The following is a 57,671-nucleotide window of genomic DNA, read 5'->3' on the forward strand; positions in this document are numbered from 1 at the left end:
GCTTTTCGCATCGTTTACAGACAGTTTTGGAGAAGGGTATTGGGCAACCCAGAAATTCTGAAGCCCAAATTGAGCGGTGTTGACAGGACCTTTCTTGCGGAGGTTGTTTTCATCCAACCAGCTTGCACTGGTGTAGAACATCAAGTTGGTGTAGCCATTTTTACGCATTTCGTCAGCCCAAGCTTGGGTGGTGCGGTTGATGTTTGACTGCATCTTGGCATCCTCAAAGTCATTGACCATGAGGGTGTTCTTTGGAAGATTCAAGCGTTGCGCCGCTGCGATATAGAACCGTGCTTCTGCACGCGCTGCTTCTTCAGAAGTATAGCGAGAGAAGTGGTAGGTCGATACTTGCAGACCCGCAGCTTGTGCATTGCGAATTTGGTTCTCCGCATTCGGGTTCTTGTACCAAGTGTCTTCTGTCAATTTGACAACGACACCGCCCACGCCCTTATTAGCTAGGGTACGGTAGTCTCCAATACTAATGTCTCCATTGTGGCTACTCACATCAACAAATGATTTTGGCTGAACTGCTACATCTGTTGAGCGACCAGCAGGAGCGTGAGCGCCTGTGTTAAAGAAGGTCGTGCTTCCTGTATTAGACTGAAGAGGAGTTTCTTCTTTCTCAGTAGTCGATGCTTCTGTAGCTTTCTCAGCAGATGAGGTTCCACTTTCTGAAGCCGCGACCTTGCTCGCAGGTGCTACAGCTGGCTCTGTCACAGTTGCTGGTGCTGCATAGTTGCTTGCGACAGGTGCTACTGACTTTTCAGCAACGGCTACTTCTGGTGCTTTTTCAGCTTGGACTTGGTTGCCTTCAGTAATAGTGGCCTCGTTTGAAACCAGCTCATCTGCACTGACTCCCTGAGCAGATACAGCCATCAAGACTGCCGCTCCGGCATAAAAAATAAGATCTTTCTTTTTCATATAAACTTCCCTTTATACAAATTTTATACGTTAATCATTTTACCACACGGTTTCAGCGATGAAAAGTTTTATAAGGCAAATTTTTAAAATTAGTGATATTTTTTTAAAAAACTAAAAAAAGAAGTCCGTCTGACTTCTTTTGATCTTATGCTAAACGCTTTAAGGCCGTCTTTAAGTAGTGACCATCTCGAATTTCTTGGCCAACACGCTTGGCATTGTCCACCAAATCTTGGTAATCCGCATCTGAAAGATTGTCGATTGTCACCTTCAAATCATGGAGAGACTCTACTGCAATCCCGCAGCCCTTCTCAAGCACAAAATGAGACAAGGCTGACTGTTTCCACACGACAAGCGGGAAGCCCGATGCTAGATAAAGTGACGCCTTGTGAGAGTTGTTGTAACGGAGGTATTCTCCAAAAAAGCCACTACAGGTCTCAACGCTATCTCCATCCCAGACCAGACCAAAACCGCCCTCAAGGGCTGCAGGAAGTTCATCCGGTAGGAAGGAACCAAAGTAGGTTTCATTTGCAAGCGCTCTACTCTCATCAAAGCCAACACCATAAAGGTTATAAGACGGTGCTTCTGGAAGAGTATAAAGATAACCAGCTTTTTCCTTGGCCAAATTACCTGCCACAATTATCGGCTGGTCTTTTGTTTGGCCACTCTTTTCTTGAAAATCTGGAATCAAATAGTCAAAAATACCAAGGCTGACAATCTTATCTTCTACAACCCCCTTATCCACTAAAACAGATTTCATAACCGGGTTGTGAGCAATAATTCCTGTAACACTACGGAACGTATCACTTTCAGTTAGTTTCATCCGTAACTTCATTCTAAATGGTAAGGTTTTATCATTCACAAAACGCAGTGTTTCCAAATCATGAACTAAAAAATAGACGTCCGTACCCCTGTTTTTAAGTTTTTTTAGTATATGGTTAAGAAACAAAGAATGATGTAACAAAGGAAATTGAATTATGATCTCATCATTTTTCTTTAGGTCTTTGAAAGCTCTAAAGAGAGCTCTATATTTATGAATTTGTGCCCTAAGAACATTCATTTGATACCAGTCATCCACCAAAACTTTCAAAGGAGAATAACCTAATTTATTTAAAATGGCTTCAACGTCATTACGTGCTTTATTTCCCGCATTTTTAGCATTATTGTCGTGTAAAAATTCTTCTTTTAAATAGTATTTCATCTTTTACTTCTCATTTTTCATACGTTGATTTTTTAGGATAATATTCATTTAAAATTTGCTTGAAATGAATGATGTTTTCTTCCCTAAAGTCCCCATCATCATTGACACAAAGCAGTTTTTTACGTCTATCTTTAAAGATAGATTCCAGCTTATCCACTTGATTTAAACCAATTGTTTCTCCGAAATTTTTAGACATAGGATAAAACTGATTACTTTCAATTTGCCAGTTAGAACAAACGTATTGATTGACATCTACCCCATAATCTCTAATCTTATTTCTGGATGTTCTATCCAAAGTTTCACCTTCGATGTCCCACAAATGTGACAAAGTACTCTTCTTCATCGGTACAGGCAAATGCTGATTCACATAACCCGTCGGTCCCCATGGTAAGAGTAACAAGTTTTTCAAAACCAAGGAACCATAACGAAAATTAAAAAATTTCCAAGGAGAGGATTTCATAGCCTTCTTATTAGGAAAATGGCGATAAATCAACTCAACATTATTGTGATAAGTATTTGTAAATGGTGACCATGGAACTAAAGCATCGTATACTGCTAAAAGCTTGGGTTGTCCATTTTTATAAAAATCGGAAGGTTGAGTATCCTTTATCATGAACATATCATCATTGAAGTAGATAAAATGTTCTGATAAGCCCTCAATACGATGAAGATTTAGCTCAATTGCTGCTGAATTATATGAAGGAAGGTAAGCTTCAGGCATAAATTCCCTATGAGTGATCAACTTAAGTTTTGGATGCTCCAAATTTAACCAGTCAGGCTTTTGCCCGTTGGTAATTAGATAAACATTATTCACCCAAGGAGCATGCTTTTCAATCATTCGAAACCAGTAATTAAAAATACCGTAATCACGATAACGTTGCTCTCCGTCGATTTCTTGGTCTATTTTTGACATTTGACCTGTCACGGCTTGTTTCTCGCGGATAAACTCAGTATCACTTCCGTCGACCCAAAGAACCACGATATCAATTTTTTCTTGTGTCATTTAATAAATTCTTTCTCAACGACTTCTAGAGCACGCTCAATAACCACATGCATATCGTAGTATTTATAATCTGCAAGACGTCCACAGAAGATGACCTTGTCATTTTTGGATGCTTCTTCTTGGTACTTAGCAAACATCGCATTATTCTTTTCATCATTGATTGGATAGTAGGGCTCATCTCCACGTTTCCAGTCAGCTGGGTATTCACGAGTAATTACTGTCTTCGGTTGAGTACCATACTCGAAGTGCTTGTGCTCAATGATCCGAGTGTAAGGAATTTCACGCTCGGTGTAGTTGACCACGGCATTTCCTTGATGATTTTCCTCATCCAAAACTTCGTGTTCGAACCGAAGGCTGCGGTATTCCAACTCCCCATGCTTGTAGTCAAAGTACTGGTCAATCATCCCTGTGAAGACCACTTTTTCAGCAAAGCTTTCCAGTTCTTCACGATTGGCGAAGAAATCAACCCCAAGTTCTACTTCTATATCACCCAGCATGTTTTCAATGATGACATTGTAACCACCGATTGGAATCCCTTGGTAACGGTCGTTAAAGTAGTTATTATCAAAGGTCAAACGCACTGGGAGGCGCTTAATGATGAAAGGAGGCAGGTCTGTTGCAGAACGTCCCCATTGTTTTTCCGTATAGCCCTTGATCAACTTTTCATAGATATCTGGACCGATCAACTTGATCGCCTGTTCTTCCAAGTTTTTCGGCTCAACATCTTTCATATCCGCCGTTTGCTCCGCAATCTTGTTTTTGACTTCTTGAGGAGTCTTTGTCCCCCACATGGCATAAAAGGTATTCATGTTGAAGGGAAGATTGTAGAGGCTGCCCTTGTAATTAGCTACCGGCGAATTGATATAGTTGTTAAATTCAGCAAATTGGTTGACATAATCCCAAACCTTTTTGTTTGAGGTATGGAAAATGTGGGCACCGTACTTATGAACGTTGATTCCTTCAACTTCTTCACAATAGATATTACCACCAATGTGGTCCCGTTTATCAATCACTTTTACTTTTTTGCCACGCTTGGTTGCCTCATGAGCAAAAATTGCCCCCGATAGACCAGCACCAACAATCAGATAATCGTACATAGTTGTCTCCCTATTTTTTTATTAATTGCTGTTTCAACTCTTTCACATTCACTATTTTGAGGAGCAAAATTAAGGTCCCATAGATGACCCCACCTAGACCAGCATAGAGAACGACATTCAGCGTCGGCGAAAGATGGACGATGAACTTGACTAGTAGCAAAAGACCATACATGAGGCCTGAAGCGAACACAATCTTCATCATTGAGCCCATAATCGGCACTTCTTTAAGATACGTTCGTGTGAAGTAGAGTTGAATCCCCCATACCAAAGCTTCTGTCAACACTGACACAATCGCAGCTCCAATAAAGCCCAGTTTTGGTAGGAAGATGAGATTCAATCCGACACTGACAATGGCAGGTACAGTAGTCGAAATCATAAATTCTTTATTTTTATTGTGAGGGATTAGAATTTGAATCCCCATGATATTGGTCCATCCGATAAAGAACATACGGAAGATCATGATAGCGATGGCATAGCGAGCATCTTGGAAATCTTTTCCCAAGAAAAATTGAACAAAGTCATCGTTGACAATGAGCATACCTGCAATAATTGGGAAAATCACCAAATTATAAACCAAAAAGGACATTTGGTGCATCTTATTAACCGCCTTGTGGTCTCCAGACGACAAGAGACTTGATACACGGGGTAACATAACGCTTCCCAGAGACGTCACCAAGGTCAATAGGATATTGACCAATTTCAAGGCTTGATCATAGATCCCCACATCCTTTGTAGAGGCAAGAGCCCCCAGCATGGTCCGATCCAAGGTGACATAGAGGGAAATGGCAATCTGCGGTAAAAAGAGCAGAATGACTGGCTTCAAATGCACCCGTGCATAGGCCATATCAAAACGGGCTTTCCCAATAAATTCACGGGCAGGTAGCCACATACTAAGCTGACCTAAGAGCTCAAAAATAGTGAGTAAGAATACATAGAGATAAATATCATTGGCAGATTTGACAAACAAGAAGATGGAGATGACTCCAACCAGTTTGACCGTGATATTTCGAACGGTAATCTTGCGAAAGTCTTCCAATCCCTGAAAGAGCCAGGAGATATCGAGTCCCTTCGCAACTAAACTGAGCCCCAAAATATAGGCCACAGGATTTTGCATGGATGGAAGCATCAAGCAAAACAAAGCATAAAGGAGGAGAGAAACAGCTGTCGCTCCCAACTGGAGGGTATAGATCCCCCAGAAATTCTTTTGGATATCTTTGCGGTGTCCTGAAATCTCTTTGGTCCCATAGTTAGCCACCCCTAAAGTCGCTAAAAGAATAAAGTAGGTGACAATGGAGTTGAAATAGCCGTAAGTTCCTAAATCTTCAGAACTAAATACCCGAGTGACATATGGGGTAGTGATAATCGGTAGGATAATCACCAGTAGCTGGTAGGAAAGATTATAGGCGTAATTTTTAAGAACTTTCATGATCATTCAATTCTATCTTTTATTTTGTATTGAGCTGGCACAAGACTAGCAAAAAGTGTAAAAATAAAAATATTATATCCTGGTCTTATCCAAAAAGCTTCTATCATACAATTAATTGTAATAAGCGATAATAAAGCTAAGAATAGAAACATACCCTGTTTATAAATTCTCTTTGATGCAAGTACATAAATCAATACCAGTAAAACAACAGGAACAACTCCGTAGTAAAATAACATTTGAATATAAGAGGAATCTACATAGTTATAACTGTATACAGATTCTGTTGTGCCACCATATCCTATAAACTTAACCCCGGTTGCTCCAAACAAATGTAAGCCATAGGTCTCTATTGCATTCTTCCCTAAAAATAACCTCATACTGAATAAGTTGTTCAAATTCACAAATAATGAAGAAGACCAGGTAAAGAAATACGATAAGTAAAACATTAAGAAAGAAAATATAGCTGCAAAATAAGGTAGGATCCCATAAATTTTAAATTTTCTTTCTTTAGTAACATACATGACAATAAAAATGACAGTTGCTACAAGTACAGAAAGGGCATTTAACCTAGCATCACAAAATTTGATGATAAAAAATGCTAAACTAATGCCTACCAAGGTTCGTAGTATAATGAACCGTTTCCGTAGTACATATCCCCAAGCAATAAATAAATAAAAACAGTGAGACGCAAAGTCAGTTGGATAAATGAAACCAAAGGAATTTCTAATCACAAAGCCAGACGAACGGACCTGAGCAAATTGTAAATTAGGAATAACTCCCAGAATTGAAAGTAAGAAAACTCCGAACACTATCGTTCCTGACACAATAACGTATGTTTTTAAGATAACATCAATATCTGCATCATATAATAACAAAATCAACAATGAATAAAGTAGGAAATTAGTCCCACCCGTATGCATGAATACGATAGAACTTGTTAGTAGTAATAAAATAGCGGTTAAGATATAAAAGAACGTGAATTTTTTTATATACAAAAATCTAAAACATAATAATAATGAAAAACTGATTAATAAAATAACCGGAAGGTTTGGGATTATTCTGTTTAACATTGTTGTCATAAGAGTATCGTACCCAACAATGAGAGTCAATACTAGAATAACCAAAAGGTTCTCAAACTTAATTTTTAACATAATACCTTTTTACTCTTAATAAAATAGCTACACCTATTTAAAAGCAATTTTACGTAAAATTGGATTCATTTTCATTTTTTCAATAAAGATGACTGTCCGAAATTTTTTTTTGGCGAGAAGATCAATACTCAATCTTCTAAGAAAAGAAGAAATATCTCGCTGTCTTAATAAGGTCTTATAAGACCCTATCATTTGATTCCTATTTCCTGAAAAAATATTATCAAAAGCTTTATTAGTAATTATAGATTGCAGTAATTCTATCTTTTCTCTCCTTCTCGCATTTAAATTAGAAATTTGAAAGGCTGCACTTACAATGATTTTTGTCTTAATTTCTTGAATTAATGTGGCATCTTCTATTTGGAACTTCTCAAGTAATTTTTGCAATGCTTGAAGTTCATCTAATTGTATTTCGATTCTTCTAGGATGAAAACTGGTCAATGCTGAACCGCTTCTACCAGCAATATAATTATAAAGAGTCGATTCAATAAAAAGGATGTTATCTAAATATCGATAAACTTGAAAATTGAATGAAGTATCCTCTCCTATTGGTTTACTAGGAAACTTAATATCGTGTTTTAAAATAAATGACTTGTTATAGATTCTTGACCAAACATTATACATCATATCAGTTTTGAATAACTCTATAAATTCATTTCTAAATTCATTCTTTCCAAGAAGACCACAATGCGTATACAAATGAGGGCGACAAGACAAAATAGTGTCCTTATTTTCTTTAATTTCATTGTAGCCAAAACAAAGAACATCCCATTTATCATTGAGGTTAGGAAAAATTTTTTCAAAGAAATCCTCAGATACAAAGTCGTCTGGATCCATAAAAAATAAATAATTACCCCTTGATAAAGAAATACCTAGGTTCCTGGCTTCTGATACTCCGTTATTTTCAATATGCCTAACACAAACATTAGAAAAATTATTTTGGTACTCATCGCAAATCGCACCACTATTATCACTTGAACCGTCATCAATTAACACAATTTCATAATTGATTGATGACGATTGCTTAAGTATGGAATCTAGGGCTCTTTTTAAATAACCTTCAACATTAAATACTGGAACAATAATACTCAAATCTATATTATTCATTACTCTTCATCCTTAATTTATGACGAATAAATTCTAGTGTCCATTTTTCTTTTTTTAATTTCTTTAACATTGTTGATTTAATATATTCCCAATAGAATTTATTTCTTGTCACCTCTACTAGCTCTTGCTTAGAAATTTTCTCTCCAATAACTAATTGATTTGGTATAACATAAAATGAATCGACTAATTTAAACTCAGGACATTTAATCATCCTCTTTTGGAAATGTGCATACAGAGGACGTTTAACCACTATATCACCATCGATTAAATTTATCGATTCCAAACCATTTTCCTCTGACCAAAAATAATAGCGTTTCGGTTCATTTTCGCCATATTCCCGAAATGAGAAATGACTAATATCAATATCATCAAATAACTTATCTTGCAGTTGTTTGAACTGACATTTTTCAAAAAGCTTTTGAATACCTTCTGCTTCATCAAAAATAAAATTTTGCTCACTAGTGAAGACATTTTGGTAATCTAGTCTATAGTTTAGGTCTTTGCCAGACATAAATATACGATTAACAGCTTGTGTATTTTTAAATATTTGTAAATGACCTAAAAGACCATATCGAACATAGTCATTCTCAAAAAATCTATGCTCTTCAAGAAATTGATAAATATCACCTAGTAAGACATCTGTGTCACAAAAACCCCAGTAATCGTAACCCTTTAATTCTTCTTCAAAGATAAGCCCATAAGCAACTTTATAGTCACATAATTTATAAGGTGTTTTAAGAGAGATTTTAAAATCAAACTTAGACTGAACTTTCTCTCTTAACTCATCAAAAGAAAGAGTTACAAATTCTATATTTTTAGCATTTAAAATGTCAAATTGGTCAACCTTTTGATCCGTATAAATTAAGAAATCAATCTTTTGATTACGTTTGGCGGTCAACAAAAAATAAGGGAAAAATTTTGGAAGTCTTCCGAAATATGGAATAATAAGTCTTATCTTTTTCATTTAGTTAGATCCTCTCCACCCTTATTCAGCCAAGTGACAGCATTAAAATAGCGGTGGTAAGTTTTTAAATCAATTCCAACATGTCCTTGCTTCTCAGCTGATTTAAAGTGGACCAATGAAGATAAGTCACTATAATTCTTCGAAGAGAAGATAACCTTACCTTTGTATGGAAGCTCTTCAAACTCTTTCATCAACTCATAAGTGCAGGCATCATTATCATTGAACTTGAAATATAAATTATTCCAATGAATTCTTTCCAAACGGCGTTGCCATTTCTGAGAAGCTTCTTTTTCATCTGCATAATGCAAGAAATGAAGTTCAATATCATCAAGGAGTGCTAGAGGATAGGCATTATCAAAGTCTTTGATATATTTTGATTCCTTAACAAATTTCAAAGAGATGTTTCCGCTCAAATAATGTTTTAAATTCTTAAGCATCTTAATGTAATCAGGTGAAAAGATAAACATCCCTACAAATGGCGTTTGATAAGGCAAACCCAATTCTTGATAAACTTTTCCTGCCCAACAATTATCACAAATAATCGTAAAATTCTTATTCTTGAGTCTTCGCCGAGGAATAAAGTTAATAATTGGATAAACGATTGGTTTTAATTTATTCTTAATTGTTTCAGTATTCATCTTAATAGTTCTTATACAACTCCGAAAAATTCCGAATATAACTTTGTAATGAGAAGAGTTCTTTTTGGCGTTTGACAGACGCCTCACCAAATTGTTTTCTCTTCTCAGTATTGTCAACTAATTCTTGAATAGCCTTAGACAATTCTGCAGGCTGATTCGGTGTAGCAAGAAGACCGTTTTCACCTTCCTTAACCATTTCACAGACACCACCATGACGGTAGCCGACTACAGGTTTGCCACAAGCCATTGATTCGAGAACTACGGTTGGCAGTGGATCTGGATTTGTACTTGGCAAGACAAAGATATCAAACATATTATAGAGTTCTGTCGTCTCGCTATAATAGTCAATTCGCTTGATTTGTCCAGCTGCTGGTGAGTCTGAAATAGCTTTTTCCAACTCATCGACACGCCACTCTTCCCCCTCAAATGCACTACCTGCTAAAAAAGCTACTGCTTTTGAATTGGCCTGTAAGATTGGCGTCACAGCTTCTAAAAAGTCGCCTTGACCTTTCCAGGCATTCACTCGACCAACCATACCGATAACCAAGGCATCCTGTGCGATCCCAAATTGGTCACGGACAGAGCTAGCATCGATTTCATGATAGACGGCATTGTCGACCCCATTATAAATCACTTGAACCTGGTCATTTTTTACAAAGCGAGACTGCTTGACGTGGTTGGCTACAGCATTTGAAACTGTCACAATCGTATCCGCATAGCGCCCCATCAAAAAGTTGATAAAATCTGAAATGGCTTTTGGCTTGACGATAATCTCATGCACATGCCAAATCAAAGGTAATTTCAACTTACGTTTAAGATAAATCCCCTCAAGTACCGCAGTTGTATTGTTGTGAACGAGAGTAATCCCATTCTCTTTAGCATATTTAGCAATTTGTTTGGAGTAACGGTTATAGGAGCCAAAGTACTCAAGAATCCCTTTTGGATTAAAATATTTCCGGCGCAAGATTGGGTAATCAATAACTTTAACCTTTGCACCGACCTCTTCTAAAGCACCCACTAAGACACCGTCGTTGGGCAAAATAACGTGTGCTTCAAAAGCATCTTTATCCAAACCCTTAATAAGCTCCAACAACACCTTGTCAGCACCATACATTTCGGCACCAGCATGGAGATATAAAATTTTCTGCATTTCTAACCTTTAAATACTTTCTCGTAGTCTGTGACAATCTTTTCCCAAGTGAAAGAATCTGCAATCCGTTGACTTGATTTTTGATTGAGATCTTCGATTGCTTGAGCGTCTAATTGCTCAGCTTGATCGATGACACTTGCTAATTGATCTTTCTTCCAATAGAGCGCCCCATCTTCACCGACTTCACGGTTAAAGCCAACATCCAACAAGAGATTGAGCTTAGTAGACTCAAGAGCCTCAAGAAGGGATGGATTAGTCCCACCCACTTCATGACCATGGAAGTAAGCGAAGGCATTCTCACGGATGTATTTAAGCAATTCTTGATCGTAGACAGTTCCTACAAACTTCACTCGAGGATCTTGATCAAATCCAGTATCTTTACGCAACTGTTCATAGAACTTGTTTTGCTCTACGTTGGTAATTAGAACAAAATCTTTTTGGGAGTTTGACTGCATAAAGCCACGAATCATGGCCTCATAGTTGTTTTCCGGTACAAAACGTCCCACGACAAGGTAGTAATCTCCTTCAGTAACTTGCTTATCTGCAAACCAAGTCCGTACTTTCTCGTCTTCTTTACTCAGGATAGACTTGCTTGTATCGGTTCCATAAGCAATATAGGTCGTCTGTGGCTGATACTTAGCATAATCCTTCTGAATATAAGCTTCGATGTTCTTACTATCACAAATCAAAAGATCAGCATGTTTGACCATGAGTTGCTCAGAAAACTTCCAATACTTGCGGACTGGAAGACTCCACTTGGCACGAAGCCACTCATGACCATCCGGATTGACCATCAGAGTTCCTCCGATAGCCTTGATTTTCTTTTTTATCCTTGAAATAAAGGGACCAATCCGACAAGCCAAGACATAAAAGATTGGTGCCTGGTCCTTGTTTTCCTTTGCGATTTCAATCGCCTTATTAAGTGCTGCAATATCGTAAGCAATGGCACGTGCAGGACCAATATTAGGGACATCAATGTTGTAGCAAATTGCACCGTTATGTTCAAAAGTATCTGCAGTAATCCCTGATTTGGCTGAATTCTCCCGCATACAAGCTACATAATACTGGATATCTTTATCTTGTTGGAATTCTGTCAACTTTTCAACAAAGGTCTCAAAACCACCATATTTTGCTGGAATCCCTTTGGAACCAACGATATAAATTGATTGTGTCATTTTTCTCCTAACATGGAAAGGACGAAGTAGGCATTTTCCTACTTCGCTCCTTCTTTTCTAAGTACAACCTTCACGGTCTTGAGCAGGATCTGAATATCTCTCCAGATCGTCCAACCATCCATGTATGCAACGTCGAGTTTGACCACTTCGTCAAAATCTGTAATCTCACTGCGTCCGCTCACTTGCCAAAGGCCTGTAATCCCGGGCTTGAAGCTGAGGCGGCGTTTTTGGGCTGGCGTATAGTCTTGGTATTCGTCTACCGTTGGAGGACGAGTTCCGACTAGACTCATATCGCCGATCAGAACATTGTAAAATTGTGGCAATTCATCCAGACTGGTCTTACGGATAAAGCGTCCGATTGGTGTTACCCGTGGATCGTTTTCCATCTTAAACATCCCACCAGTCATGGTGTTTTGCGCCATCAGATCTTTTTTAATCTCTTCGGCATCCACGCGCATAGAGCGGAATTTATAGAAGTTAAAATACCGTCCGTTCTTTCCGACCCGCTTCTGTACAAAGAAAGCAGGTCCACCATCTTTGCGGATTAGAGGGACCAAAACGATACTCACTAGTCCACAAATCAAGAGACCAAAGAGGGCGCCTACAACATCTAAGAGACGTTTAGCAAAGACGTGACTTGGTTTATAGAAATTGGTTGAGAAAGTGACGACACTTAGTCCCCCGACTTCTCGAACCCGTTTATTGCCCAAGGAAGCGAAGTTAAAGGCATTGAGATTGACCGATACATCGATCCCCATACTCTCAAACTCCGAGACGAAATCACTAATATTGTAGTCCTCACTTGGCAGATTGATAAACACTTCATCCACCACTTCCTTGGTCACAAAGTTCATCATTTGATCCGGCTGCACCACCCGTACACCCGAATGGGTAAAATCCGTATCATCCATGACAGTGACACCAATCAGTTCCCCATGATAGAGGCTAGGTGAATGCAGAATATCAAATACCTTTTCCATCCGACTGGTCGCTGTGATCAAGAAAATCTTTCGCGAACTTTTCCGTCGTGGCGAAACAGACTTCCGGTATCTCTTGAGCAAGAGATCCATGATATAGACGGAAAACGTATTGAAAAGAAAGAAGTAGATCATCCCCCGACGAGAGATGGAAAAGACCCCATCGAGCATAAAAGAGGTAAAGGTGATCCCAACAGCGAAAAATACATTGTATTTCAAGACCTGAAAGAGCTCATCTAGATAGCCTCTGCTATAAAAACGATAGGCAATATTGCTAATGTAAAAGGATACAAAATGCAAGAGATAGAGAATGGCAATTGTCTGCGACGTGTATTCTGCATCCTTAAAAAGACTCACAATGTAAGCCGAAAATAGGACAGCTAAACTTTGAAAGAGAACAATATTTAATTTTTCCAGTTCGATTCTTTCTTCTCCCATTTTCCCTCGATCCTATTCTTTACTTTTTCCCGTACTCTCCGTAAGATCCATATCCACCGTATGAACCATACTCAGCAGCTTTAATGTTAAATTTATTGAGCACGACTCCTAAGAAAGGGGTGCCTGTTTGTTCTAATTGTTCCTTAGCCTTTTGGACAGCCTTGCGTCCATTGGCACCAGATTCTGTGATCAAGACAGTTCCATCACAGCGTTGGGCGATAATGGCCGCATCAATCACGACCCCGATTGGAGGCGTATCGACAATGATGTAGTCAAAATGCTCACGCAAGGCATCCATCATCACAGTGAAGTTCTTGCTTTGCAAGAGACCTGTTGGGTTTGGCGCTACCTGTCCAGACTCGATGATATCCAAGTTTGGAAAATCAGTCGCATACAAGATTTGGTCCAATTGGCTACGACCAGATAAGAAGTCGGTCAAGCCTTGGATCTTATCCCGGCTACGGAAAACCCCTGTCATGACAGAGTTACGGATGTCACAGTCAACCAAAAGGGTCTTGTAACCCGCACGCGCAAAGGCAACGGCCAAGTTGGTTGAAGTGGTTGATTTTCCTTCATTTTCTTGAACAGATGAGATGGCGATGACTTTTAAGTCCACCCCACTCAATTGGATATTCGTCGCAAGGGCATTGAAGTACTCTTCTGCCTTCCGAATTTCTTGTAATTTGTTTTTTGAAATTTCTAACGTATTCATGCGATCCCCAGTCTACAGTTTCTTAATATCTGGCACAATACCAAGTAGGGTTAAGCCCATCAATTCTTCGATATCCTCTGGTCTCTTGACACGATCGTCCAAGACTTCTACTACGACCATGAGAACCACCATGAGGCCTGCTCCAGCAATGAAGCCAAGAAGGACATTGCGTCGGATATTTGGTGAAGAAGGTGATTGTGGAACTTCTGCCTCATCCAAAGTCGTGACATCTGATACCTTGGTTACAGAGATGATTTTTTCAGCCGCTACATTGCGAAGGCCGTTGGCGATACGAGCCGCTTCTTTTGGATCTCCATCTTTAGCCGTAATCGAAAGGATACGAGTATCTGTCGGAACAGACACACTGATCTTTTTGGACAACTCAGCCGGTGTCAGATCAAGTTTCAATTCTTCGATGGCTTGCGTCAAGACATTTTGAGAAAGAATGATCTCACGGTAGTCCTTAACCAAGTAAGAACCAGCCTGCAAATCAGAGTTTGTCAAGGCATTGTTGTCTTGGTTTTGACGACTGACCACATAGATCCGGCTAGTACTTTGGTATTCTTTCTTAGCTAAAAATGCACTATAGCCAAATGCTGCGATAGCAAAGACAAGAGCGACCAAAACGATCGAAAACTTGCGTTTCCATAGGGTCTTCAGCATAGCGAAAACATCAATTTCCACTGCTTGATTTTCTTGATTGTTCATTTCCTAATTACTCCTTCGTGTGGATCTCTCCACCTGTTTCATGGTTAGATTAATTCATCCGCTAACAAGAGTTCTTGATTGCTGACAAAGAGAGCTTGTGCTCGTCGTTCTCCGTATTCTTCCTTGATCAAGCGATAGGCTTCTGCCATATAAGGCGGTCGTTTATCCACATTGTGCATATCACTGGCAACAAAGTGCACCAAGTCTTTTTCTAAGAAGTACCGAGCTCGTTTTTTGAGTTGTTTTTGTTCATCCCCAAAGAGGCGAGGCTTGAGAACACTGGAACTATTGATCTGCATGTAGCAGCCCATGTCAATCATCTCTTGCACGCGCTCCTCATTTTTCTCCAAGCACTTGTAGCGCTCGATATGGGCCACCACTGGTGTCACACCTAGATGGAGCAAACGGTCCAAGGCGGTATGAATCTCCTTGTAAGGCGTTCCCATACTGAATTCAATCAGAGCAAAGCGCGTCTCAGCTAAACGCGGAATGATCTTTTCTTCCAGTTTTTTCAAGACATCATTAGTAAAGTAGATCTCTGCCCCGTAATGAATCGTCAAATCTGGCGCGACCTCTGCCGCAATTTTTTTCACTTCTTGAAAATTTTCAGAAATCTTTTCTTCGGGAGTTTCAAACATCCCCTTGCGACGATGAGAAGTGGAGATAATGGTCCGCACCCCTTGGCGATAGCTTTCTTCCAATAAGGCACGCGTATCTTCTTTTGTCTTTGGTCCATCATCCACATCAAAGACGATGTGCGAATGGATATCAATCATTTTTCTTTTCCTTCCATTACTTTTTGAATGGTTTCCTTAGCCTTGGTCAAGCTCGCTTGATCCAACTCCATGACATAGAGGTTGTAACCAGGCATGGCATAAGATGGCAAGTCATTTCGTCCTTGACCGGTGATCGCTTGTGAAGTCACCTCATAAGAACCACCCGTTTCTAGCTGGGTATTGATCAAGTTCATCATAGTTGGCAACTGCATATTGGTTTGGACAGAATCTTGGAGGTTTCCGATAATCTCATTGTAGTTACTCAAGACCTTAGTAGAGGTCAACTTTTTGATAATGGCCGCAATGACTTTTTCTTGGTTTTTCCCACGGTCATTGTCGCCACCTTGGAGTGAGTAGCGTTCGCGAACAAAACCGAGTGCTTGCTCTGAATTCAAATGGACCTTTCCAACTGGGAAATGGAACTTGCCATGAAGGCTCGTGAATTCTTGGTCATTTTCCACATCGATTCCCCCTAGAAGGTCAATCAACTTGAGGAAGGAGGTGAAATTGAGACGAACGTAGTAGTTGAGCTTGATATCATAGAGATTCTCAAGGGTATGGATCGAAGCATCCACTCCGTAGATCCCCGCGTGGGTCAACTTATCATTTTGGTTGTTACCACCATCTGCAATCGGTACATAGGCATCCCGTGGTGTCGTTGTCAATAGGACTTGCTTGGTCTTCCGATTGACCGTCATGATGATATTGACATCTGAACGAGAAACCGAGGTTACCGGCCCATAGGTATCGATCCCGCTGACATAGATGTTAAAGACATCCGCATTGGCAGACACCTTGCTCGTTGCTGCCACTTCTTTTCGAATCTTGTAGGAATAGATTTTCTTCAACTTCTTCGCATAGTCGGCATCTTCAGCAGCGATAGTATCTTCAAAGGTACTGTTGAGCACCATGGCAGAAGCATTCCCTTCTTGCAGGCTCTTATAGGCATCTAGATAAGTCGGTGCATCCACTACAGAAATTTCCTGACCCTTGGTCTTTTTGATATTGTCCAAGAGGGCCGTGAGATTGGCTTCATTATTGTTGCCCTTTGGTGCCACCACTTCCTTGATTTCTTTGATGTCTTTGATGTCACTGTCTTTCTTGACATAGACAGCCATCTCAAACTCTGTATAGTTAGAGTGGCCATTGACATTACTCGTCAGATTTAGCAGCTGTTGACTAGCAAACAAAACTCCTGAACTAGCCAATAATCCGACAAGAAGCAGGACCAAAGTTGTCTTTTTAGCCTGATTTTTGATCACAAACCAAGCTGACAAGAGCAAGAGAACAGTTAATAGTGCAATCACGAGAACATTGACATAGCGAAAAGCCAAGATGTTATTGGCCAACATGGTATAGGTCGCCCAACTCGCGGTCATAAGCAAAAAAATAAGCAATACGGAATTAACGATTCGCAATTGCCCCCACTTATGCTCTGAACGACGACTCCGTCTCCTTTGTGACATAAATACCTCCAATTAGTCCTAATCATATTTATTGTAACATATTTTTAGCAAAAAATGCATTAATTATCACTTTTTTGTCCGTTATGGACATTCGGAAAGTAAGCGCTTTCTAAAACAAGCAAAAATCCCTTGTATACTTATGCAGAGAATCCAAAAAAAACGGGTGAAACACCCGGTTTTTGAAGATCCTACAAAAGATCATCCCGCTTGACTTGCTCAAAACTTTCCTTGCCATCATTGAGCTTGTCCCAGATGACAACCCTTCCTTCTTTCAATGATTTTTGAACATCAATAATCCGCTGGTTGGAAGACCCACGGAACTGCAACATGAGGTTGCGCTTGCTTTTATCATAGCGTCCATCGACCAGGATATCAATCAGCGACAAGAGCTCCAGTTTATCAGGCGTTTCTAACATCATTTCTTCCCAAGTGTAGCCGGTCCATGACCAAATATCTTTTTCTGGCAATTCTTTCCGAATACGTTTTACAAGGGGTAAAAGAATACCGGTATTAAGAAATGGCTCTCCCCCAAGCAGGGTCAGGCCTTGGACATAGGGTTGGGCCAGATCTTCCATGATCTGCTCTTCCAATTCTTTGGTATAAGGAATGCCTGCATTGAAAGACCAGGTCGCTACATTGTAACAGCCCTCACAGTGAAACATGCAACCGGCCACGTAAAGGGAGTTGCGCACTCCTTCTCCATCTACAAAGTTAAAGGCCTTATAGTCAATGATTCGCCCTTTACTCAGCTCCTCACTTTTCCATTCTTGAGGTTTGGGATTGTTCATCTTCATCCTCCAAATCAATCCAGTAGCGCTGACTTCTGTCGATTGTGTTTTCGTAAACACCGCCAGCAGAGAGAATGGTGCGACGACTGGCTTCGTTGTCTTCATCACAGGTAATCAGTACTCGTTCCAATCCTTGCTTTCGAGCCTCTGCTAATCCTAGCTCTAGCTGCAACTTAGCCAAGCCCTTTCTGCGTTGACTGGGCCGGATGGAATAGCCAATGTGACCACCCTCTACAAATAATTTGTCATTCAAGGACAAGCGCAGGGCTAAAAAGCCCAGAGGGTAGCCAGTCTCATCAAAGGATAAAAATTGAATGGTAGGAACCCAGCCTTCTGGCAGATTCTCAGTATCCTCCTGCTGCTCTACAATTCGCAACCAATCCGCAAAATCCTTTGCTCGCTTCCAAGTGGAGCCCATGCCACCGTGCATATAGGATTTTGCAGCATCGAACTCAGCAATCATCTCTAAAATCGCGTCTTTATCTTCTAAAGTTGGTCGTCTTAGCTCCATGCTTCCTCCTTAATCGACATCAATCCAGTAGCGCTCTTTTCCGCCTCGAACATCCTCTAAAGCTCCGGCATTAGCCAGAATCACTGCTCGACTGGCAGCATTATCACAATCGCAAGTCACTAGGACTCGCTTTATATTTTTACTTCTAGCTACTTGCAAGCCTTGTCGCAGTTGCTCTTTTGCCAATCCTTTCCCACGCGCAGAGGGACGGATGGAATAACCAATATGACCACCTACCTCCAGCAAATAGTCACTAAGACGCAATCTCAGATTGAGAAACCCTACGGCTTGTCCATCTCTCGAAAAAGCAACTAACTGAATATCAGGCACCCACCCTTCAGGCAAATTAATCCCCATTTCATGATTCTGATTACTTTCCAACCACTCTTCATAAACAAAATTCTCAGCATCCCAAAATCCGCCATCGTGAGCTGATTGATTCGCTTCAAACTCTGCCATCATGTCTAATACAGTTTCTTTATCTGCTAATGTTGGTCTACGTAATTCCATCTTTACCTCCCCCCATACGAGAAAAGCGAGAGCGAACTCTCACTTTTATTTTTTCTTAGCCTTTTTTAAAAATTGCTCTCTCAGGCTGGCCACCTGGTCTTTTTTATTGATTCCACCTGTCGAATGTTTTTCGTGGAATCGTTGAACCTGGGCCTTGCCCTTATCGTCTAGTTGGTATTTTCCCATAATCTTCCTTTTCTAATCTGTTACTTGGTGTCCAGCTGATTTAATCGTGGACCCATTCATGTGTTTGACCCGCGCAGCGATTTCTTTATGTCGTCCATTGACCATGGGGCGAGCTTGTGGGTTTCCTAGATAACCACAGGTCCGTTTGACCACATCAACCGTTTTAGGATCGCTATTGCCACAGTTTGGACAAGCAAATCCGCGCTCAGTCGGCGTGAAGTCTCCTTCAAAATCACACTTGTAACAACGGTCAATCGGTGTATTGGTTCCGAGATAACCGACTCGGTCATAGGCATAATCCCAAACCGCCTCAAGGGCTTTTGGATTTTGTTGGAGCACAGGGTATTCACAATAGTGGATAAAGCCACCAGAAGCCCCTGCTTCAGGATAAATTTTTTCAAAATCCAACTTCTCAAATGGGGTTGGGTTCTTACGAACATCGTAGTGGAAACTATTGGTGTAGTATTCCTTGTCTGTGATATCCGGAACCTTCCCAAATTTCTCCGTATCCAGGCGACAGAAGCGGTCTGTCAAGCTTTCTGACGGTGTCGAATAAATAGAGAAGTGGTAATCATACTGGTCAGACCATTCTTCCACGCGCGCTTTCATATCCTTGATGATATCGATCGTGAATTGTTTGGCTTCTGGATTGTGTTCCCAATTTGGACCATAAAAGACGGTTGCAACTTCATAGAGTCCGATATAGCCAAGAGAAACGGTTGCTCTGCGATGACGGAAGAGCTGATCTACCTGGTCATATTTGCCCAAGCGTTTCCCGAAAGCGCCATATTGGTAGAGAATCGGTGCATTGGCTGGTGTCGCTTCTTTGGTGCGTTCCACCCGGTAAACCAAGGCATCTTCAGCGATGTTCATCCGTTCATTAAAGATTTGCCAGAATTTCTCCTTGTCTCCGCCAGATTCCAAGGCAATTCGAGGTAAATTGACCGTCACGACTCCAAGATTCATCCGGCCAGAATTAACTTCCACACCATTCTCGTCCTTCCAACCTTGAAGGAAAGAGCGACATCCCATGGGCACCTTGAAGGAGCCTGTCAATTCTACAATCTTGTCATAAGAGAGGACATCTGGATACATGCGTTTCGTAGCACATTCCAAGGCCAATTGCTTAATATCATAGTTAGGCGTTCCAGGCTCTAAGTTGAGTCCCCGCTTGAGGGTAAAGATTAATTTTGGAAAAATGGCTGTCCGATGTTCCGATCCAAGACCCTTAATCCGAATTTCCAGAATCGCCTTTTGGATTTCCCGTTCGAAGCGATTGGTTCCAAGGCCAAAACCAAGCGAAGTGAAAGGAGTTTGCCCGTTTGAAGTAAAGAGGGTATTGATCTCATATTCTAGCGATTGCATGGCATCATAGATGTCTTTTTGAGTCTTACTCCAAGCATAGTCCTCTTGCTTTTCAGGAAGTACCCACTCTTTGGCATCCGCTAAGTGTTTTTGGTAGTTCTTTTCTGCATAAGGGGCCAAGACTTCATCGATCCGGTCTGCTGAACAGCCACCATACTGACTAGAAGCTACATTGGCAATAATCTGCGAGATTTGAGCCGTTGCAGTTTGGATAGACTTAGGACTTTCTACTTCTGCATTCCCAATCTTAAAGCCATTTCTGAGCATGCCCTCAAAATCGATCAAACAGCAGTTGGTCATCGGTGTATAAGGGCTATAGTCCAAATCATGGTAGTGAATATCCCCTTTTTGGTGGGCATTAGCTACGTGTTTGGGCAACATTTTAAGACCAATAGACTTACCAACGATCCCTGCCGTCAAGTCCCGTTGCGTATTAAAGACATCGCTGTCCTTATTGGCATTTTCATTGACAACCGCTTGGTCCTTATTGAGGAGTTTTCCAATCGTAAAGTTGATATCCGTCGCTTTTGAGCGCTCAAAATCCCGCTGAGTCCGATAAGTAATGTAGCTCTCAGCAATCGCATATTCGTTGGCTTGAAGCAATTCATGTTCGACGACATTTTGGATCTCATAGATCTTCACGCCATTTGGAAAACGTTCCAAGATCTCTGCGATCACACGATCGACAATAGCTTCTAGTTTGGCTTCCATCACTGGAGTGAGAGAAGTCACTTCTTCTGTCGCCTTCAACAAGGCTTTATAAATTTTTTCAACATCGAATTGAACACGGCGGCCATCTCGTTTTTCAACAAAAATATCCGGGGCCATTCTCAGTTTTTCTTCTCTCAAGGTGATCATACCAAACATGCCTCTCTTCATTTATTTACATACAAGTTGTATTATACCACTCCAAAAATAAAAATCAATATCTTGTGGTGAAAATTCTAAAAAACTTTCTAAAACACAAGATATTGATTTTCTTAAGAGCGTTGATAGAGTTTGAAATGACGGTATTTCTTCTCAACGAGACGATAATTTTCTTTGAGCAAGTCCTTCATTTTGGAGGTCAACTCCACCTGATTATTGACCACAATATACTTGGGTTCAGACCGATTGATTTGTTGGATCACATTGGTCCGATTTTCATTAATTCCCAGATAAGACGTCGGGGTCAATAAGGCAGAAGCTGCCAAACGATCGCTTTCTTGATAGAGAGTAGCTGTCGCATCCCATGCATAAATGGTATCTTTCGACTTGGTGTGATTTTTAATGTAGCTGGCAATAGCGCTCCGTTCACTGGATTGGCCAGACTGAAGCACAACATCTTGAACCACTGGATTCGCCAACAGATAGACAAGGGCTACTAACGGTAAGAAAACTTGGCTCGTAAAGTAAGCGGCCCAAACTTCCTTGTTTTTCTTCTTCCGACCACGACGTTCGATCCCATCGTTTTCTTCCCCATCTCGTGAGAACCAGATCGCAAACAAAGGAAGAACAAATGGCAACATTGGCAACAATTGGTAAGCGCCTTGTTCAGGAAGACCAATAGACACGATGAGGACTACCAGGCTACCTGCCCATCCCATAAAGCGGAAGATCCGTCGAGCACTGCTATTTTGCTTGGTAAAGGACATCAAAAAGGCAGAGACTAGGCCGAAGGCCAGCGCCAACAGTCCATAATAAATGGCATTACTAAAGGTTTGTCCATTGCTAAAATTCAAGGCATTAAAGACATAGGTCACTTGATTAATGGCATAGCCAAAAGTCTGATTCAAAACGGTGATATAGCCAATTGGGTAAAAGACGAGTGAAAAACCAAGGAGAGCTGCCAGCAGTTGATAAAAGCCACGCGCCCATCTCTTTTGCTTGATATTAAAGGCCGTTAATCCAAGGAAGGCCAACAAATAAAACAGGGCACTGGTCATCGGATCAATCAAGAAAGCCACAGCTGCAATCGCACCATAAAGGATAAAGCCTTCATCCTTACGATGCCCAATCAAATAAGCCAAAATGAAATTCATGCTGGCAAATAGGATTGGAAGACTAAAGAGAGTCACATAAGTTCCTCCAAAACCAAGGCCTAGCACCAAGAAATAAAAGAGTAACTGGACATTCTTCGCTGTATCTTTATCAGACACCAGCAAGCGAACAACCCGATAGAGGTAAGTCCCCGCAAAGAAGAGGGCAATCGCTTGAAGGATCATCAAGATCCAATGTCCACCAGCTAAACTTCCCAACCAGTTGATCGCATAATAGAGGAGACCATTGGTCCCGTAAAAATCACCAAACGGTACTTGACCCTTGGTCATAGCCCAGCCAGCATACAAGTTTTGAGATTGTTGATTGGTTGCAAAACGGGTTAAAAACGGCACCCCGACATGCAGCAAACTAATCAAGAGACTCAACACAAAAGGAATCGCTAGGGGTACTGGACGCTTGGATTGACGACGGATCGGCTCAACTGTCACATCTGCTTCTAGCTCTTCCGTATCCTCTTCTACCTTAGATGCTTCCGCTTTTGTCGCTTCGACTCCCGCCTTACGCGAACGACGACTCATCCGACTGAGCGGTTGCTCCGCTTCCTGTTCCGATTCTTGTGTAGGTTCTGCTACTGCCTCTGGCTTGGCATCACCAATTTCCTCTGATGCCTCCATTGCAACCGGCTCCTCCAAGACTTCTGCCTGCTGGCTATGAGTCGGTTCTTCTTCACGAAAGACTGATTTATCTAGCACTTCGCGAATTTCACGTGTATCCTGAAAACTATCTCCCACGTGAATCCCTAATTTTTTCGAAGTCATTTCTTGCTCTTTTTCGCTCATTCTTTTTCCTTTTTCTAGATCTTTGCTCTTTCCTTTTAGAAAAAAGCCCATTATCTTCTCTAGTATACCAAATTCTGCTGACCCTGTCAGCCTCTTATCACATAGTCCTATGGAAAAAGAGTCAGGCATCTCGATTCCTGACTCTGATTTTCGTTTTTATACATTTACAACATCGGTGCGAACAATTGCATAATTTCCTTGATTAAGCTTTGGTGCCAAGTAAAGCGGAAGGTATCTTCAGTGATTTCTTGAGACACTTCAAAGATATGGTCAAAATCCGCCCGAATCTCTTTCAGAGCAGGCGTCCGATACATCCAGACAGCATTTTCATAGTGATGGACCAAACTGCGGTAATCAAAGTTAATCGACCCTACAACCGCCATTTCATCATCGGCAAGAACTTGCTTACTGTGGACAAAACCAGGCGTGTACTCATAGATTTTCACACCAGCATCCATCAGATCCAAGTAAGCCCCACGCGTAACAATTTGGATCAATTTTTTATCCGGAATATGCGGGGTCACGATGCGAACATCCACCCCACGAAGGGCCGCATTGCGGATATCTTCTGTCAAATCATAATCGATGATCAAGTAAGGAGTCGTGATATAGACGTAATCCGTCGCCAGGTTGATCATATTTTGATAGACCGTCTTTCCGACCTGCGACTTGTAAATCGGCTTTGGTCCACTCCCATAGGGAATGTAGAGCCCTTCGCCTTCGACTGCCTTGTTTTCAATATGGTAGCGGTCAAAATCCTCGATTTCCCCACGGTTGATGTACCAGTTCATGAGGAAGAGTCGCGTTAAGGCCTTAACAGCTCGGCCATCCAAGCGGATGGCACTGTCCTTCCAGTGACCAAACCGCTCAATGTGGTTGATATACTCGTCTGCCAAATTGACACCACCCGTATAGCCGATCTGCCCATCAATGACCAGAATCTTTCGGTGGTCTCGGTTATTATAAGCCACTGTTAGACGGGGGATCACCTTGTTAAACTTATGGGCATCAATCCCCATCTTTCGCAATCGTTTGGTATAGTTCCCAGCCAAGGTCGCCATACAGCCGATATCGTCATAAAGGAGTTTGACTTCGACCCCCTCTTTCACTTTCTGCTCTAAAATCTCTAGGATACTGTTCCACATCAAGCCCTCGTCAATGATGTAAAACTCGATGAAGATAAATTTTTTCGCTGCTTTTAGATCCTCTAGTAGTTGCTCATACATAGCCTCCCCTAGAGGGTAAAAGGTCGATGCTGTCCCATTGTAGAGATCCGCATTGTGGTCCATGGATAAAATCGACTTGACCAAGCCATAACCCGCCTTGCTTTCTTGCTTGAGCTCCTTACGCAACTGATGACTATTGTCCTCTCGAAACTTCATGGACTCCATATTTTTCAGCTGGATCATTTCCTTTTTGGACAAACGCCGCTCTCCAAACATGAGGTATAAAAGCGATCCAAAGACAGGAATGACGGCAATCAAGAGCCAGGTCACCTTATTTTCAGGCGGGGTATTTCGATTAACAATAGCTAAGATTGTCGACACATATAAGAGCCCAATGACTGCAACAGATAGCCAATGAGGGAACCATCTATTAAGCCAGAAGAAGGCCGCAAAGGATGCCCATAGTTCAAAGCCCATAAACAAAATACTAAATCCATATTTGGACATTAATAGACGTAATTTTCGAAAGGTCACAGCATCCTCCTTTTTTTCTTTCTACTAGTATACCAATTCTTTTTACCCGTTGCAACGACCAACCAAACCCCTTCTAGACAAACAAAAAGAGAGTGGGACAGAAGTCCTAACCTCTCAATTATTTTTGGATTGTCGAGCAAGACGCAGTGGTTGAGTGGGCTCTACTACGCTGATTTCATCAGCTTTTACAGCCCTACTCAACTGTGCGGAGGTGGGACGACGAAATCGAATTCTAACGAATTACCGATTTCTGTCCCACTCTCTCTTGTTTCGTCCCTTATTGCTTGGTCAAAACGATAATCCCTTGATCATCCTCTGCTTGCTCTAGGTCTTCTAGCGACAACTGATCTCCTTCGATCCGATAGCGATAAGGCTCATCCCCGATACGCATGGATTGATTGACCGGATCAATGCTGACCTCTTTGGTCTCTTCTTCTCCATCAGCATCTTGCACCGTAAACGTGCCTTTTTGACCCGTCACAACTAAGAGGATCGTATTTTCCTCGTCCTGTCCTCGATAGCTTCCATCTATGGACACCCCCTGCTCTGACTTTTCACTGGTCGAAGCCACTGTCTCAGATGAATGTGAGCTAGCGCTACTTGAGGCTTTTGGCGTTTGTTCTTGCTGGCTACAAGCAGTCAGGAAAAGGGCTACTGCCAAGGTCAGTATAGACATGATTTTTTTCATTAAGATCGGCTCCTTTCGCCATAACCGTATACTATCTACCACCAGTATACGCCAAGAAAGTTTTTAGGTCAATTGTTTACCCCTCTAATAAAAATGCCCTTACTTCCGCAATAAAATACAAGGATCCTGTGACAAATAAGACTTCATCTGGGGAACTCTGATCCATAAATTCTTTGATATAGGCCTTGTAGTCCGCTACATAGGGCAGGTCTTGTCGGTCGCCTTGTGCCACCACTTCTCCATAATGGAAGGTCGTCAAAATCAATTCAGCTTCTGGCAATCCCGCTTGAAGTGTTTGGAGCATCCCGCTATAATCTTTTCGCTTGAGGGCTCCAAATAAAATCTTCACGCGCTTTCCTGCTAAGCTATTGGCAAACTCGATCAAACGCAACATAGCATGAGGATTATGGGCGCCATCCAGATACACCTGGTCGCCAAACAACTCTAGACGGCCCGGCCACCGCGTTTCTTGCAAGGCGTGCTTGACCTGATCCATATCTACTTCTTGATCTAGGCCTTCCATATAGAGGAGAAAGGTCTCCAGAGCTACTGCAGCATTTTCCCGTTGGTAATCACCCTTCAAGCCCAGAGAGGGCCAGACAAGATCCACACGTTCATTCCAAAAACGGTCCTGCTCTAAGCCAAAATCTTTCTGGAAGGCATGGAGATCCACATCCAATTGCTTCGCTTTTTCTTGACAAACAGCTATGGCATCATCCGACAAGGGACCCACCACAGCTTTCTTGCCCTTCTTAAAGATTCCTGCCTTTTGCTGGGCGATTTCCGCAATCGTCCCTCCCAGTGTTTCTTGGTGATCGAGACCAACCGAAGTGATCACTGCGATTTCTCCTGTCACTACATTGGTGGTATCTAGTAGCCCTCCGATACCAACTTCCAGCAAGACCACATCCACAGCTTGTTCCTTAAAATACAAGAGGGCCATGAGGCAGATAATCTCAAAATAAGAGAGTTGGTCCTGGGTTTGAAGCAAGGTCTGCTCCATTTGTTGGACTTCTTGGCCAATCCGAGTAAAATCTTCATCTGAAATCGGCTGATCCCCAATACAAATCCGATCATGGATACTGATCATATGAGGAGAGGTAAAGGTCCCAACCTTCTTTCCGTGAGCCATCAATAATTGACGCAGAAAGGCGATTGTGGATCCCTTCCCATTGGTTCCTGTCACATGAAGGATCGGGTATGCCTTATCCGGCCTCCCTAAAAGGCTCACTGCCTGCTCCATACGATCCAGTCCCGATCGAAAATTCAGGCCGATCCGACTATTCATCCATTGCTCAATCTTATTCACATCTTCCTCCTAAAAGAAAAAAGCGACAAAACCTCTTCTGACGTTTGCGCTCCTTTCTTTTGTAATTGTTTCGTTCTCATTTTACAGCAAGTCCATCGGACTTACTTGTGGTCTTTGTTTCTAGCACAAGGCTAAAAACGTTCACTGGACTTACTTGCGGTCTTCATTTCTAGCGCAAGGGTAAAAACATCCACTGGATGTTTTTACTCCTCCATAAAGCTGTTGAAGACTTCTTCGATCATATCCCATTCTGCATCTGAGTCTTCTGGGATTGGTTGAAGGTCGCCTTCTGTTCCGTCTTCGTTTTCTGTAAATGAATAAGCTTGGATTTCAACTTCGCCGTTTTCATCTTCTTCTGCATTTGCAGGGATCAAAAGGACATAGTTCTTTCCAAATTCTTCTTTGCCATCAATGGTCAAAAGAATTTCAAACAAGGTTTCATTTCCTTGTTCGTCCACCAATGTGATTAATTCACGTTCTTCATGGTCGTGGTTATGATCATGTGCCATACTATTCTTCCTCGTTTTCTTTCTAAAAATTGCGATCTAAATAATTTTGTAAAATAAGCTGCGCTGCTAACTTATCAATAACTTTTTTACGTTTGCTACGGCTAATATCTGCTTGCTCAATCAACATCCGCTCTGCAGCAACTGTTGTCAACCGTTCATCTTGGTAGTCGACTGGCAACCCAAACTTTTCAGCAATCATTGCGCCATAAGCCTGACTGGCTTCCACACGCGGTCCGCTTGTGTTGTTCATGTTTTTCGGCAAACCCACAACAAAACGGTCTACCTTGTATTGAGCCACTAATTCGGCCAAGCGCTCCAAACCGAATTCTTTTTTGTCTTCATCGATTTGGATGATTTCAAGACCCTGAGCTGTAAAACCGAGAGGATCACTCACAGCAACCCCGACGGTCTTTGAGCCAACATCCAATCCCATAATTCTCATTAGAGGTCTATTCCTTGCCCTTTCAAATAATAACGTACCAATTCTTCCACGATCTCATCTCGTTCATATTTACGAATTTGGTTCCGTGCATTATTATAACGAGGTACATAGGCAGGATCACCACTGAGTACGTATCCTACGATTTGATTAATTGGATTGTAGCCTTTTTCATCCAGTGACAAGTAAACATCTTTCAAGGTCTCGCTAATTTCCTTACGATTTGAATCATCAAGATTAAAACGTACTGTTTCATCTGTAAATCCCACAAGAACACCCTCTTTCCTTAGAATATTACTATTATACCATAATTAAGAGTTTTCCACAACGGCCAAGCCCTTGATTTTACGGCTTTTTCAAGCATTTTTGAGCTATTTCAGTTAAACTGTTTTTTTATTTTTGCTCACTCGCTCCAGCATTGATAAGATTATCCGCAAATTGACTCGGTGTCAGCTTCAACAACTCCGGTAAGTGATTGTTTTTGAAGTAAGTCATGCCTTCGGCTTTCTTCACATCCATCGCTTCAAAGTCATAGGTGATGGTTACCTTGTATTCATTCTCATTTTCCAAGGTCAAATCAGCTGTGAAACCTGGCACTGTCAAAGCTTCCTTAAAGGCATCGTCCTTGTTAAAGGATTCTCTCAATTGCTTTTGTGCTTCCTCGACTCCAACCTGTTGGATCCCTTTTTTCAACTCCTCATCGGTTGCCGTCACATTGATGGTCTCCAACTTTTTAAATGTATTCCCCACATAGGTGACGATTTGCGTCTGTTGTGTCCCCTTGTCATCTTTTGGAAAAACAAAGGTTCTAGTGATGACCTTATTTTCTTCAGCTTTTTGCAGGATACTCTTATTATCCTTTTGCAGTTGCTCTGCTTTTGCTTGGATTGCCTTTTGTTCACTTGAAGTTGGCGTTTTCGCTTGTTTTTTTTGACCGCATCCAGTCAAACACAAGGCAAGTGCGCCCAATAAGAAAATCTTTCTTTTCATTTTCCATTCCTTACTAGTTATTGTTTTCTAAAATATTGTATCATAGATTTCGTAAAATGGCGCAGTAAACTGCTTTTCATTCCGATTTTTAAAAAGAAAAAAATCAGAAACAAATTGTTTCTGATTTTCAATCGCTTTAAAGAGCTGCACGCATCCGCGCTTCTGCATTTTCTACATTTCGAACTGATCGTGGCAAGAAGGCACGAATATCGTCTTCTTTGTAGCCCACTTGGAGACGTTTGTCATCTACCAAGATCGGACTTTTAAGAATACGAGGTGTTTCCATGATGATGTCAATGACTTCATTGACACTCAAGTCTTCGATGTCCACTCCTAGATTTTTAGCGTATCGATTTTTTGAAGAGACAATACTTGCCACTCCATTTTCAGTCTTTGTAAGGATATCCAACAATTCTTCTTTGGTGATCCCTTCCTTACCGAGGTTTTGTTCTTTATAAGTTAGCTGGTGAGCGTTGAGCCAAGTCTTTGCTTTTTTACAGCTGGTGCAACTTGACACTGTATAAATTTTAATCATGCATGCACTCCTTTCGCTACACGATAATACTATCGTATTAAATTATAACACAAAAACCATCAGTCTAGCGACCTATTTTGAAAAAAATTAATCTTCAATTTCAATCGCGTCATCTAAATCTAGAGTTACTTCTTCTACGACAGGAGCTGCTTCTTCAGTTTTATCAGGGGTTTTCACTGCTTCGTCTTCTTCGATCAAACCAAAATGAACCCGAACCTTGTGGTCGATTTCGTCAAAAATTTCTGGGTGGTCAGTCAAGAATTTCTTAGCATTTTCAGATCCTTGACCAATTTTTTCGCCATTATATGAGTACCACGCACCCGCTTTTTGGATGATATCCAAATCTGTTGCAATCTTCACCAATTCACCTGTACGTGAAATTCCTTCCCCGTACATGATTTCAACCATGGCTTCTTTGAACGGTGGAGCTACCTTGTTCTTCACAACCTTGATCTTGGTTTCCTTACCAACGTTGGTATCTTTTTGGTCCCCAGTCCCCTTGATTTGAGTATTTCCACGAACATCTAGACGGACAGAAGCGTAAAATTTCAGGGCACGACCACCAGGTGTGGTTTCAGGGTTCCCAAACATGACCCCAACTTTTTCACGCAATTGGTTGATAAAGATAGCAATGGTCTTCGTCTTATTGATCGAAGCTCCAAGCTTACGCATCGCTTGACTCATCATCCGAGCTTGCAAACCAACGTGGCTATCCCCGATATCTCCATCGATTTCCGCACGAGGTACCAAGGCTGCAACAGAGTCGACAACCACCAAATCTACCGCACCAGAGTCGATCAATTTACCAGCAATTTCAAGTCCTTGTTCCCCTGAGTCTGGTTGAGACAAGAGAAGTTCGTCGATATTGACCCCAAGAGCTGCTGCATAAGATGGATCCAAGGCATGCTCAGCATCGATAAAGGCAGCAATGCCCCCTTCTTTCTGTGCTTGCGCTACTGCATGGAGGGCAACGGTTGTTTTACCAGATGATTCTGGACCATAGATTTCGATGATCCGACCTTTTGGATAACCACCAGCACCCAAGGCAATATCAAGCGCCAAGGAACCAGAGCTCATGACTTGTACTTTTTGCTCTGCACGTTCCCCCAAACGCATGATCGATCCCTTACCAAAGTCTTTTTCGATCAATTTCAGGGCATCATTGAGCGCTTTTTCACGCTCATCTCCAAATTTCTTAGAGATATCATCTAATTTTTTCTGTTTTTTCGCCATTCTTTTCTCCTATGTTTTTACTATACAGGAAATGCATGCAACTCACCGACGTTTTCCGTCATTTGAAAGGCACATTTCCTATCCATTTTTAGAATTATTCTTCATTTGGCACAAGCTTCATTATACCAAATTTTCACCATTTAATACAGCCAAGCGCACCAAATTAAAGGCATGAAGGACTGCAATTTCGCGGACATCCGCCCGGCTACGTCCAGCGATATTGACTTGGACACTATCCACTCCATTTGGAGTCGCAAGTCCGATAAAGACGGTCCCTGCTGGATGCCCTTCTAGACTATCTGGCCCCGCAACTCCGGTCAGGCTAACACCATAATCGGATCCTGTTAACTTACGGGCCTGTGAAGCCATGGCTTGTGCTGTAAAATGAGAGACCACTCCATGTTGCTCTAACTCTTGAGCTGGAATAGACAACATCTTGCTTTTTTCTTCCAGACTATAGGTGACAAAACCACCCGCGAAGATGCTGGACACCCCTGAAAAGTCTGCCAAAGTCGCTTGGAAAAGGCCAGCCGTCAGGCTTTCTGCAGCTGTAATGGTCTTACCCGTCCGTTTCAAGAGATCAAAGGCCACCTTGGCCATCGAATTATCATCTCCATAACCGTAAAACAGTTCATGCAAGGGTTGATGATCCAGGGTGTGGCGTGATAAGATTTCCTTTTCTAAGACATCGAGCTTCGCATCTGCTGAAGCTTGATCCTTCGCCTTTGTAGATAGACGCAAGGTTACTTCTCCTGTCTTGGCATAAGGGGCAACTGTCGGATCACTCTGCTCTTCAATGATATCTGCTAGGATCGTAACCAGCTGGCTTTCCCCAATCCCAAAGAAGCGCAAAACTCTTGAAAAAAGCTCTTCCCCTGTCGTCAAATGAGGCACCAATTGTTCGTTGACCATGGGTTTTAACTCACTTGGTGGACCAGGTAGAACGACATAGGTCACACCGTCGACTTCAATCAAACCTCCAACCGCGAGACCTGTACGGTTTTGAAGGGGGATTGAACCGACAATCAATTGTGCTTGTCGCTCATTATTGGGCGTCCGGACATAATCAGGGCGACTGGCAAAGAAGGTGTCGAGTTTGGCAAGCGCTGTTGGATCAAAAACCAGTTCTTTCCCTAAAAACTTAGCAAGGGTTTGCTTGGTCAAATCATCCTCTGTTGGCCCAAGTCCACCACATAAAATCACCAAATCACTGCGTTTTGAAGCTGTCTCAATGGTCGAGAAGAGACGACCTTCATTATCTCCTACCGCCACATGATAATAGACATCAATCCCTAAACTAGCCAATTTTTCAGACAAGAACTGAGCATTGGTGTTCACAATTTGTCCTGTTAGAATTTCCGTTCCAACTGCAATAATTTCCGCCTTCATGGTGCCTCCTACTTATACTATTCGTAATTTTCATTTCATTTTAACACAATTTCCTAAATTATTTAAAAAAGTCGCAACCTGCGACTTTTTATTGTTCCTATTTCCAATCACAATCATTCTCATGATCATTGACCAGGCCTGCTGCTTGTAGGTAGGATAAAACTGCGACTGGTCCTGTGAACTTAAAACCACGTTTTTTGAGATCTTTGGCTAACTTCTCAGAAAGAGCTGTCTTGGCAGGAGCCTGTCGGTAATCCGGGACATCATTGACGATGGTTTTCCCATTGACAAAAGACCAAAGATAAGCATCAAACGATCCAAATTCCTCCTGGACTTGTAGAAAGGCTTGAGCATTGGCCCGTGTCGCAAAGATCTTGGCACGATTTCGGATGATAGCTGGATTGTCTAACAAGGATTCCAGTTCTTCATCCGTCATCTCTGCGACGCGTTGAAGATGGTAACCATGAAAAGATTCTCGGAAAGTCTGCCGTTTATTGAGGACCGTTTCCCAAGACAAACCAGCCTGATAGGTCTCCATACAAAGCAACTCAAAAAGCGCCTGGTCATCATGCAGGGGTCGTCCCCATTCTTCATCATGATAGGCCACATAGAGGGGGTTGGTCATTTTGACCCAGCCACAACGTTTTGGCATAGGAACCTCCTATTTCACCAACATCTTCAGGGCAGACTTGATGTAGTTTTCAGCAGTATCAGAAGTTCCTTCAAAGAATTTCTTGATTTTCTTGAGTTCCGTTGCCTTGTATCCCAATGCCAACATGGCTTCCATAGCTTCTTCAAGGGCTTGGTTTTCTTCTGCAACTTTGGCTTTGGACTGAGCCGGTGCATCTTCTAGATCAAGATTGATCTTACCTTCTAGATCCAAGACCATTTGTTGGGCTGTTTTCTTGCCGATCTTCGGAAACTTGGTCAAGTAGGTGATGTTCTTGCTTTCGATGGCTTGGACGAGGCCTGCATTGTCATCCGCAGCAATGATGGCTAGAGCTGAGACTGGGCCAATTCCAGAGACCGAGATCAAGTTCAAAAAGAGCTGTTTCTCTTCTTCGGTTGCAAAACCATAAAGAAGGTGTGCGTCTTCACGGACCACTTGGTGTAGATAGACGTGCACCTCTTGGTTCATTTTACCAGAGTAGGCATAGGGATTGGCCACATGCAAGAGATAGCCGATTCCAGCCGTTTCTACCACGATGTATTTAGCAGTAATTTTTGTTAAGATTCCTTTAATGTATTCGTACATAAGATTCCTTTATTTTTTGATTAATATTTGCCCAATTCCCGTAAACTGGTGTGATTTTCCTGAATGCGTCGGAACATCTTTTCCATATCTGACTTGGTAAAGTTAACCAAGACCGGACGGCCATGAGGGCAGTTATAAGGGTTGTCACATTGGGACAGTTGGTAGATGAGATCCCGTGCAGAGTAATCATCCAGTGTATGATTGGCCTTGATAGAGCGTTTGCAGGACATCATGATGGCCAACTCAGCTCGGTATTTCTTGATGGACACTTCCTTGGTCAAGAGGAGCATGTCACACATCTCATAGATACCCGACTCGATCTCTTCTTCCTTCATCCAGATCGGATGCTCCCGCAAGATCAACTGGTTAGCTCCGTATTCTTCTAAGTAGACGCCCACTTCTTCTAAGAGGTGCTTGCGCTGTTGCAGGCGGATCAGATCGTCTGTAGGGAACTCAAAGATATAAGGCACCAGCAGTTGTTGCTGACTGCCGTCTACGTCCCCGATGCTCTCCCGGTATTCTTCGTATTTGACCCGCTCTTGGGCCGCGTGCTGGTCAATGATATATAGGCCCCCATTGCCTTGGGCAAAGAGATAGGTTCCATGCATCTGACCAAAATATTCCAACTCTGGGAAGGTCGAATGTTCTTCCCCATCTAACTTATCATAGGCCTTGTCTAGACTAGCCAGATCCAGCTCTGGGTGATCCAGTTCATCATAAACCACAGCCTTTCTTTCCGCAAACTTGATCGCGCTTGTCGGTTTTTCTACTGGGTTTTCTTGGATTCTAGCTTCAGTAACAGTCTCATCTGCTAGAGGCCGTTGAGGATCTGCCACTTCTTGTCGAAGTTTGAAATCTTGACTTTCTCGGTCATAATAGAGGCGGTTTTCTTTTAAAGGCAGGGTCGTCTGTACTGGCTTTTCTGTTCGACGAATAGTCGACTTGGCTAGATTTTCTAGAGCATCCGGAATCAGGTCCTGCTCTTTCAAAGCGTTCGCAATAGCCTGAGAGATCAAGGCCATTAGTTCTCGTTCTTTGGAGATGCGAACCTCTTGCTTAGTGGGGTGAACATTGACATCCGCTAAGTAAGGGTCGATCTGGATATTAATGATCGCGAGTGGAAAGCGCCCCACCATGAGTTTACTGCCGTAGCCATCTAAAATAGCCCGATTGAGCAAGAAATTCTTGATGTAACGGCCGTTGATAAAGAGACTGATGTAATTGCGATTGGCACGAGTCAATTCAGGCAAAGACACAAAGCCCGTCACTTCAAAATCCAGGTCGCGATTTTCAATGGCTACCATCTTCTTGGCAGACGCGAGGCCATAGACACCCGCAATCGCTTGCCGGAGATTACCAGTCCCCGCTGTTTTGGTCATTTCTTTTCCATCATTGATCAAGGTAAAGGCAATCTCAGGATGGGCCAAACTCAAGCGATTGAGAATATCCACGATATGGGATAGCTCTGCCTGCTGGCTCTTTAAATACTTGAGACGAGCAGGTGTATTAAAAAAGAGATCTTCTACTGTGATCTTGGTCCCGACAGGGCTTGTCGCTGGCTCCACTTCCTCAATTTCGCCACCCTTTGCAACCAATTTGGTCCCGTGGGCAGCTCCTTCTTGCGCCGTTAGAAGGGTTAGAATACTGACAGAAGCAATGGAAGGCATGGCCTCACCACGAAAACCAAGCGTTCGAATACGAAAGAGATCCGCTTGACTTTTGATCTTACTGGTCGCATGTCGACGGAGGGCCAAAGCGACCTCATCGTGCGCAATTCCTTCCCCATTGTCTGTAATCCGAATCGACTTCAATCCTGCTTCTTCGATTTCAACAACGATCTGGCTAGCTCCAGCATCGATCGAGTTTTCAACCAATTCCTTGACCACGCTAGCAGGTCGTTCAATCACTTCACCTGCCGCAATCTGATTGGCTAGGACTTCTGGCAATTCAATAATCTGTGACATGTCTGCTCCTTTACCTATTTTTCACCGATACATGTAGCTCTATTATACCACAGATCCACAAGACTCCCTTTCTTAAAAAATAGAGGCTGGCCCCATCTTCTTCCTTAAAAACCGCATAGGCAAAGAAAACGACCACATAGACAAATTTCCTTGTCTTCCCTTTGGAAAAAGTGTTTAATAGTAGTGTAAAGAAGGAGCCGGGCTAGCAGGTCAACCGACTTTACCCAAAGGAGGGAGAAAATATCTTATGAAAGTTGAAGTACACATTGATTCCCACTTCCAAGAAGAAGCGGTGATGATCACAGCACCTGCACTATCTGCGCGTGTAGAGAAAATCCGTGACTTTGTGGAAGAATTGGATCAAAAAGGGCGCTTACGTGCTAAAAAGGATGGGGAAGCTTACCTGATCGAAAGCCAGCTATTCCACCGTTTTTACATTGAAAATCGGCAAGTAATTGGTGAGACCATGACAGATCAATTTATTCTGACTGGGCCACTCTATCAGTTATCTGAAGACTTACCGACCTGCTTTCTCAAAATTTCCCAATCTGAAATTATCAACACAAAAGAAATCGATCACCTGCACTTTACCAGTGGAGGATCGGTGCAAATCTATCTTAAAAACGGGAGTCTGACCTACTCCTCCCGTCGTTACTTGAAAGCCATTAAGGAGAAATTATCATGCTAAAACAATCTTTTTCTGACGCCCTGAAAGGGATTCTCATTGGGCTCATCCTATCCATCTTCTTTTCCTATCTCTTCTCACCTGAGTTGTACCTTCCCTTAAGTCCCAACTCTGCAGTCGGTCGCTGGATGTTCTTGCATCATGTTCACGGCTCACTGGTCATGCTCTATTGTGCTCTCGTTTGGGGTGCAATTGGGGTCCTCTTTAGCTTCGGAAGTCTCCTCTTTCAAAAAGACTGGAGCCTCTTACGGGCTACTCTGAGCCATTACCTACTCATGTTACTTGGGTTTATTCCTCTGGCTACTTTGGCCGGCTGGTTTCCAGCACGACTCGGATTTTACCTCTCACTCGTTGTCGAATTCACCCTCGTTTACGTGATCATCTGGTTGGTCTCCCATCATTTTTATAAAAAACAAGTCCAAGAAATCAACCAAAGCATTGCTAAACACTAAAATAAAAGATCCTCGCCGTCACGAGGATCTTCTTTTTACAATTTCTTTTTCAATTCGGCGACTGCCATCATGACTTCCATCGGAGTCATATTGTAGAGATCCAGATTCTTCAATTCCGTGATCACCGCATTTTCTGACGCTTCCTCAAAGAGGGACATTTGTTCTGCAACCTGTGAAGGTGCTTCCTTTTTAGGAGTTGCATCCACAAGCGGTACTTGCTGGGCTTGTCCTTCGAGCTTGGTCAAAATCGCATCCGCCCGCTTCAACAACTCTTCTGGCAAACCAGCGATCTTTGCTACGTGAATCCCATAGGACTTATCCGCTGGGCCGGGTTCAATCTTGTGCAAGAAGGTAACCTGTCCATCTCGCTCCAAGGTCGCGACATGGACATTTTCCAAACGGGACAGGGTCTCTGAGAGAGCTGTCAACTCATGGTAATGGGTCGCAAACAAGGTCTTAGCACCAGTCCGATCATGGATATATTCGATGATGGATTGGGCGAGGGCCATCCCATCATAGGTCGCCGTTCCCCGTCCCAACTCATCGAATAAAATCAAGGACTGGGTCGTTGCCTTGCGAATAGCGTGATTGGCCTCCATCATTTCTACCATAAAGGTGGACTGACCTGATACCAGGTCATCAGCAGCTCCGATCCGGGTATAAATCGCATCAAAGATTGGCAACTCAGCCTTTTGCGCTGGAACATAGGAGCCAATTTGCGCAAGAATCACAATGATCGCCAATTGGCGCATATAGGTAGACTTCCCGCTCATGTTTGGCCCTGTAATCAACTGAATATCCTGTTCTTCATCCATAAAGATGCTATTAGGAATATAGGACTGGGCTCCCATGACTTTCTCGACAACTGGATGGCGACCTTTGTCGATTTCAATTCGTCGCTCTTCATGAAAAAGGGGGCGATTCAACTGTTGCGACTCAGCAACACTGGCCAAACTTTGTAAAACATCAACCGTTGCAATCGCCTGAGCCAACTGTTGCAAACGCTGGATATATTTGCCAACTTCTTCACGAATCCGCATAAAAATCGTATATTCAAGATTAGCAGACTTCTCACGCGCCTCAAGCATATCTCCTTCGATACGTGCCAATTCCTCCGTACCAAAGCGTTCTGAATTTTTCAAGGTCGCCTTGCGGAAAAAATGAGCAGGAACGTGGCTCAATTGAGAATTGGTGACATGGAAATAGTAGCCATCCTTCTTGTTGTAATCGATTTTTAGACCGGTAATGCCACTGGCTTCGCGCTCCTTGGCTTCAATCTCTGCAATCCAACCAGTACCATCCCGAAGAACAAGACGGTACTGGTCCAATTGCTCGTCAAACCCAGTTCGGATGATATTTCCCTCTGTAATAACAGCAGACGCTTCCGGAGCAATAGCTGAGGTAATCAAGCGGTGCAACTCAGGAAGTTCATCCAAGCGTGCAATCAAGACATCTAAGACCGGATCACCAATCCCCAGTAGAATCGACTTGATCGTCGGCACATGACCCAGAGTATCTCCTAGCTGCAAGAGATCCTTAGGATTGATCTTGCCAAAGGAAACCCGACTCGCTAAGCGTTCAATATCATAAACACCTTTGAGGCTGTCGGTCAGGTCGCTCCGTTCAAAGAAATGATCCATAAAGACCTGAATGATGTCCTGACGCTCTCGAATCCGTTTCAAATCGACCAAGGGTTTCTGAATCCAGGACCGCAACAAACGTCCTCCCATGGCCGTCTTGGTTTCATCCAAATACCAATACAAGCTACCATGTTTCTTTCCAGTCCGAGCATTCTCTGTCAAATCCAGACTAGCCTTGGTCGCAAAGTCCATCTGCAAGAAATCGCAAATCTCATAATGATGGGCTTTTTTGAGGTGGCTCAATTCCCGCATTTGCGTCTGGTGAACATACTGGAGAAGTTTTCCAGCCGTTTTCTTTTCTAGCTCACTCAACTGATCCCCTAAGAGTTGAACATCGTCGAGCGCGGTCTCTACATGTGACAACAAGAGATTCATCTGGCTAACAAACACACGCTCTTCCTGTTCTGGCAAGGCATAACCCAGGACCACCTCACGCGCACGTAAATTGCGGATTTCTCCACAAACCATGCTAAAGTCATTGAGGGTCGTCACCTGAAACTCCCCTGTCACCAGATCCATATAGGCTAGCCCATACTCATTTCCTGAACGATCCAAAGCAACCAGAAAGTTATTCTCACTATCTGGCTTGGTCGAATCCACCACTGTACCCGGCGTAATCACCTGTACGACTTCACGCTTAACGACCCCCTTGGCTTCTTTAGGGTCTTCCATTTGTTCTGCAATCGCGACCTTATACCCCTGTTCAATAAGAACATCAATATACTGCTGGGCCGAGTGGTAGGGAACACCCGCCATGGGGATCGGATTCTCTGCATTTTTATTCCGTGAGGTTAAGGAAATCTCTAAAATTTGAGCTACATTCACTGCATCTTCATAAAATAATTCGTAAAAATCTCCCATTCGAAACAGCAAAAAGGCATCCGGATAGTCTTTTTTGATATCTAGATACTGCTGCATTCCAGGGGATATTTTCTCTACTGCCATACTTCTTTATTCCTTACTCTTGCATCATTTTCTGACACAAGCTCCATAGATGAAAACAGGAGTAGATAGCTCACTATCTTCCTCCTTTTGACATCTCTCTTTCTCTCCAACGGGGCTTGACTACTGCATCATCCCTAAAATTTCATTTTGAATTTCAATGGCTGCCTCTTGGTCTCGACAAACAATCAAGAGGGTATTGGCCCCTGCTACTGTTCCCAAAATACGCTCATCTGACATTTCATCTACACCATTGGCCAAGAGAGCTGCTTCTCCTAGCTCTGTCCGCAAAACCAAGGTGAATTCTGCTCGTGAGACTGACTTGGCATGGCTAGACAACATAATATAAATCTCTGCCACCTCAGGCTCATTTGGCAAAATATAATACAACTGGTCTTTTCGTTTCACCTTGACTAGACCCAGATCGCGCAAATCTCGTGACAGAGTTGTTTGCGTTACAGCAATGCCTTTTGCTTCTAATCGATCCTGAATCTCTTTTTGAGTCGACAATTTTTCATTTCGAATCATTTGTTGAATCAAAAGGTGACGTTCTGTCTTTTTCATTGGACCTCCACTTTTGAATAAATATACTTTAAATTATACCAAAAAAATTGAAAATTCGCTCAGAATTGTGTTAAAATAATAGTTAAAAGGACTAAGGAGCTAATATGAACAATAAAGAACTCATTGCTAGTGAATTGGCCAAAGTGATTGACTCTCTTGACCAAGATGCTATTTTAAACTTGCTTGAACAACCAAAATCATCTGATCTTGGTGACATTGCTTTTCCAGCCTTCTCACTTGCAAAAGTGGAACGCAAGGCTCCTCAAGCAATCGCTGCAGATATTGCTGAAAAGATCAACCAAAGCGCCTTCGAAAAAGTCGTTGCAACTGGACCTTACGTGAACTTCTTCTTAGACAAATCTAAGATCTCTGATCAAGTAATCAAATCCGTCATCGAAGCGGGTGCAGACTACGGCCAACAAGACGAAGGACATGGTCAAAACATTACCATCGACCTTTCAAGTCCAAATATTGCAAAACCATTCTCAGTTGGTCACTTGCGCTCAACCGTTATCGGGGATGCTCTTTCAAACATCTTCCGCAAAATAGGCTACAACACGATTAAAATCAACCACTTGGGAGACTGGGGTAAACAGTTCGGTCTCTTGATGGTGGCCTACAAAAAATGGGGTAGCAAGGAAGCTGTCGAAGCCAACCCAATCGATGAATTGCTAAAACTTTATGTTCGAATCAACGCTGAAATCGAAAACGATCCTGAGCTTGATGAAGAAGGACGTAAATGGTTCAAAAAATTGGAAGATGGGGATCCAGAAGCAACTGAATTGTGGCAATGGTTCCGTGACGAAAGCTTGGTGGAATTCAACCGTATCTACAAACTCCTCGGTGTTGAGTTTGATAGCTTGAACGGAGAAGCTTTCTACAACGATAAGATGGACGAAGGGGTTCAAATCCTTGAAGACAAAGGCTTGTTGAAAGAATCTAAAGGGGCTAGTATCGTTGAACTTGATGATGTGAACCTTCCACCAGCTATGATTAAGAAATCAGACGGTGCCACTCTTTACATCACGCGTGATATCGCAACCGCTATCTACCGTGCACGGACTTACAACTTTGTGAAAAACATCTATGCTGTAGGTCAAGAACAATCCAACCACTTCCGTCAGTTGAAAGCTGTTTTGAAGAAAATGGGATTTGACTGGAGTGACGATATGGTTCACGTTGACTTTGGTTTGGTGACAAAAAACCGCCAAAAATTGTCAACTCGTAAAGGAAATATCATCCTGCTCGAACCAACTCTTCAAGAAGCCATCTCTCGTGCCAAAGCTCAGATTGAAGAAAAGAATCCTGAACTTGAAAACAAGGAAGAAGTGGCACATGCAGTCGGTGTTGGTGCGGTTAAATTCTACGACTTGAAGACAGACCGTCGCAACGGGTATGACTTCGACCTCGAAGCCATGGTATCCTTCGAAGGAGAAACTGGACCTTACGTTCAATACGCTTACGCTCGTATCCAATCCATCCTTCGCAAAGCCAACTTCACACCATCTACAGATGCGACATACAGCTTGAGCGATCCTGAAAGCTGGGAAATCATCAAGCTTCTCCAAGACTTCTCTCGTGTCGTGAAACGTGCTGCTGAAAACTATGATCCATCCTTGATCGCAAAATATGCTATCAACTTGGCTCAAGCCTTCAACAAATACTATGCACACACTCGTATCTTGGATGAAAGCCCAGAACGCGAAAGCCGTCTTGCTCTTAGCTACTCAACAGCAGTAGTCTTAAAAGAAGCCCTTCGCTTACTTGGTGTCGATGCACCTGAGAAAATGTAATTTCTTATCTATGATGGATAAGTAGAACATCTCTTATGGGAGTGAGAGGAGAAACTAAATGCGATTCAATTTAGTTCTTTCTCACTCCTTTTCTCATGCCCAATGTCTTTCATTCTCTATATTTTCAGATCCTTTATATACAGGAGAAATCTATGAATCAAACCGTTTACATCTTAATCCTCATCAGTTTAGTGATCCTCTTTTTATTTAACAAGTACGAAAGAGAAAAACTACAACGGCTCTTACAAGAGCAACTTTTGAAAGATCAAGCTTTCAAAGATAGCATCAAGGAAAAAATCCAAGAGACCGACAACATCAACGATGTCATCCACGCCATCAACAAAGACTATCGATTGGGACTCCTACTTGCTAAAGAAATCACTGAAAAATTAAAATAAAGCGTAAAAGAGAGAGTGGGACAGAAATCGGTAATTCGTTAGAATTCGATTTCGTCGTCCCACCTCCGCACAGTTGAGTAGGGCTGTAAAAGCTGATGAAATCAGCGTAGTAGAGCCCACTCAACCACTGCGTCTTGCTCGACAATACAAAAACAATTAAGAGGCTAGGACTTTTGTCCCAGCCTCTCTTTATTTTAAAGATGATACAAATCTTCTACAATAGCGGCTACTTTTTTAATATCTCCCAACATCCCCCGCATTTCAAAATCGGCTAACATAGGGAAACCAAAGCGTTGGCTGTACTGCTTAGCGGTTAAACAATATTGATTGTTAAAATTCCGATTGCCTGATCCAACCACTCCTAAGCACTTGCTGGCGTTATCTCCGTAAGCAATAAAATCCGCAACATCTGTCGTCAAAATTTCCACATCGCCGTTGTCAACACCATTTCCACCCTCCAAATAGGTTGGCAAAAAAGTGATAAAAGGGTTGGTCATTTCAAAGAAGGGCTGGCCCTCTTTGACCAGGTCTTTCACATGCACTTTCTCGATTTCAAGTCCGGGATGAGCTTCCAGCAAATAGTCACTTAAGCGACGGACAAAACTCTCTGTATTTCCACTCAGACTAATATAAACAAAGGATACTTTCATCTTTTTTCTCCAATCAAGAAGCTCTCTTATCCTCTAAGAGAGCTCCATTCAAACTTATCTATTATGCCGCTTGAGCTTTTCTCAAACGCAAGGTTTTATACAAAACAATTCCAAGGAAGAGAAGAGATAAAGCAGTCAAGAGTAACAAAGCAATGGATGAAGATGCCAAATATCGTTGGCGAAGGGACGGGTTTGAAAAACTAGCTAATAGTGGACGCCCTGCAAAATAATTATAGCAAGAGAAGGCTTGACTTAATAAAATCTGCCCCATGTAAGTATAATGGGCTGTTAACAGATCCTGCTTCATAAAGAGGAAATAGAAAGTTGCAAGCAAAGCAATCAGAATCAGGGAAACAAATAAAAAGGTTAGTGGAGACTGATTGAGTTGGGCCGATTTCTCATAATATGTCACGTAGTCAGCCTTGTCTTGAGCCGTTGTTAAACCAAGTTGTTTCGCAAAATCATCTGTCAGCTCAAAACTCTTTGAAGCTCCAAAGGTTGAGACAGCTGATGTTAGGGTTCCAACCGTAGAGAAAAATAACAGGATGTAAAGATAGATAGGTTTCTTTTTCATACAAACTCCTTTTCATTTCTTACACCCTATTATATCGCGATACAGATAGAAAGGCAAGCACCTCAAAACCGTGGAAGCACTTGCCTGATCACTGATACGTTCAAATGAAATTCATTTGGAAAATAATGGGTGCAAAAGATGAAAAAGATATCACAACTGTATGATTAGAGATCTAACGAAGTCCGATAAACTTTCATTCGAACAGAACTAGTATAGCGGATTTCCCTCTATTTTAGTCCTTTATTTGTATTCTGCTTGATTTCAACACCATTTAGTCTTTGAAACCCATTTCTGTTCCTTATCCATAAACTATTCTGTCCTTTTTCGCAACTATTTGGTCATCACTCCATCAAAAAAGCCAGAAGGACTTGCCTTCTGACTTTTTTTATTTAGATGAATGAACGAAAGAACTAAGAATTAATCTTCTTTTTTCTTGCGAGCAAGACCCAATCCAAGCAATCCAGCCATCGCACCTGCAAGAACAGCTGCAGCTGAGCTTTCTGTACCTGTATTTGGAAGCGCAGGTGTTTGTGGTTGCGCAGGTTGTACAGGTTGTTCCGGAACTTCAGGAGTTGGTTCGGTTGGAACATCTGGAGTTGGTGGAACGATTGGTGTAGGTGGAACAATTGGTGTTGGTGGGTTGTATGGAGTTGGTGGAGTTGGAGGAACTGGTGTTGGTGGGGTTGGAATATCTGTTTCCGTTACCACTTTATTCTTATGCCATTTCACTTCAGCTTTTTCCGGTTTCACCGGATTTGGAACGACTTCCGGAGTTGGTGGAGTTGGAGCCTTTGGTGGAGTTGGAGCTTTTGGTTCCTCCACATCGACCGTAATCACAGTGTAGTTAGGTGCTGTTGGCGGAGTTGGTGATTTAGGTTCTTCTGGTTTCGTTGGCTCTGCAGGTAGATTTTCCACTGTAATCGTTGGTGGTGTTGGTGCCTTAGGTTCTGTTGGTTTTGTTGGCTCTTTTGGCGCTTCACCTGGATTTTTTGGAATACCAACATTTGAGTTAATCGCAAACCAGTAAACCGTTGGCTGACCAGCAGCATTAGCTCCATTGGCCGTAAATACCAAGTGACCATCAGACATCTTCAAGCCTGCTCCACCGTAATATAGATATTTAGAAGATGGATTATCCCAACCTTCAAGAGTTGAAGATGTTTCCCCATTAAAGACGGAACCATGTTCAATATATTGGTTATCCTTGAAAGAAGTTACTTCTTTAGTAGCCGCATCATAAGAAACACTTGAATTTGGAATTGGAATGTATTTATTGTTTCCAACATTTACAGATTCTTGGTGTTCTACATTTTCAAATTTCTTCTTAGGCGTGAAGATGATCCGTCCTGAAGTTGGATCAATCGTATAAGAACCGATAACATCATCTTTACCATCAAATGTGAATTCATCTGTTCCAATAGAGTGACCATTCCCAGCACCTGAAGCATTGACTGAAGTTGCGTCAATTACAGTTTCTTCACTAACTGTAAATTCACTACCATTCCACGTTGCTTTTTGTGCCACAATCTTGATTGGGTTTTCAGCAGAGATAGTGACATCAGCAGTACCAAAGTCAGCTGTTCCATTTTTAACAACAACCGCATTGTTTTCAATACTCATTGACGAACCATCTGCATACGGATTCCAAGTTCCACGAACAGTGTTCCCATCTTTAGCTTTGGCTTCTACTGTAAGAGCACGAGGTTTATCCTTACTATCTACGTAAGAAGCACCTGTCCAGTGGTTGAGGGAGTTCAACGCCACAATCGCATTGTGTTGGGTCAAATCAAACTTATTGCCATTACCATCATAGAATTCAACATCGACAGCAATTTTAACTGGTTTGTTTTGGTCTGTTGAAGCACCAACTGTTAGTGTTACAGTTGGATCTGAGCTAACAGCTGCAATTCCTTTACCGTCATTTGATGGGAGGCTCAAAACCTCATAACGATAAATCACGCGTTTGATTGGATGCATATCCGTATTTTCACGCATGCTGGACTGATTCAAGTTATCATAAGTAACAACAAATTTATCGCCTTCCTTAACTTGAATATACTCAGTTTCATTATTGGCCCAAGGACTAGTCGCTACAATATCTGAAGCTTCCAATTTATTGGAATCATATTGATGCACATTGCTTGTGTTCAAACGAGCTTGAGCATCACGAGTAAGATAAGTACTGATGCCGTCAATGGTATGAGTTGCACCACCTTCACGTTGGAAGGTCAAATCTTGAACGGTTTCTACATCTTTAAGATCTTGGAAACCATTGTCATTCATGTATTTATCATAGGCTGCTTTAGCATTTTTGTACTGTGCCAAAGCTGTTTGATATTCAGCAAGTTTTGTTTGATAAGTAGCAAAATCTTTGCCGTATTGCTCTAGGTCTACATTGTATTTTGCAAGCTCAACTTCATACTTAGCTTTAGCAGCATCTTCTTCTGCTTTAATAGCAACAAGTTGATCATAGGCTGCTTTATCTTTATCGTATTGCGCTTTCTTAGCTTGATATTCTTGTAAATCTTTATCGTATTGCGCTTTAGCTGTATTGTAAACAGCCATTTCTGCTTCATACTTAGCTTTAGCTTCAGCATTGGCCTTATCCGCTGCTGCTTTTTCTGCTAGTTTAGCATCGTAAGCTACTTTTTTCTGATTGTATGCTGCTAAGGCTGCTTTATAAGCTGCTTGTTGGGAATTGTAGTCTTCTACTTGTTTCTTGTAAGCTGCTTCTGCTTCTGCATTTCTCTTTTCAATCAATGTGATTTCTTGAGATTTTGCTTCATACTCAGCTTTGGCCTTTTTGTAGTTTTCAACGACTGTGTTGATTTCAGCTGTTTGAGCTTTGTTATCCGCTTCTGCTGCTGCGATAGATGATTGGACTTTTTCAGCTTCTTCTGTAACGGTCACACCTTCTGTAGCTGCATCAGCTTTTGCTTTTTCAAGTTCCGGTGATTCTACATAAGTAGTCGTAACTATTTTATTTCCTTCTGTCACAGTTGTAGATGTCAACTTAGAACTTGTTGCAACAGCTGCATCGCTTGTTGCTGTATCTGTACTGGTTGCTTCAGTAGAAGGGGCTGTAGCTTCATCCGCTTTCACTTCTGCACCGTAGGTATTGACGGTAGCCAATCCAGCGATGGCCAATGAAACAACACCAACTGATAACTTACGAATTGAAAATTTTTCCTGCTTCGAAACATGTTCACGATAGCTTCTCATTTTCAAAACTCTCCTTTTTGTTTAAAAAAATCTCACTGTAGAGGCAAAAATATGCTACTTTCAGTTATCTCTATTGTATCACAATCAACCATTTTTAAATATTTGTCGATTTAATTTTTTATTTTACTTTAAATATATAACAACTTGAAACGCCAAACTTTCAAGTTCTTCTTCATCTTTTGGTTGAAAATATATGTAAATAGACTTGAAAAAACCTTTATTTTCAAAGGTTTTCAAGCCACTTTCTCTTTTTATAAATTTCACCGAAAGGCTTTTTAAGGGGAAGTATCTTTTTATACCAATAGATTAGATTTGAAGTTTGAAATGAAAAATTATGTAATATTTTCCCCGCCATATCGGAAAAATTCAAAAAAACAACAAATTTTAAGGAATCAGCCATTGCTTGAAACCCCTTACCTAGACCTTAGTTAGAGCTATTTTTTGAGGGCGGTTATTCCCTTTTATTTCGAAAAACGAGCACATCGTTTTTTTTCGATGTCCCCTTCACTTTGTCTCAGAAAGCAACATGAAAATCAAGGGCAAATTGAAAGAAAATCTCCTCCCACACTCATGCACCATCTGTAGCTACGCTCCTCCCAATCTCTAGTCCTTTCCAATTTCCTCCCCCAATTCTATAAAAAAAGACCAGGGTCCTAAGAACCTTGGTCTAATAACTAGTAATTAGTTTAAGTGCCAGATATCTTCGTTGTACTGAGCGATCGTACGGTCAGATGAGAAGAATCCTGCTTTCGCAATGTTAACGATGACTTGATCCAACCATGCATCACGGTCTTCGTAGTCAGCCAACATGCGTTCTTTGGTTACAATGTAGTCTTCCAAGTCAAGAAGAGTCATGAACCAGTCTTTGTTGATCAATTCATTGTGAAGACGAGTCAAGCGTTCTTTGTTCCCAACTGCAAGAACGGCATCGCTGATAATGAAGTCTACCAATGGTTTGATGGCTTCACGTTCATAGAAATCTGCTGATTTGTATGCTGATTTGGCATAAAGATCGATAACAGTTTCTGAATCTTCACCGAAGATGTAGATGTTGTCACGTCCAACCAATTCAGCGATTTCCACGTTGGCTCCATCCATCGTACCAAGTGTCAATGCACCATTCAACATGAATTTCATGTTACCAGTACCTGAAGCTTCTTTCGAAGCAAGAGAGATTTGCTCAGAAATATCGCTAGCTGGGATCAAGTAGCTTGCAGCAGTTACGTTGTAGTTTTCTACCATAACAACTTGCAAGTGTGGAGCTACCGCTGGATCGTTTGCAATCACTTCTGTCAAGCAAAGGATCAAGTGGATGATATCTTGTGCAATGGTGTAGGCAGGAGCTGCTTTACCACCAAAGAGAACAGTGATTGGACGAGCAGGGATATTTCCAGCTTTGATGTCCAAGTATTTGTGGATTACATACAAAGCGTTCATTTGTTGACGTTTGTATTCGTGAAGACGTTTGATTTGGGTATCAAAGATAGAATTTGGATTGATTTCCACACCTTGATGGTCTTTCAAGAAACGAGCCAATTTGCGTTTGTTGTGAGACTTGATGTTTTCCAATTTTGCTTTGACTGCATCTTTATCTTCATAAGAAAGAAGGTCTTCCAATTTAGATGCGTCATGGTGCCAGTCACGTCCGAGTATATCATCCAAGTAGTGTGACAAGGTTGGGTTAGCATGCATGAGCCAACGACGGAAAGTGATACCGTTTGTTTTGTTGTTGAATTTTTCAGGGTAAATGTCGTAAAAGGCTTTCAACTCAGAATTCTTCAAGATTTCTGTGTGAAGTGCTGCTACCCCGTTTACGCTAAATCCATAGTGGATATCCATGTGTGCCATGTGTACGCGATCATTCTCATCGATGATTTGAACAGCTGGATCTTTGTATTCAGCGCGAACACGGCGGTCCAATTCTTCAATGATTGGAACCAAGTGAGGAACCACTTCTTGCAAGAATTCAAGTGGCCATTTTTCAAGGGCTTCTGCAAGGATTGTGTGGTTAGTGTAGGCCGTCATGCTACGAACGATAGAGATAGCTTCATCCATTCCAATACCACGTTCTGTCAAAAGACGGATCAATTCAGGGATGACCATTGATGGGTGAGTATCGTTGATTTGGACAACAGCATAGTCAGCAAGGTCATGCAAGTTGCTTCCTTTTTCGATGGCTTCGTCGATGATCAATTGTGCACCATTTGATACCATGAAGTATTGTTGGAAGATACGGAGCAATTCCCCTTGACGGTTACTATCATCTGGGTACAAGAAGAGGGTCAAGTTACGAGCGATATCTGTCTTGTCAAAGTTAATACCATCTTCAATAATAGATGAATCAACTGAATCCAAGTCGAACAAACGCAAACGGTTCTTGGTATCAATCTTGTAACCAGGGACGTCGATATCATAAAGGGTAGAAGTCAATGTGAAGTGTGCAAATGGCACTTTGTAGCTACGACTTGAACGAACGAGCCAGCTTTGGTCAGTCAACCATGCGTTTGGAATTGTTTCTTGTTGGTTGTTTTTAAATACTTGTTGGAACAAACCAAAGTGGTAGTTCAAACCAACCCCATCCCCTGTCAAACCAAGGCTTGAGATAGAGTCGATAAAGCAGGCCGCCAAACGTCCCAAACCACCGTTACCAAGTGATGGTTCCAATTCCACTTCTTCTACTTCGATCAAGTCTTTACCAGCATCTGACAATTCTTTTTTAACATCGTCGTAAAGACCCAAGTTGATCAAGTTGTTAGACAAGAGTTTACCGATCAAGAACTCAGCTGAGATATAGTAAACTTTTTTCTTACCAGTATTTAATTTCTTTTGAGCGCTTGCTTGCTTGGTGTAATTAAGCAAAGCAATGTACAATTCTTCATTTGAACATTCTGCAATTGTTTTTTGGTGATGATCAATCACATATTTTTGTAATGATTCCATGTTTTAAAGTCTCCTTTGTTTCAACAATTTTAATAGGGAAAGATTATTTTTCTGCTTTCTTAACTTCTTTTTTCAAATCTTTGTTTTCACGACGATAGATCGTTGTGAAATCAAGCAATTCTTGCTCAACAGCTGGAGTCAATTGATCCGCTGTCATCCGCCATGACCAGTTACCACCAAGAGTTGATGGGAAGTTCATCCGAGCTGAACCATCCAACTCAAGCAAGTCTTGCATCGTAGCAATCGCCATGAAGCTGACGGAAGCAAAGACGGTACGAAGCATAGCATGTGGAACAGATTCATACTCTTTCCGGTTGGTATAACGAGCAAGGTACTCACGAGTTGGATCGTCGATTTCATTGCGGTACCATCCAAGAACTGTGTTGTTATCATGTGTTCCAGTGTACATCACAGAGTTGTTTGGTGCCAAGTGAGGGCTATCGATACTTTCATCGTCAGGATTGAAGGCGAATTGAAGAATCTTCATTCCTGGGAAGCCAGTACGTTCGCGAAGCTCAATGACTTCATCCGTCATAAAGCCAAGGTCCTCAGCGATGATGTTCAAATCACCGAGCTCTTCCTTCACGGCTGCAAAGAGTTTGTAGCCAGGACCTTTGACCCATTTACCTGGTGCTGCAGTTTCAGAACCAGCAGGGATTTCCCAGTATGATTCGAAACCACGGAAGTGGTCGATCCGAACGATGTCATAGATCTTGAAGCTTTCACGCAAGCGTTCAATCCACCATTGGTAGCCATCTTTGTCCATTGCTTCCCAGTCATAGATTGGGTTCCCCCAAAGTTGACCAGTTGCTGAGAACTCATCTGGCGGGCATCCTGCAATGCAAGTTGCTTTTCCGTTTTCATCTGTTTTGAAGAGATGAGGATTAGCCCACATGTCGCTTGAATCTTCTGCTACATAGATTGGCATATCTCCCACAATTTCAATGTGGTGGTCGTTAGCATAAGCTTTCAAGGCCAACCATTGTTGGAAGAAGAAGAATTGAGTCACACGATGGTAAGTCAATTTATCAGCCAATTCTTCACGGTATTTAGCCAAAGCTTTTGGCTCACGCGCACGAATAGCTGCATCTGGCCACTCTGTCCAAGCTTTCAAATCAAAGTGTTCTTTAATAGCCATGTATTCTGCGAAGAGCTCCAACCAAGAAGCATTGGCTTCACAAAATTCTTGGAATTCTTTTTGATCACTTGATTTTAAGAAATTCGCAACTGCTTTTTCAAGCAAGGGACGACGTTGTTCGAAAACCTTTGCATAATCCACTTGAGTAGGATCTTGACCAAAGTCCACTCCTTTAAGGTCTGCTTCTGTTAACAAACCTTGCTCGATCAAAAGATCGAAATCAATAAAATGAGTGTTCCCAGCAAAAGCTGAGAAAGATTGGTATGGAGAATCTCCATAACTAGTTGTACCAAGCGGCAAGATTTGCCAGTAACGTTGCTTGGTCCGAACGAGGAAATCAACAAAATCATATGCTGATTGTCCGAATGATCCGATTCCGTATTGTCCAGGAAGGGAAGAAATGTGCATCAAAACACCACTTTGACGTTTTTTCATGGGTTACCACCTCTTTTTATTTCTTTGAAGCCTGCGATTCGGTGCACGGTATGGGTATCGTTGCAGAGTCGTATCCAGCTCTCAAGCGGCTCTACTCTTTGTTAAAATCGAACAGGCGCAACTCAGTTTACGCAATTTTTGCGAAAACGTTTGCGTACCATGTCATTATAAACTTTTTCCATATTTTCTGCAAGGGGTTTCTTAAAAAACTTTTTATCTTTTTTAAAAAAGCCCCTTAGCACTAGTTTAGTATTTATTATTAGCAATGTCAATAAATTAGCGGTTTTTATAGAAGAAAGTTTAGAATTAAAATATTTTTTAAAAATTTTTTTAAAATCACTTGCAAACGTTTTCGCCTTGTGATATACTTAAGTCGTTTTAGGAAAACGTTTGTCTAAAACGGTTTCTAATTATTATCTTTTTTTATTCTTTAGGAGGAATAAATCATGAAACGTACAATTTTACGTAGTGCTGCTGTACTTGGTACAGTTGGTTTTGCCGGCTTCTTACTTGCTGCTTGTAGCAATAGCTCTTCAGGTTCTTCTGAGGCAAGTAAAGAAATCAACGTCTATGTAGACAAAGGCTACAAATCTTATGTTGAAGAAGCTGCAAAAGCTTTTGAAAAAGAAAATGGCGTAAAAGTTAAAATCAAGACTGGTGATGCTCTTGGTGGATTGGATAACCTTTCTCTTGATAACCAATCTAAAAAAGCTCCAGACGTAATGATGGCTCCATACGACCGTGTAGGTGGTCTTGGTAGCGATGGTCAATTGGCTGAAGTTACATTAAACAAAGATAGCCATACAGATAAAACAACTGAAGCTCTTGTAACAAACGGTGGTAAAGTTTACGGTGCACCTGCTGTCATCGAAACATTGGTTCTCTACTATAACAAAGATCTTGTAAGCGAAGCTCCAAAAACATTTGGTGATCTTGAAAATCTTGCAAAAGATAGCAAGTACGACTTCGCTAGCGAACCTGGTAAAACAACTGCCTTCTTAGCTGACTGGACAAACTTCTACTACACTTACGGTTTACTTTCAGGTAACGGCGGTTATGTATTTGGTAAAGACGGTACAGATCCTAAAGATATTGGATTGAACAACCAAGGTTCTATCGATGGTATCGAATATGCAAAAACTTGGTATGCTAAATGGCCAAAAGGTTTGCAAGATACAAAAGCTGCTGCTAACTTCATCCAAACACAATTCCAAGAAGGTAAAACAGCTGCTATCATCGATGGTCCTTGGAAAGCTGCTTCATTGAAAGAAGCTAAAGTAAACTACGGTGTCGCAACGATTCCAACTCTTCCAAACGGAAAACAATACTCTGCCTTTGGTGGTGGTAAAGCTTGGGTTATCCCTGCAGGTGCGAAAAACCTTGATGGCGCTCAAAAATTCATTGACTTCTTGACAAGTACTGACCAACAAAAAGCTTTGTTTGACAAGACCAATGAAGTTCCTGCCAACACAGAAGCTCGTAAATATGCGGTTAGCAAAAACGATGAATTGACAACTGCCGTTGTTGATCAATTCAAGAACGCTCAACCAATGCCAAATATCTCAGAAATGAGTGCTGTTTGGGATCCAGCTGCTACTATGCTTTTCGATGCTGTAAGTGGTAAAAAATCTGCAAAAGCATCTGCTGACGATGCAGTGAAATTGATTAAAGAAACCATCGAACAAAAATTCGGTAGCAAATAAGACAGTTTTTAGGTGTGAGTAAGAGGTTGGAGACAAGGTCCCAACCTCTTATGTTCAATTTTCAAGCACAACTTACTGTCTGACTTGTCTTCTTGCTCTCTAGCAAGGACATTATAAGGAGATTTGAATGACTACAGAACAAAACCCTAAAAAGGCTATGTGGCTCTCTTTGATCCCGGGTCTTGGGCAAATTTATAATAAACAAAAAACCAAAGGCTATATTTTTCTTGCCGTAACTGTTCTCTTTCTCGCCTATTTCCTAGGAATTGGAGCTGGAGAATTATCGAAATTGGTTACACTTGGAACCGTCCGTGGACAAGATAATTCTCTCTTTATCTTGATTCGTGGCGCCTTCCACTTGATCATTACCATTGTTTATTTCCTATTTTATGCCTTAAATATTAAGGATGCTGGAACCGTTGCAAAACGTATCAACAATGGCATCGCTGTTCCAAAAACTGGAAAAGAAATGGTTCAAGCCATCTATGAAAATGGCTTCCCATATTTATTGATCATTCCTTCATACATTGCTATGACATTTGCGATTATCTTCCCAGTTTTAGTAACTTTGATGATCGCCTTTACCAACTACGACTTCAAACATACCGCTCCAACAACCTTGCTTGATTGGATCGGGTTCCAAAACTTCACTAATATGTGGACCTTGAGTACCTTCCGCTCAGCCTTTACATCTGTTCTTGGCTGGACCTTGATTTGGGCGCTCGCAGCTTCTACTCTTCAAATCGTACTCGGTATCTTGACCGCTATTGTTGCAAACCAACCATTCGTAAAAGGAAAACGAATCTTTGGGGTTATCTTCTTGCTCCCATGGGCTGTTCCAGCCTTCATCACTATCCTAACTTTCTCAAATATGTTTAACGATAGTGTCGGTGCCATCAATGCACAAGTTATCCCATTGTTTGCGAAGATCTTCCCATTCTTAGATGGCGTTTTGATTCCTTGGAAAACAGATCCTACCTGGACAAAAATTGCTTTGATTATGATGCAAGGTTGGCTCGGCTTCCCTTACATCTACGTCTTGACTTTAGGGATTCTTCAATCTATTCCAAACGATCTTTACGAAGCTGCTTATATTGATGGTGCCAACGGTTGGCAAAAATTCCGCAGCATCACTTTCCCAATGATTATGGCTGTTGCAGCTCCAACTTTGATCAGTCAATATACCTTCAACTTTAATAACTTCTCCATCATTTACTTGTTTAACGATGGGGGACCTGGTTCTGTCGGAGGAAACGCCGGATCTACAGATATCTTGATCTCATGGATCTACAAGTTGACAACCAATTCTTCTCCTCAATATTCAATGGCTGCAGCGGTAACCTTGATTATCTCTGTGATTGTGATCTCAATCTCTATGGTTGCCTTCAAGAAACTACATGCATTTGATATGGAGGATGTATAAAATGAAAAATTCAGTTCAATTTAAACGCCGCCTCAATCATTTCTTGACTTACCTGTACATGGTGGTTCTTTCAATCGTTATCATTTATCCATTGTTGATTACGGTTCTATCAGCCTTCAAATCAGGGAATGTCAGTGCCTTTACACTTGATTTTAGTGGCAATCTTAGTTTTGATAACTTCTCAAAACTTTTCTCTGAAACCCATTATGGCACTTGGTATATGAACACCTTGGTTATCGCCATTATCACCATGATTGTACAAACAAGTATCGTTACCTTCGCAGGTTACGCATACAGCCGTTACAATTTCTTGGCGCGTAAACAAAGTTTGGTCTTCTTCTTGATTATTCAAATGGTCCCAACCATGGCAGCCCTCACAGCCTTCTTCGTTATGGCTTTGATGCTGAATGCCTTGAACCAACCTTGGTTTTTGATCTTCCTTTATGTTGGTGGTGGTATTCCAATGAATGCCTGGTTGATGAAGGGATACTTTGATACTGTTCCAATTTCCCTCGATGAATCTGCGAAATTGGATGGAGCTGGACACTTCCGTCGCTTCTGGCAAATCGTCCTTCCTCTTGTTCGTCCAATGATTGCCGTTCAAGCACTTTGGGCTTTCATGGGGCCTTTCGGAGACTATATCTTGTCTAAATTCTTGCTTCGTGACGAAGTGAACTATACGGTAGCCGTTGGTCTTCAAACCTTTATCAGTGACCAAAAAAATCAAAAAATCGCCTTCTTTGCAGCCGGTGCTATTTTGATCGCGGTTCCAATCTGTATCTTATTCTTCTTCCTACAAAAGAACTTTGTTTCAGGCTTGACAGCTGGTGGAGATAAAGGATAAAATAGAATCTTATTTCAAGCACATTTTATTTTTAAGTTGAGGGTAGTATGGTGGATGCTTTACTACCCTTCGTTAAGAATAAAATCAATGCAAAGAGATTTCTCTTTGCATTTCTGATACTCTTATATTTAGAAAGGTCATCTTATGCCCTATCCTTTTAATTATTTCGCAAGTATCTTCAATTTCCGCTCTTCTTTTGCAAACCGCAAAAAACTGAGCTGGTTCCAAATGATTTTTACTTCTTTCTTTCTAATCTCTATCACACTATTACCTGTGGCTCTGCAAAATGCTCAACTCAAAACCTATCCTTTGACAACCTTTGTCAGCGATGTGTTTGATCCTTTATCAACAGACGTTATGAAAGATATCCAAGAACACGTCGTGATCAAAGACCAAGAGCTCACCTATACAGGGACTAACCCTGTACACAAGACTTCAAAAGGACAGGTTATCTTAGGCCAAGAGGCAAAGGCTAGTGAAGGCAAGGAGTTAACACTCCATTTTGATCGCAAACAATTGATTATCTCAAAAGAGAATAAAGAACTCGCTACAGTCTCATACCAGGCTATTAATCAAGAGAGCCTTCGGGATAAAAAAAGCTTCACTCAAGCTATCTCTAGCGATTGGTTTCGCGACAATCGACTCCCTGTCAGTCTCTTTCTCGTGATTTTCTCTGGCTTCTTATCGACAGTCAATTATTTGATTCTCATCGTAGGGGCATCTTTCTTCCTCTACTTGACACGAAAATCTCGACTCTTTTCACTACAAACTTTCAAGGAATGTTTCAATTGTATTCTGAATTGCTTGGGACTCCCTATTTTACTGAGTGTCTTCATCAGTTTACTATTCCATCAAGTATTTACTACGACGATCATGATCCAAAATGTCTTATTTGTACTCTATCTTGCTATGGTATTTTATAAGACCCACTTCCGTGATCCAGACTATCACCGCTAGGAGGTTTTCTCATGCGTGTTACCATCAAAGATGTGGCGAAACTCGCTGGCGTTGCGCCTTCAACTGTCACGCGCGTCATCCAAAACAAATCCACGATTAGTGATGAAACAAAAAAACGTGTCCGTGAGGCCATGGTCGAATTGGACTACCATCCCAATCTTAATGCTCGCAGCCTTGTCAGCCAATCTAGTCAAGTCATTGCTTTGGTCCTACCAATCGACAGTGACGTCTTCTACCAGAATCCTTTCTTCCCAACTGTTTTAAGAGGGATTACCCAGATCGCGTCAGACAATGATTATGCCATCCAAATCTGTACGGGGCAAAATGAAGAACGGCGGCTCGACAACCTCAAACAACTCATCTACGGAAATCGTGTAGATGGTTTGATTTTCCTTTATTCCAACCCGAATGATCCCCTCGTTGAATTTGCGATCAAAGACAAGTTCCCCTTCCTCATTCTCGGAAAGGCAGCTTCACCTTTTGTATCGCTAGTGGATAATGATAATATCAAGGCTGCATTTGATGCGACGGATTATTTCATTCAACAAAACTACCGAAAAATTGCTTTTATCGGGGGAAACAAAGAACTGTTCGTATCTCAAGACCGCTACGAAGGTTATAAAGAAGCCCTCCAAAAAGCAGGGATTCCTCTCGATGAAAAACTGGTTCATTTCTCATTTGGTTTTATGTTGGAAGACAATTCTTATCAAATGATGGAGAGCCTTCCCCTAGCAGAGTTAGATGCCATCATGACAACCGATATTCTCGTTGCTGAAGGGGTGCGCCAATACCTATTAGAACACCAGCTGACAATCCCGATTATTTCCTTTGATTCGATTAAGCCACGACTCGATATTGAAGCCTATATTGACATCAATGCAGTGGAACTCGGACGTGAGTCTGTTCGGACAATTCTACAAATTATCAAGGATCACAAAGAAGGAAAAACCGTTTGCTACCGTCAATTGATTGACCATACCATTACGAAACTCTAGGAGTCTTTATGTCTACATTTACTGCTTATTTAGATGACCAAGACCTCATTCGTATCCAAAAGGGAGAGGAGCATATCCTTCCTTTTTATTTGAAAACGAACCAAGGTCATCTTGCCTTAATCCCTGTCAAAACGTCAAGTGGAGCGACTGACACAGGAGACTATTTCTTAAGCCCTATTCCACTTGAACTCGGAGAAGAGTACACCATCTACGATGCTACTGGAAATTCTTCTATACTCCACTATCGAAACATCGTTCGCAAACCCATTTTCGATCAAACCTTCACCTATAGTGGAGAAGATTTAGGAAGTTTTTACACACCAAATCAGACGCAATTTAAATTCTGGGCACCGATTTCGCAAGATGTGAGTCTCCATATCGAAGATCAGATCTATCCGATGACACGTACAGAAAACGGTGTCTGGAAACTCTTGCTCAAAGGGGATTGGGAAGGAGCTGCCTACCACTATGAATTTCGTGTCAATGGCCTAGAACGTCGGATTCACGATCCCTATGCTCTATCCTCTTTGGCCAACTCTGGAGATAGCTTAGTCGTCGACCGCAAGAAGATCACACGTCCTATCACACGTGCTGCTCGTCAACTAGACCCGACAGAAGCAATCATCTACGAGATGAGCGTTCGGGACTTCTCTGTCCAAAAAGAGGCCGGCTTTAAACACCCTGGTAAGTTTAAAGGCTTGACAGAATCGCCTCAACTCAATGGTCAAATCCTTGGATTTGATTACCTTCAAAAACTTGGCATTACCCATGTACAGTTACTTCCTGTCTATGATTTCGGTAGTGTTGATGAAGAGAATCAATGGAAAGCCTACAACTGGGGTTATGATCCTGTCCAATACAATGTTCCAGAAGGTAGTTATGCCAGTGACCCCAACGATCCTTATGCACGGATTTGGGAACTCCAAGATGCTATTGCAACCTATCACCAATCTAATCTTAGTGTTATCATGGATGTGGTCTACAATCACGTCTACCAGGCCGATGAGTATGCATTTGAACAAATCGTACCCGGTTATTTCTACCGCTATAATGCAGAAGGAGAGCGGACCAATGGAACCTTCTGTGGGAATGATGTCGCAAGTGAACGTTCCATGGTAAGACACTATATCAAGCAATCCCTCAAGCAATGGGTTTCCCTCTACGGTTTTGATGGTTTTCGCTTTGACTTGATGGGAATCTTAGACATTCAAACCATGACAGA

The 57,671-nt window shown here is 41.8% G+C and carries 52 protein-coding genes (2 of these 52 cut by a window edge); 10 read left to right on the top strand and 42 right to left on the bottom strand.

Translation table 11 applies throughout. The features are described from left to right. The 35 genes from ACESR9_RS04510 to mutL all read right to left on the bottom strand — a co-directional run. Nucleotides 1-921, bottom strand: the start of a protein-coding gene (locus ACESR9_RS04510) for a GBS Bsp-like repeat-containing protein (RefSeq protein ID WP_373105777.1). The gene continues 2,550 nt to the left of window position 1, outside the view; 921 of the gene's 3,471 nt are visible here — the first part of the coding sequence; its start codon is at nt 919-921; its stop codon lies off the left edge, out of view. A gap of 145 nt (nt 922-1,066) precedes the next feature. Then, nucleotides 1,067-2,119 carry a glycosyltransferase gene (locus ACESR9_RS04515; protein ID WP_373105779.1) on the bottom strand — a complete coding sequence of 351 codons (1,053 nt, stop codon included), beginning with the start codon at nt 2,117-2,119 and terminating at the stop codon, nt 1,067-1,069. Between the two features lie 10 nt (nt 2,120-2,129). After that, complete coding sequence (locus ACESR9_RS04520; protein ID WP_373105781.1) at nt 2,130-3,122, bottom strand: stealth family protein; 993 nt, start codon at nt 3,120-3,122, stop codon at nt 2,130-2,132. Beyond that, entirely contained in the window at nt 3,119-4,219 is a 1,101-nt protein-coding gene (gene glf, locus ACESR9_RS04525; RefSeq protein ID WP_373105783.1) for a UDP-galactopyranose mutase, read from the bottom strand. The genes ACESR9_RS04520 and glf overlap by 4 nt, the downstream gene beginning before the upstream one ends. Before the next feature lie 10 nt (nt 4,220-4,229). After that, nucleotides 4,230-5,645, bottom strand: a complete 1,416-nt coding sequence (locus tag ACESR9_RS04530) for a flippase (protein ID WP_373105866.1) — start codon at nt 5,643-5,645, stop codon at nt 4,230-4,232. A gap of 2 nt (nt 5,646-5,647) precedes the next feature. Next, on the bottom strand, nt 5,648-6,796 hold the full coding sequence (locus ACESR9_RS04535) for a polysaccharide polymerase (protein WP_070506036.1): 1,149 nt from the start codon (nt 6,794-6,796) through the stop codon (nt 5,648-5,650). Between the two features lie 33 nt (nt 6,797-6,829). Continuing rightward, nucleotides 6,830-7,900, bottom strand: coding sequence for a glycosyltransferase family 2 protein (locus ACESR9_RS04540; protein WP_070587753.1), 1,071 nt, complete (start codon nt 7,898-7,900; stop codon nt 6,830-6,832). Beyond that, on the bottom strand, nt 7,893-8,864 hold the full coding sequence (locus tag ACESR9_RS04545) for a DUF6625 family protein (RefSeq protein ID WP_373105785.1): 972 nt from the start codon (nt 8,862-8,864) through the stop codon (nt 7,893-7,895). The genes ACESR9_RS04540 and ACESR9_RS04545 overlap by 8 nt, the downstream gene beginning before the upstream one ends. Beyond that, nucleotides 8,861-9,502, bottom strand: coding sequence for a DUF1919 domain-containing protein (locus ACESR9_RS04550; RefSeq protein WP_373105787.1), 642 nt, complete (start codon nt 9,500-9,502; stop codon nt 8,861-8,863). The genes ACESR9_RS04545 and ACESR9_RS04550 overlap by 4 nt, the downstream gene beginning before the upstream one ends. A gap of 1 nt (nt 9,503) precedes the next feature. Then, nucleotides 9,504-10,652 carry a glycosyltransferase family 4 protein gene (locus tag ACESR9_RS04555; protein WP_373105788.1) on the bottom strand — a complete coding sequence of 383 codons (1,149 nt, stop codon included), beginning with the start codon at nt 10,650-10,652 and terminating at the stop codon, nt 9,504-9,506. Nucleotides 10,653-10,654: 2 nt separating this feature from the next. Beyond that, nucleotides 10,655-11,827: a beta 1-4 rhamnosyltransferase Cps2T gene (gene cps2T, locus ACESR9_RS04560; RefSeq protein ID WP_373105790.1), complete on the bottom strand. Its 1,173-nt coding sequence runs from the start codon at nt 11,825-11,827 to the stop codon at nt 10,655-10,657. Nucleotides 11,828-11,865: 38 nt separating this feature from the next. Next, nucleotides 11,866-13,242 (bottom strand): sugar transferase, encoded by a 1,377-nt coding sequence (locus tag ACESR9_RS04565; RefSeq protein WP_155125198.1) that lies wholly within the window; start codon nt 13,240-13,242, stop codon nt 11,866-11,868. 19 nt (nt 13,243-13,261) lie between these two features. Further along, complete coding sequence (locus tag ACESR9_RS04570; protein WP_023919867.1) at nt 13,262-13,954, bottom strand: tyrosine-protein kinase; 693 nt, start codon at nt 13,952-13,954, stop codon at nt 13,262-13,264. A gap of 12 nt (nt 13,955-13,966) precedes the next feature. Further along, complete coding sequence (locus ACESR9_RS04575) at nt 13,967-14,662, bottom strand: Wzz/FepE/Etk N-terminal domain-containing protein (protein WP_373105792.1); 696 nt, start codon at nt 14,660-14,662, stop codon at nt 13,967-13,969. Nucleotides 14,663-14,706: 44 nt separating this feature from the next. After that, nucleotides 14,707-15,438, bottom strand: a complete 732-nt coding sequence (gene cps4B / locus ACESR9_RS04580; protein WP_373105793.1) for a capsular polysaccharide biosynthesis protein Cps4B — start codon at nt 15,436-15,438, stop codon at nt 14,707-14,709. Then, a complete protein-coding gene (cpsA, locus tag ACESR9_RS04585) occupies nt 15,435-16,904 on the bottom strand; it encodes an LCP family glycopolymer transferase CpsA (protein ID WP_373105794.1) in 1,470 nt (489 codons plus the stop codon). The genes cps4B and cpsA overlap by 4 nt, the downstream gene beginning before the upstream one ends. Before the next feature lie 188 nt (nt 16,905-17,092). Beyond that, the gene (gene nrdG, locus ACESR9_RS04590) at nt 17,093-17,692 is read right to left on the bottom strand and encodes an anaerobic ribonucleoside-triphosphate reductase activating protein (RefSeq protein WP_373105796.1); all 600 of its coding nucleotides are present in this window, start codon (nt 17,690-17,692) and stop codon (nt 17,093-17,095) included. Continuing rightward, a complete protein-coding gene (locus ACESR9_RS04595) occupies nt 17,658-18,203 on the bottom strand; it encodes a GNAT family N-acetyltransferase (RefSeq protein WP_021154086.1) in 546 nt (181 codons plus the stop codon). The genes nrdG and ACESR9_RS04595 overlap by 35 nt, the downstream gene beginning before the upstream one ends. Before the next feature lie 9 nt (nt 18,204-18,212). Continuing rightward, nucleotides 18,213-18,713 carry a GNAT family N-acetyltransferase gene (locus ACESR9_RS04600; RefSeq protein WP_223325486.1) on the bottom strand — a complete coding sequence of 167 codons (501 nt, stop codon included), beginning with the start codon at nt 18,711-18,713 and terminating at the stop codon, nt 18,213-18,215. A 45-nt stretch (nt 18,714-18,758) separates the two neighbouring features. Next, nucleotides 18,759-18,899 carry a hypothetical protein gene (locus ACESR9_RS04605; protein WP_152904068.1) on the bottom strand — a complete coding sequence of 47 codons (141 nt, stop codon included), beginning with the start codon at nt 18,897-18,899 and terminating at the stop codon, nt 18,759-18,761. A 12-nt stretch (nt 18,900-18,911) separates the two neighbouring features. Next, nucleotides 18,912-21,122 carry an anaerobic ribonucleoside-triphosphate reductase gene (nrdD, locus tag ACESR9_RS04610; RefSeq protein ID WP_070675890.1) on the bottom strand — a complete coding sequence of 737 codons (2,211 nt, stop codon included), beginning with the start codon at nt 21,120-21,122 and terminating at the stop codon, nt 18,912-18,914. 122 nt (nt 21,123-21,244) lie between these two features. Further along, nucleotides 21,245-23,083: a glycosyltransferase family protein gene (locus ACESR9_RS04615; RefSeq protein WP_347112917.1), complete on the bottom strand. Its 1,839-nt coding sequence runs from the start codon at nt 23,081-23,083 to the stop codon at nt 21,245-21,247. 164 nt (nt 23,084-23,247) lie between these two features. Then, nucleotides 23,248-24,783 carry a cardiolipin synthase gene (cls, locus tag ACESR9_RS04620; RefSeq protein WP_347112918.1) on the bottom strand — a complete coding sequence of 512 codons (1,536 nt, stop codon included), beginning with the start codon at nt 24,781-24,783 and terminating at the stop codon, nt 23,248-23,250. A 277-nt stretch (nt 24,784-25,060) separates the two neighbouring features. Further along, a complete protein-coding gene (locus ACESR9_RS04625) occupies nt 25,061-25,471 on the bottom strand; it encodes an SP_0198 family lipoprotein (protein WP_024055234.1) in 411 nt (136 codons plus the stop codon). 76 nt (nt 25,472-25,547) lie between these two features. Beyond that, nucleotides 25,548-26,780, bottom strand: a complete 1,233-nt coding sequence (locus ACESR9_RS04630; protein ID WP_347112919.1) for a bifunctional folylpolyglutamate synthase/dihydrofolate synthase — start codon at nt 26,778-26,780, stop codon at nt 25,548-25,550. A 203-nt stretch (nt 26,781-26,983) separates the two neighbouring features. Beyond that, nucleotides 26,984-27,289 (bottom strand): DUF1292 domain-containing protein, encoded by a 306-nt coding sequence (locus ACESR9_RS04635; protein ID WP_003001941.1) that lies wholly within the window; start codon nt 27,287-27,289, stop codon nt 26,984-26,986. 22 nt (nt 27,290-27,311) lie between these two features. Continuing rightward, nucleotides 27,312-27,731: a Holliday junction resolvase RuvX gene (gene ruvX, locus ACESR9_RS04640; protein ID WP_023919889.1), complete on the bottom strand. Its 420-nt coding sequence runs from the start codon at nt 27,729-27,731 to the stop codon at nt 27,312-27,314. After that, entirely contained in the window at nt 27,731-27,997 is a 267-nt protein-coding gene (locus ACESR9_RS04645) for an IreB family regulatory phosphoprotein (protein WP_003002070.1), read from the bottom strand. The genes ruvX and ACESR9_RS04645 overlap by 1 nt, the downstream gene beginning before the upstream one ends. A 124-nt stretch (nt 27,998-28,121) precedes the next feature. Then, nucleotides 28,122-28,718 (bottom strand): SP0191 family lipoprotein, encoded by a 597-nt coding sequence (locus tag ACESR9_RS04650; RefSeq protein ID WP_023919891.1) that lies wholly within the window; start codon nt 28,716-28,718, stop codon nt 28,122-28,124. Nucleotides 28,719-28,854: 136 nt separating this feature from the next. Next, complete coding sequence (gene spx / locus ACESR9_RS04655; RefSeq protein WP_003009108.1) at nt 28,855-29,253, bottom strand: transcriptional regulator Spx; 399 nt, start codon at nt 29,251-29,253, stop codon at nt 28,855-28,857. An 87-nt stretch (nt 29,254-29,340) separates the two neighbouring features. After that, nucleotides 29,341-30,486 (bottom strand): recombinase RecA, encoded by a 1,146-nt coding sequence (gene recA, locus ACESR9_RS04660; RefSeq protein WP_373105801.1) that lies wholly within the window; start codon nt 30,484-30,486, stop codon nt 29,341-29,343. Nucleotides 30,487-30,606: 120 nt separating this feature from the next. After that, a complete protein-coding gene (locus tag ACESR9_RS04665) occupies nt 30,607-31,875 on the bottom strand; it encodes a competence/damage-inducible protein A (RefSeq protein WP_254728769.1) in 1,269 nt (422 codons plus the stop codon). Between the two features lie 97 nt (nt 31,876-31,972). Beyond that, on the bottom strand, nt 31,973-32,527 hold the full coding sequence (locus tag ACESR9_RS04670) for a DNA-3-methyladenine glycosylase I (protein WP_049472113.1): 555 nt from the start codon (nt 32,525-32,527) through the stop codon (nt 31,973-31,975). Nucleotides 32,528-32,536: 9 nt separating this feature from the next. Continuing rightward, complete coding sequence (gene ruvA / locus ACESR9_RS04675) at nt 32,537-33,130, bottom strand: Holliday junction branch migration protein RuvA (protein WP_003002260.1); 594 nt, start codon at nt 33,128-33,130, stop codon at nt 32,537-32,539. A gap of 20 nt (nt 33,131-33,150) precedes the next feature. Next, complete coding sequence (gene mutL / locus ACESR9_RS04680; RefSeq protein WP_373105804.1) at nt 33,151-35,094, bottom strand: DNA mismatch repair endonuclease MutL; 1,944 nt, start codon at nt 35,092-35,094, stop codon at nt 33,151-33,153. A gap of 247 nt (nt 35,095-35,341) precedes the next feature. Between mutL and ACESR9_RS04685 the strand changes: the two genes are divergently transcribed. Then, nucleotides 35,342-35,782, top strand: a complete 441-nt coding sequence (locus ACESR9_RS04685; RefSeq protein ID WP_373105805.1) for a LytTR family DNA-binding domain-containing protein — start codon at nt 35,342-35,344, stop codon at nt 35,780-35,782. Then, entirely contained in the window at nt 35,776-36,231 is a 456-nt protein-coding gene (locus ACESR9_RS04690) for a DUF3021 domain-containing protein (protein WP_373105806.1), read from the top strand. The genes ACESR9_RS04685 and ACESR9_RS04690 overlap by 7 nt, the downstream gene beginning before the upstream one ends. A 35-nt stretch (nt 36,232-36,266) precedes the next feature. Here ACESR9_RS04690 and mutS read toward each other — a convergent pair whose 3' ends face one another. Further along, nucleotides 36,267-38,816, bottom strand: coding sequence for a DNA mismatch repair protein MutS (gene mutS, locus ACESR9_RS04695; RefSeq protein ID WP_373105808.1), 2,550 nt, complete (start codon nt 38,814-38,816; stop codon nt 36,267-36,269). 120 nt (nt 38,817-38,936) lie between these two features. Next, nucleotides 38,937-39,377, bottom strand: coding sequence for an arginine repressor (argR, locus tag ACESR9_RS04700; protein WP_023919910.1), 441 nt, complete (start codon nt 39,375-39,377; stop codon nt 38,937-38,939). A gap of 104 nt (nt 39,378-39,481) precedes the next feature. Between argR and argS the strand changes: the two genes are divergently transcribed. Further along, on the top strand, nt 39,482-41,170 hold the full coding sequence (gene argS / locus ACESR9_RS04705; RefSeq protein ID WP_373105810.1) for an arginine--tRNA ligase: 1,689 nt from the start codon (nt 39,482-39,484) through the stop codon (nt 41,168-41,170). 152 nt (nt 41,171-41,322) lie between these two features. Then, a complete protein-coding gene (locus ACESR9_RS04710) occupies nt 41,323-41,568 on the top strand; it encodes a MarR family transcriptional regulator (RefSeq protein WP_070664989.1) in 246 nt (81 codons plus the stop codon). 194 nt (nt 41,569-41,762) lie between these two features. On the opposite strand, the gene nrdI is transcribed toward ACESR9_RS04710, so the two are convergent. The 5 genes from nrdI to malQ form a co-directional block, all read right to left on the bottom strand. Continuing rightward, complete coding sequence (gene nrdI, locus ACESR9_RS04715) at nt 41,763-42,218, bottom strand: class Ib ribonucleoside-diphosphate reductase assembly flavoprotein NrdI (protein WP_045760033.1); 456 nt, start codon at nt 42,216-42,218, stop codon at nt 41,763-41,765. A gap of 61 nt (nt 42,219-42,279) precedes the next feature. After that, on the bottom strand, nt 42,280-42,792 hold the full coding sequence (locus ACESR9_RS04720; protein ID WP_049471796.1) for an ABC transporter permease: 513 nt from the start codon (nt 42,790-42,792) through the stop codon (nt 42,280-42,282). A gap of 417 nt (nt 42,793-43,209) precedes the next feature. Then, nucleotides 43,210-46,014 (bottom strand): GbpC/Spa domain-containing protein, encoded by a 2,805-nt coding sequence (locus tag ACESR9_RS04725; protein ID WP_373105814.1) that lies wholly within the window; start codon nt 46,012-46,014, stop codon nt 43,210-43,212. Nucleotides 46,015-46,695: 681 nt separating this feature from the next. After that, entirely contained in the window at nt 46,696-48,954 is a 2,259-nt protein-coding gene (gene glgP / locus ACESR9_RS04730) for a glycogen/starch/alpha-glucan family phosphorylase (protein WP_373105817.1), read from the bottom strand. Between the two features lie 43 nt (nt 48,955-48,997). Beyond that, entirely contained in the window at nt 48,998-50,527 is a 1,530-nt protein-coding gene (gene malQ / locus ACESR9_RS04735) for a 4-alpha-glucanotransferase (protein ID WP_049474154.1), read from the bottom strand. Between the two features lie 446 nt (nt 50,528-50,973). Between malQ and ACESR9_RS04740 the strand changes: the two genes are divergently transcribed. The 6 genes from ACESR9_RS04740 to pulA form a co-directional block, all read left to right on the top strand. Further along, the gene (locus ACESR9_RS04740) at nt 50,974-52,230 is read left to right on the top strand and encodes an extracellular solute-binding protein (protein ID WP_373105819.1); all 1,257 of its coding nucleotides are present in this window, start codon (nt 50,974-50,976) and stop codon (nt 52,228-52,230) included. Between the two features lie 127 nt (nt 52,231-52,357). Beyond that, nucleotides 52,358-53,653 (top strand): sugar ABC transporter permease, encoded by a 1,296-nt coding sequence (locus tag ACESR9_RS04745; protein ID WP_373105821.1) that lies wholly within the window; start codon nt 52,358-52,360, stop codon nt 53,651-53,653. Between the two features lies 1 nt (nt 53,654). Then, complete coding sequence (locus ACESR9_RS04750) at nt 53,655-54,497, top strand: sugar ABC transporter permease (RefSeq protein ID WP_021154117.1); 843 nt, start codon at nt 53,655-53,657, stop codon at nt 54,495-54,497. 144 nt (nt 54,498-54,641) lie between these two features. Beyond that, nucleotides 54,642-55,454, top strand: coding sequence for a DUF1189 family protein (locus ACESR9_RS04755; protein WP_021154118.1), 813 nt, complete (start codon nt 54,642-54,644; stop codon nt 55,452-55,454). Nucleotides 55,455-55,465: 11 nt separating this feature from the next. Further along, nucleotides 55,466-56,449 (top strand): LacI family DNA-binding transcriptional regulator, encoded by a 984-nt coding sequence (locus ACESR9_RS04760; RefSeq protein WP_013904333.1) that lies wholly within the window; start codon nt 55,466-55,468, stop codon nt 56,447-56,449. Nucleotides 56,450-56,457: 8 nt separating this feature from the next. After that, a protein-coding gene (gene pulA, locus ACESR9_RS04765) for a type I pullulanase (protein ID WP_373105822.1) crosses the window boundary here: on the top strand, nt 56,458-57,671 show its 5' portion. Its footprint extends 862 nt past the window's final position; 1,214 of the gene's 2,076 nt are visible here — the first part of the coding sequence; its start codon is at nt 56,458-56,460; the stop codon falls past the right edge of the window.

Origin of the sequence: Streptococcus parasanguinis, assembly GCF_964238605.1 — a bacterium.
GTDB lineage: Bacteria > Bacillota > Bacilli > Lactobacillales > Streptococcaceae > Streptococcus > Streptococcus parasanguinis_AJ.

Bases quoted from the DNA above. Each gene is read 5' to 3' on its own strand.
- ACESR9_RS04515 (WP_373105779.1), bottom strand. From the start codon at position 2,119: ATGAAATACTATTTAAAAGAAGAATTTTTACACGACAATAATGCTAAA.
- ACESR9_RS04520 (WP_373105781.1), bottom strand. From the start codon at position 3,122: ATGACACAAGAAAAAATTGATATCGTGGTTCTTTGGGTCGACGGAAGT.
- glf (WP_373105783.1), bottom strand. From the start codon at position 4,219: ATGTACGATTATCTGATTGTTGGTGCTGGTCTATCGGGGGCAATTTTT.
- ACESR9_RS04530 (WP_373105866.1), bottom strand. From the start codon at position 5,645: ATGAAAGTTCTTAAAAATTACGCCTATAATCTTTCCTACCAGCTACTG.
- ACESR9_RS04535 (WP_070506036.1), bottom strand. From the start codon at position 6,796: ATGTTAAAAATTAAGTTTGAGAACCTTTTGGTTATTCTAGTATTGACT.
- ACESR9_RS04540 (WP_070587753.1), bottom strand. From the start codon at position 7,900: ATGAATAATATAGATTTGAGTATTATTGTTCCAGTATTTAATGTTGAA.
- ACESR9_RS04545 (WP_373105785.1), bottom strand. From the start codon at position 8,864: ATGAAAAAGATAAGACTTATTATTCCATATTTCGGAAGACTTCCAAAA.
- ACESR9_RS04550 (WP_373105787.1), bottom strand. From the start codon at position 9,502: ATGAATACTGAAACAATTAAGAATAAATTAAAACCAATCGTTTATCCA.
- ACESR9_RS04555 (WP_373105788.1), bottom strand. From the start codon at position 10,652: ATGCAGAAAATTTTATATCTCCATGCTGGTGCCGAAATGTATGGTGCT.
- cps2T (WP_373105790.1), bottom strand. From the start codon at position 11,827: ATGACACAATCAATTTATATCGTTGGTTCCAAAGGGATTCCAGCAAAA.
- ACESR9_RS04565 (WP_155125198.1), bottom strand. From the start codon at position 13,242: ATGGGAGAAGAAAGAATCGAACTGGAAAAATTAAATATTGTTCTCTTT.
- ACESR9_RS04570 (WP_023919867.1), bottom strand. From the start codon at position 13,954: ATGAATACGTTAGAAATTTCAAAAAACAAATTACAAGAAATTCGGAAG.
- ACESR9_RS04575 (WP_373105792.1), bottom strand. From the start codon at position 14,662: ATGAACAATCAAGAAAATCAAGCAGTGGAAATTGATGTTTTCGCTATG.
- cps4B (WP_373105793.1), bottom strand. From the start codon at position 15,438: ATGATTGATATCCATTCGCACATCGTCTTTGATGTGGATGATGGACCA.
- cpsA (WP_373105794.1), bottom strand. From the start codon at position 16,904: ATGTCACAAAGGAGACGGAGTCGTCGTTCAGAGCATAAGTGGGGGCAA.
- nrdG (WP_373105796.1), bottom strand. From the start codon at position 17,692: ATGAACAATCCCAAACCTCAAGAATGGAAAAGTGAGGAGCTGAGTAAA.
- ACESR9_RS04595 (WP_021154086.1), bottom strand. From the start codon at position 18,203: ATGGAGCTAAGACGACCAACTTTAGAAGATAAAGACGCGATTTTAGAG.
- ACESR9_RS04600 (WP_223325486.1), bottom strand. From the start codon at position 18,713: ATGGAATTACGTAGACCAACATTAGCAGATAAAGAAACTGTATTAGAC.
- ACESR9_RS04605 (WP_152904068.1), bottom strand. From the start codon at position 18,899: ATGGGAAAATACCAACTAGACGATAAGGGCAAGGCCCAGGTTCAACGA.
- nrdD (WP_070675890.1), bottom strand. From the start codon at position 21,122: ATGATCACCTTGAGAGAAGAAAAACTGAGAATGGCCCCGGATATTTTT.
- ACESR9_RS04615 (WP_347112917.1), bottom strand. From the start codon at position 23,083: ATGAGCGAAAAAGAGCAAGAAATGACTTCGAAAAAATTAGGGATTCAC.
- ACESR9_RS04625 (WP_024055234.1), bottom strand. From the start codon at position 25,471: ATGAAAAAAATCATGTCTATACTGACCTTGGCAGTAGCCCTTTTCCTG.
- ACESR9_RS04635 (WP_003001941.1), bottom strand. From the start codon at position 27,289: ATGGCACATGATCATAACCACGACCATGAAGAACGTGAATTAATCACA.
- ruvX (WP_023919889.1), bottom strand. From the start codon at position 27,731: ATGAGAATTATGGGATTGGATGTTGGCTCAAAGACCGTCGGGGTTGCT.
- ACESR9_RS04650 (WP_023919891.1), bottom strand. From the start codon at position 28,718: ATGAAAAGAAAGATTTTCTTATTGGGCGCACTTGCCTTGTGTTTGACT.
- spx (WP_003009108.1), bottom strand. From the start codon at position 29,253: ATGATTAAAATTTATACAGTGTCAAGTTGCACCAGCTGTAAAAAAGCA.
- recA (WP_373105801.1), bottom strand. From the start codon at position 30,486: ATGGCGAAAAAACAGAAAAAATTAGATGATATCTCTAAGAAATTTGGA.
- ACESR9_RS04665 (WP_254728769.1), bottom strand. From the start codon at position 31,875: ATGAAGGCGGAAATTATTGCAGTTGGAACGGAAATTCTAACAGGACAA.
- ACESR9_RS04670 (WP_049472113.1), bottom strand. From the start codon at position 32,527: ATGCCAAAACGTTGTGGCTGGGTCAAAATGACCAACCCCCTCTATGTG.
- ruvA (WP_003002260.1), bottom strand. From the start codon at position 33,130: ATGTACGAATACATTAAAGGAATCTTAACAAAAATTACTGCTAAATAC.
- mutL (WP_373105804.1), bottom strand. From the start codon at position 35,094: ATGTCACAGATTATTGAATTGCCAGAAGTCCTAGCCAATCAGATTGCG.
- ACESR9_RS04685 (WP_373105805.1), top strand. From the start codon at position 35,342: ATGAAAGTTGAAGTACACATTGATTCCCACTTCCAAGAAGAAGCGGTG.
- ACESR9_RS04690 (WP_373105806.1), top strand. From the start codon at position 35,776: ATGCTAAAACAATCTTTTTCTGACGCCCTGAAAGGGATTCTCATTGGG.
- mutS (WP_373105808.1), bottom strand. From the start codon at position 38,816: ATGGCAGTAGAGAAAATATCCCCTGGAATGCAGCAGTATCTAGATATC.
- argR (WP_023919910.1), bottom strand. From the start codon at position 39,377: ATGAAAAAGACAGAACGTCACCTTTTGATTCAACAAATGATTCGAAAT.
- argS (WP_373105810.1), top strand. From the start codon at position 39,482: ATGAACAATAAAGAACTCATTGCTAGTGAATTGGCCAAAGTGATTGAC.
- ACESR9_RS04710 (WP_070664989.1), top strand. From the start codon at position 41,323: ATGAATCAAACCGTTTACATCTTAATCCTCATCAGTTTAGTGATCCTC.
- nrdI (WP_045760033.1), bottom strand. From the start codon at position 42,218: ATGAAAGTATCCTTTGTTTATATTAGTCTGAGTGGAAATACAGAGAGT.
- ACESR9_RS04720 (WP_049471796.1), bottom strand. From the start codon at position 42,792: ATGAAAAAGAAACCTATCTATCTTTACATCCTGTTATTTTTCTCTACG.
- ACESR9_RS04725 (WP_373105814.1), bottom strand. From the start codon at position 46,014: ATGAGAAGCTATCGTGAACATGTTTCGAAGCAGGAAAAATTTTCAATT.
- glgP (WP_373105817.1), bottom strand. From the start codon at position 48,954: ATGGAATCATTACAAAAATATGTGATTGATCATCACCAAAAAACAATT.
- malQ (WP_049474154.1), bottom strand. From the start codon at position 50,527: ATGAAAAAACGTCAAAGTGGTGTTTTGATGCACATTTCTTCCCTTCCT.
- ACESR9_RS04740 (WP_373105819.1), top strand. From the start codon at position 50,974: ATGAAACGTACAATTTTACGTAGTGCTGCTGTACTTGGTACAGTTGGT.
- ACESR9_RS04745 (WP_373105821.1), top strand. From the start codon at position 52,358: ATGACTACAGAACAAAACCCTAAAAAGGCTATGTGGCTCTCTTTGATC.
- ACESR9_RS04750 (WP_021154117.1), top strand. From the start codon at position 53,655: ATGAAAAATTCAGTTCAATTTAAACGCCGCCTCAATCATTTCTTGACT.
- ACESR9_RS04755 (WP_021154118.1), top strand. From the start codon at position 54,642: ATGCCCTATCCTTTTAATTATTTCGCAAGTATCTTCAATTTCCGCTCT.
- ACESR9_RS04760 (WP_013904333.1), top strand. From the start codon at position 55,466: ATGCGTGTTACCATCAAAGATGTGGCGAAACTCGCTGGCGTTGCGCCT.